At 60.5% G+C, this 57090-nt stretch carries 54 protein-coding genes and 1 pseudogene (1 of these 55 only partly in view); 32 read left to right on the plus strand and 23 right to left on the minus strand.

The features are described from left to right. From PMI01S_RS15235 to PMI01S_RS15245, 3 genes are all read right to left on the minus strand, one after another. A partial coding sequence (locus PMI01S_RS15235) for an arsenic transporter (RefSeq protein ID WP_084320812.1) occupies positions 1 to 1191 on the minus strand: 1191 nt, incomplete at its 3' end. Positions 1192 to 1220: 29 nt separating this feature from the next. Next, a complete protein-coding gene (locus tag PMI01S_RS15240; protein ID WP_084320813.1) occupies positions 1221 to 1568 on the minus strand; it encodes a metalloregulator ArsR/SmtB family transcription factor in 348 nt (115 codons plus the stop codon). A gap of 127 nt (positions 1569 to 1695) precedes the next feature. Continuing rightward, on the minus strand, positions 1696 to 2799 hold the full coding sequence (locus PMI01S_RS15245) for a DUF2855 family protein (RefSeq protein ID WP_084320814.1): 1104 nt from the start codon (positions 2797 to 2799) through the stop codon (positions 1696 to 1698). A 55-nt stretch (positions 2800 to 2854) separates the two neighbouring features. Between PMI01S_RS15245 and PMI01S_RS15250 the strand changes: the two genes are divergently transcribed. Continuing rightward, positions 2855 to 3502, plus strand: coding sequence for a TetR/AcrR family transcriptional regulator (locus PMI01S_RS15250; protein WP_084320815.1), 648 nt, complete (start codon positions 2855 to 2857; stop codon positions 3500 to 3502). A 94-nt stretch (positions 3503 to 3596) separates the two neighbouring features. Here PMI01S_RS15250 and PMI01S_RS15255 read toward each other — a convergent pair whose 3' ends face one another. Beyond that, a complete protein-coding gene (locus PMI01S_RS15255; protein WP_084320816.1) occupies positions 3597 to 4157 on the minus strand; it encodes an NADPH-dependent FMN reductase in 561 nt (186 codons plus the stop codon). A 176-nt stretch (positions 4158 to 4333) separates the two neighbouring features. Here PMI01S_RS15255 and PMI01S_RS15260 point away from each other — a divergent pair, with 176 nt between their 5' ends. Beyond that, positions 4334 to 4561 (plus strand): hypothetical protein, encoded by a 228-nt coding sequence (locus PMI01S_RS15260; protein ID WP_084320817.1) that lies wholly within the window; start codon positions 4334 to 4336, stop codon positions 4559 to 4561. An 88-nt stretch (positions 4562 to 4649) separates the two neighbouring features. After that, positions 4650 to 5543: a LysR family transcriptional regulator gene (locus PMI01S_RS15265; protein WP_084320818.1), complete on the plus strand. Its 894-nt coding sequence runs from the start codon at positions 4650 to 4652 to the stop codon at positions 5541 to 5543. Here PMI01S_RS15265 and PMI01S_RS15270 read toward each other — a convergent pair. The 3 genes from PMI01S_RS15270 to dnaQ form a co-directional block, all read right to left on the minus strand. Beyond that, positions 5509 to 6123: a GNAT family N-acetyltransferase gene (locus tag PMI01S_RS15270; protein WP_084320819.1), complete on the minus strand. Its 615-nt coding sequence runs from the start codon at positions 6121 to 6123 to the stop codon at positions 5509 to 5511. The genes PMI01S_RS15265 and PMI01S_RS15270 overlap by 35 nt on opposite strands. 14 nt (positions 6124 to 6137) lie before the next feature. After that, complete coding sequence (locus PMI01S_RS15275) at positions 6138 to 8393, minus strand: Orn/Lys/Arg family decarboxylase (RefSeq protein WP_084320820.1); 2256 nt, start codon at positions 8391 to 8393, stop codon at positions 6138 to 6140. 227 nt (positions 8394 to 8620) lie between these two features. After that, positions 8621 to 9379 (minus strand): DNA polymerase III subunit epsilon, encoded by a 759-nt coding sequence (gene dnaQ, locus PMI01S_RS15280; protein ID WP_084320821.1) that lies wholly within the window; start codon positions 9377 to 9379, stop codon positions 8621 to 8623. 189 nt (positions 9380 to 9568) lie between these two features. On the opposite strand from dnaQ, the gene PMI01S_RS15285 reads away from it, so the two are divergent. After that, positions 9569 to 9871, plus strand: a complete 303-nt coding sequence (locus PMI01S_RS15285) for a DUF2388 domain-containing protein (RefSeq protein ID WP_084320822.1) — start codon at positions 9569 to 9571, stop codon at positions 9869 to 9871. Between the two features lie 107 nt (positions 9872 to 9978). Here PMI01S_RS15285 and rnhA read toward each other — a convergent pair whose 3' ends face one another. Together rnhA and PMI01S_RS15295 are read right to left on the minus strand one after the other, a co-directional pair. Next, positions 9979 to 10431, minus strand: a complete 453-nt coding sequence (gene rnhA / locus PMI01S_RS15290) for a ribonuclease HI (RefSeq protein ID WP_008028618.1) — start codon at positions 10429 to 10431, stop codon at positions 9979 to 9981. A gap of 91 nt (positions 10432 to 10522) precedes the next feature. After that, on the minus strand, positions 10523 to 11281 hold the full coding sequence (locus PMI01S_RS15295) for a methyltransferase domain-containing protein (RefSeq protein ID WP_017338266.1): 759 nt from the start codon (positions 11279 to 11281) through the stop codon (positions 10523 to 10525). A 65-nt stretch (positions 11282 to 11346) separates the two neighbouring features. Here PMI01S_RS15295 and gloB point away from each other — a divergent pair, with 65 nt between their 5' ends. The 9 genes and pseudogenes from gloB to fabI (PMI01S_RS15340) all read left to right on the plus strand — a co-directional run. Continuing rightward, positions 11347 to 12114, plus strand: a complete 768-nt coding sequence (gene gloB / locus PMI01S_RS15300; protein ID WP_084320823.1) for a hydroxyacylglutathione hydrolase — start codon at positions 11347 to 11349, stop codon at positions 12112 to 12114. A 99-nt stretch (positions 12115 to 12213) separates the two neighbouring features. After that, the gene (locus tag PMI01S_RS15305) at positions 12214 to 13656 is read left to right on the plus strand and encodes a transglycosylase SLT domain-containing protein (RefSeq protein ID WP_084320824.1); all 1443 of its coding nucleotides are present in this window, start codon (positions 12214 to 12216) and stop codon (positions 13654 to 13656) included. Positions 13657 to 13986: 330 nt separating this feature from the next. Then, a complete protein-coding gene (locus PMI01S_RS15310) occupies positions 13987 to 15801 on the plus strand; it encodes an extracellular solute-binding protein (protein ID WP_371850923.1) in 1815 nt (604 codons plus the stop codon). Beyond that, positions 15798 to 17639, plus strand: coding sequence for an extracellular solute-binding protein (locus PMI01S_RS15315; protein WP_084320826.1), 1842 nt, complete (start codon positions 15798 to 15800; stop codon positions 17637 to 17639). The genes PMI01S_RS15310 and PMI01S_RS15315 overlap by 4 nt, the downstream gene beginning before the upstream one ends. 3 nt (positions 17640 to 17642) lie before the next feature. Continuing rightward, on the plus strand, positions 17643 to 18716 hold the full coding sequence (locus PMI01S_RS15320) for a microcin C ABC transporter permease YejB (RefSeq protein WP_084320827.1): 1074 nt from the start codon (positions 17643 to 17645) through the stop codon (positions 18714 to 18716). A gap of 1 nt (position 18717) precedes the next feature. After that, positions 18718 to 19737 carry an ABC transporter permease gene (locus PMI01S_RS15325; protein ID WP_084320828.1) on the plus strand — a complete coding sequence of 340 codons (1020 nt, stop codon included), beginning with the start codon at positions 18718 to 18720 and terminating at the stop codon, positions 19735 to 19737. A 1-nt stretch (position 19738) separates the two neighbouring features. Further along, on the plus strand, positions 19739 to 21349 hold the full coding sequence (locus PMI01S_RS15330; RefSeq protein ID WP_084320829.1) for an ABC transporter ATP-binding protein: 1611 nt from the start codon (positions 19739 to 19741) through the stop codon (positions 21347 to 21349). A 21-nt stretch (positions 21350 to 21370) separates the two neighbouring features. Then, a complete protein-coding gene (fabI, locus tag PMI01S_RS15335; protein WP_084320830.1) occupies positions 21371 to 22165 on the plus strand; it encodes an enoyl-ACP reductase FabI in 795 nt (264 codons plus the stop codon). A 229-nt stretch (positions 22166 to 22394) separates the two neighbouring features. Beyond that, positions 22395 to 22661, plus strand: a pseudogene (gene fabI, locus PMI01S_RS15340) (enoyl-ACP reductase FabI); the annotation flags it as partial. Between the two features lie 165 nt (positions 22662 to 22826). Here fabI (PMI01S_RS15340) and PMI01S_RS15345 read toward each other — a convergent pair. Beyond that, complete coding sequence (locus tag PMI01S_RS15345; RefSeq protein WP_084320831.1) at positions 22827 to 23708, minus strand: LysR family transcriptional regulator; 882 nt, start codon at positions 23706 to 23708, stop codon at positions 22827 to 22829. Positions 23709 to 23822: 114 nt separating this feature from the next. On the opposite strand from PMI01S_RS15345, the gene PMI01S_RS15350 reads away from it, so the two are divergent. Continuing rightward, a complete protein-coding gene (locus PMI01S_RS15350; protein WP_084320832.1) occupies positions 23823 to 24257 on the plus strand; it encodes a VOC family protein in 435 nt (144 codons plus the stop codon). A 138-nt stretch (positions 24258 to 24395) separates the two neighbouring features. On the opposite strand, the gene PMI01S_RS15355 is transcribed toward PMI01S_RS15350, so the two are convergent. The 5 genes from PMI01S_RS15355 to PMI01S_RS15375 form a co-directional block, all read right to left on the minus strand. After that, positions 24396 to 24974 (minus strand): GGDEF domain-containing protein, encoded by a 579-nt coding sequence (locus PMI01S_RS15355; protein WP_084320833.1) that lies wholly within the window; start codon positions 24972 to 24974, stop codon positions 24396 to 24398. A gap of 74 nt (positions 24975 to 25048) precedes the next feature. Then, positions 25049 to 25627 (minus strand): hypothetical protein, encoded by a 579-nt coding sequence (locus tag PMI01S_RS15360; protein WP_084320834.1) that lies wholly within the window; start codon positions 25625 to 25627, stop codon positions 25049 to 25051. 1 nt (position 25628) lies between these two features. Then, complete coding sequence (locus PMI01S_RS15365; protein ID WP_084320835.1) at positions 25629 to 27797, minus strand: xanthine dehydrogenase family protein molybdopterin-binding subunit; 2169 nt, start codon at positions 27795 to 27797, stop codon at positions 25629 to 25631. Positions 27798 to 27808: 11 nt separating this feature from the next. Then, on the minus strand, positions 27809 to 28264 hold the full coding sequence (locus tag PMI01S_RS15370; RefSeq protein WP_010459764.1) for a (2Fe-2S)-binding protein: 456 nt from the start codon (positions 28262 to 28264) through the stop codon (positions 27809 to 27811). A gap of 365 nt (positions 28265 to 28629) precedes the next feature. Next, positions 28630 to 29475, minus strand: a complete 846-nt coding sequence (locus PMI01S_RS15375; protein WP_084320836.1) for an oxidoreductase — start codon at positions 29473 to 29475, stop codon at positions 28630 to 28632. A 115-nt stretch (positions 29476 to 29590) separates the two neighbouring features. Between PMI01S_RS15375 and PMI01S_RS15380 the strand changes: the two genes are divergently transcribed. Continuing rightward, the gene (locus PMI01S_RS15380; protein WP_084320837.1) at positions 29591 to 30514 is read left to right on the plus strand and encodes a LysR family transcriptional regulator; all 924 of its coding nucleotides are present in this window, start codon (positions 29591 to 29593) and stop codon (positions 30512 to 30514) included. On the opposite strand, the gene PMI01S_RS15385 is transcribed toward PMI01S_RS15380, so the two are convergent. Both PMI01S_RS15385 and PMI01S_RS15390 read right to left on the minus strand, forming a co-directional pair. Further along, entirely contained in the window at positions 30498 to 31652 is a 1155-nt protein-coding gene (locus PMI01S_RS15385) for an NnrS family protein (RefSeq protein WP_084320838.1), read from the minus strand. The two genes, PMI01S_RS15380 and PMI01S_RS15385, sit on opposite strands and share 17 nt — an antisense overlap. Further along, positions 31652 to 31900, minus strand: coding sequence for a transmembrane sensor/regulator PpyR (locus PMI01S_RS15390; RefSeq protein WP_084320839.1), 249 nt, complete (start codon positions 31898 to 31900; stop codon positions 31652 to 31654). Before PMI01S_RS15390 ends, PMI01S_RS15385 begins: the two co-directional genes overlap by 1 nt. A gap of 282 nt (positions 31901 to 32182) precedes the next feature. On the opposite strand from PMI01S_RS15390, the gene PMI01S_RS15395 reads away from it, so the two are divergent. From PMI01S_RS15395 to PMI01S_RS15415, 5 genes are all read left to right on the plus strand, one after another. Further along, positions 32183 to 32707, plus strand: coding sequence for a sigma-70 family RNA polymerase sigma factor (locus PMI01S_RS15395; RefSeq protein WP_084320840.1), 525 nt, complete (start codon positions 32183 to 32185; stop codon positions 32705 to 32707). A gap of 4 nt (positions 32708 to 32711) precedes the next feature. Then, positions 32712 to 33695: a FecR domain-containing protein gene (locus PMI01S_RS15400; protein ID WP_084320841.1), complete on the plus strand. Its 984-nt coding sequence runs from the start codon at positions 32712 to 32714 to the stop codon at positions 33693 to 33695. 103 nt (positions 33696 to 33798) lie between these two features. Next, the gene (locus PMI01S_RS15405; RefSeq protein WP_084320842.1) at positions 33799 to 36279 is read left to right on the plus strand and encodes a TonB-dependent siderophore receptor; all 2481 of its coding nucleotides are present in this window, start codon (positions 33799 to 33801) and stop codon (positions 36277 to 36279) included. A 93-nt stretch (positions 36280 to 36372) separates the two neighbouring features. Continuing rightward, on the plus strand, positions 36373 to 36876 hold the full coding sequence (locus PMI01S_RS15410) for a VOC family protein (RefSeq protein WP_084320843.1): 504 nt from the start codon (positions 36373 to 36375) through the stop codon (positions 36874 to 36876). Between the two features lie 35 nt (positions 36877 to 36911). Next, the gene (locus PMI01S_RS15415; protein ID WP_084320844.1) at positions 36912 to 37745 is read left to right on the plus strand and encodes an AraC family transcriptional regulator; all 834 of its coding nucleotides are present in this window, start codon (positions 36912 to 36914) and stop codon (positions 37743 to 37745) included. Positions 37746 to 37811: 66 nt separating this feature from the next. Here PMI01S_RS15415 and PMI01S_RS15420 read toward each other — a convergent pair whose 3' ends face one another. Both PMI01S_RS15420 and PMI01S_RS15425 read right to left on the minus strand, forming a co-directional pair. Next, on the minus strand, positions 37812 to 38399 hold the full coding sequence (locus tag PMI01S_RS15420; RefSeq protein WP_084320845.1) for a LysE family translocator: 588 nt from the start codon (positions 38397 to 38399) through the stop codon (positions 37812 to 37814). Positions 38400 to 38620: 221 nt separating this feature from the next. After that, positions 38621 to 39952, minus strand: coding sequence for an aminotransferase-like domain-containing protein (locus PMI01S_RS15425; protein ID WP_084320846.1), 1332 nt, complete (start codon positions 39950 to 39952; stop codon positions 38621 to 38623). Positions 39953 to 40050: 98 nt separating this feature from the next. On the opposite strand from PMI01S_RS15425, the gene PMI01S_RS15430 reads away from it, so the two are divergent. The 9 genes from PMI01S_RS15430 (at position 40051) to PMI01S_RS15470 (ending at position 49152) form a co-directional block, all read left to right on the plus strand. Continuing rightward, positions 40051 to 40950, plus strand: coding sequence for a DMT family transporter (locus PMI01S_RS15430; protein ID WP_084320847.1), 900 nt, complete (start codon positions 40051 to 40053; stop codon positions 40948 to 40950). A gap of 832 nt (positions 40951 to 41782) precedes the next feature. Then, on the plus strand, positions 41783 to 42403 hold the full coding sequence (locus PMI01S_RS15435) for a LysE family translocator (protein WP_084320848.1): 621 nt from the start codon (positions 41783 to 41785) through the stop codon (positions 42401 to 42403). A gap of 72 nt (positions 42404 to 42475) precedes the next feature. Next, positions 42476 to 43516, plus strand: coding sequence for a DMT family transporter (locus PMI01S_RS15440; protein ID WP_084320849.1), 1041 nt, complete (start codon positions 42476 to 42478; stop codon positions 43514 to 43516). A gap of 104 nt (positions 43517 to 43620) precedes the next feature. Next, positions 43621 to 44703, plus strand: a complete 1083-nt coding sequence (locus PMI01S_RS15445; protein WP_084320850.1) for a bifunctional transcriptional activator/DNA repair enzyme AdaA — start codon at positions 43621 to 43623, stop codon at positions 44701 to 44703. 31 nt (positions 44704 to 44734) lie between these two features. Continuing rightward, entirely contained in the window at positions 44735 to 45547 is an 813-nt protein-coding gene (locus PMI01S_RS15450) for an isocitrate lyase/PEP mutase family protein (protein WP_084320851.1), read from the plus strand. Next, complete coding sequence (locus tag PMI01S_RS15455) at positions 45544 to 46158, plus strand: DNA-3-methyladenine glycosylase family protein (protein ID WP_084320852.1); 615 nt, start codon at positions 45544 to 45546, stop codon at positions 46156 to 46158. The genes PMI01S_RS15450 and PMI01S_RS15455 overlap by 4 nt, the downstream gene beginning before the upstream one ends. A 145-nt stretch (positions 46159 to 46303) precedes the next feature. After that, positions 46304 to 47893: a hypothetical protein gene (locus PMI01S_RS15460; protein WP_084320853.1), complete on the plus strand. Its 1590-nt coding sequence runs from the start codon at positions 46304 to 46306 to the stop codon at positions 47891 to 47893. 165 nt (positions 47894 to 48058) lie between these two features. Then, positions 48059 to 48664 carry an SCO family protein gene (locus tag PMI01S_RS15465; protein WP_084320854.1) on the plus strand — a complete coding sequence of 202 codons (606 nt, stop codon included), beginning with the start codon at positions 48059 to 48061 and terminating at the stop codon, positions 48662 to 48664. Next, complete coding sequence (locus PMI01S_RS15470; protein WP_084320855.1) at positions 48664 to 49152, plus strand: copper chaperone PCu(A)C; 489 nt, start codon at positions 48664 to 48666, stop codon at positions 49150 to 49152. The genes PMI01S_RS15465 and PMI01S_RS15470 overlap by 1 nt, the downstream gene beginning before the upstream one ends. A gap of 171 nt (positions 49153 to 49323) precedes the next feature. On the opposite strand, the gene PMI01S_RS15475 is transcribed toward PMI01S_RS15470, so the two are convergent. From PMI01S_RS15475 to PMI01S_RS15485, 3 genes are all read right to left on the minus strand, one after another. Further along, the gene (locus PMI01S_RS15475; RefSeq protein ID WP_084320856.1) at positions 49324 to 50421 is read right to left on the minus strand and encodes an extracellular solute-binding protein; all 1098 of its coding nucleotides are present in this window, start codon (positions 50419 to 50421) and stop codon (positions 49324 to 49326) included. Between the two features lie 2 nt (positions 50422 to 50423). Further along, positions 50424 to 51533 carry an agmatine deiminase gene (gene aguA / locus PMI01S_RS15480; RefSeq protein ID WP_084320857.1) on the minus strand — a complete coding sequence of 370 codons (1110 nt, stop codon included), beginning with the start codon at positions 51531 to 51533 and terminating at the stop codon, positions 50424 to 50426. A gap of 100 nt (positions 51534 to 51633) precedes the next feature. After that, positions 51634 to 52518: a LysR substrate-binding domain-containing protein gene (locus PMI01S_RS15485; RefSeq protein ID WP_084320858.1), complete on the minus strand. Its 885-nt coding sequence runs from the start codon at positions 52516 to 52518 to the stop codon at positions 51634 to 51636. A gap of 216 nt (positions 52519 to 52734) precedes the next feature. Here PMI01S_RS15485 and PMI01S_RS15490 point away from each other — a divergent pair, with 216 nt between their 5' ends. The 3 genes from PMI01S_RS15490 (at position 52735) to PMI01S_RS15500 (ending at position 56637) form a co-directional block, all read left to right on the plus strand. Next, entirely contained in the window at positions 52735 to 53223 is a 489-nt protein-coding gene (locus tag PMI01S_RS15490; RefSeq protein WP_084320859.1) for a GFA family protein, read from the plus strand. A 119-nt stretch (positions 53224 to 53342) separates the two neighbouring features. Next, the gene (locus tag PMI01S_RS15495; RefSeq protein WP_084320860.1) at positions 53343 to 55592 is read left to right on the plus strand and encodes a TonB-dependent siderophore receptor; all 2250 of its coding nucleotides are present in this window, start codon (positions 53343 to 53345) and stop codon (positions 55590 to 55592) included. Between the two features lie 256 nt (positions 55593 to 55848). After that, a complete protein-coding gene (locus PMI01S_RS15500; RefSeq protein ID WP_084320861.1) occupies positions 55849 to 56637 on the plus strand; it encodes a MipA/OmpV family protein in 789 nt (262 codons plus the stop codon). A 120-nt stretch (positions 56638 to 56757) separates the two neighbouring features. Here the strand turns inward: PMI01S_RS15500 and PMI01S_RS15505 are convergent, their stop codons facing one another. After that, on the minus strand, positions 56758 to 57090 hold the final stretch of the coding sequence (locus PMI01S_RS15505; RefSeq protein ID WP_084320862.1) for an ATP-binding protein. The gene runs 954 nt beyond the window's last position; only the last 333 of its 1287 coding nucleotides appear in the window; its start codon lies off the right edge, out of view; it ends in the stop codon at positions 56758 to 56760.

The following is a 57090-nucleotide window of genomic DNA, read 5'->3' on the forward strand; positions in this document are numbered from 1 at the left end:
GATCCGGATACTCTTGCGCTCCAGCACATGTAGCCACAACAACGTCGCCAGGCTGCCGATCGGTGTAATCTTCGGCCCCAGGTCACTGCCGATGACGTTGGCGTAGATCATCGCCTCCTTCACCACGCCTGTTGCCTGGCTGGCATCAATCGACAGCAAACCGATCAGCACCGTCGGCAGGTTGTTCATCATCGACGACAGCAGCGCAGTCAGCACACCGGTGCCCATCGCTGCGCCCCAGACGCCATAACCGGCAAAACCGTCCAGCCACCCCGCCAGATACCCGGTGAGCCCGGCGTTGCGCAGCCCGTAGACCACCAGATACATGCCCAGCGAGAAAATCACGATCTGCCACGGCGCTTCTTTCATCACTTTGCGCGTGGAAATCTTGTGCCCCCGGGCCGCAATGGCCAGCAGCAACGCCGCGCACACCGCGGAAATGGCACTGATGGGAATGCCTAGCGGTTCCAGGGCAAAACAGCCGAGCAACAGGATCACCAAGACCGCCCAACCCGCGAAAAATGTCGCCTTGTCGTGGATGGCGCTGGCCGGATGCGCCAGTTGCTCCGGATCGTAATCCTTGGGAATGTCGCGCCGAAAGAACCACATCAGCACCGCCAGCGTCGCCGCGACGCTCACCAGGTTGACCGGGATCATCACCGCCGCGTAGCGATTGAAGCTGATGTGGAAGAAGTCGGCGGAAACGATGTTCACCAGGTTCGACACCACCAGTGGCAGGCTTGCGGTGTCGGCGATAAACCCGGCGCCCATCACGAACGCCAGGGTCGCCGCCGGCGAAAACCGCAACGCCAGCAGCATGGAAATCACGATGGGCGTGAGGATCAGCGCCGCGCCGTCATTGGCGAACAACGCCGAAACCAGCGCGCCGAGCAGCACCATGTAGGCAAACAACCGGCGCCCGCTGCCACGCCCCCAACGCGCGACATGCAACGCCGCCCAGGCAAAGAAACCCGCCTCGTCCAGCAACAGGCTGATGATGATCAGCGCGACAAAGGTGCCGGTGGCGTTCCAGATGATCTGCCACACCAGCGGAATATCGCTCAGGTGCACCACCCCGAAAACCAGCGCCAGCACGGCACCGAGTACCGCACTCCAGCCGACACCGAGGCCTTTGGGTTGCCAGATCACCAGGGTAATTGTCAGGAGAAAAATCAGTGACGCAATCAGCATGCAAGGCAGCCTTCAATATGAATCAGGGGTTAACAGCAACGTACCGGGCGATCAGCCATGGCCTGCAAACGGGCGACGTCAGCAGCGAGCCATTCGCCATGATCTGCCAGCGCACCCTGCAACAGTGTGACGACCCAAGGTGCCAACTCCGGGTGCAGGCGATAAAACACCCACTGCCCCTGGCGCCGGTCCGCCAACAGGCCATTGCTGCGCAAGAGCGCCAGGTGACGAGAGATCTTGGGTTGGCTGAGGTCCAGCCCGGCAGTCAACTCACACACGCACAACTCGCCTTCGCGGGCGATCAGCATGGCGATACGACTTCGTGTGTCATCGGCAAGGGCCTTGAAAACATCGACGGGACCACGGGAATCGGACATCAGGGAACACGCCTCCAGACAAACGAGGCGTGAAATATATGGAATTACGAATATTCAGTAAAGTGAAGACTTGAACCGCCTGCCCTGTAGCAGCTGCCGAGCCGCCGCTACAAGGACGGCGCTGAACTTACAACCGGATCACATGCCCCTCCACCGGTGCGACCTGTCCATGAAACAACCGGGAAATGACATTTTGCGCCGCTTCATAACCCTCACTCTCAACCACTTCCAGCAACGGATTTTCCACTGCAGTCACTTGCCGATAAAAACGCTGCAAGCCCTCACCAATATGTCGACTGACGCCTTCCGGCCCCCACTCGGCATTGCGCTTGCGGATCTGGATCGGTGCAAAGAAGAACACTGGCTTCGGCCCCTCGATGGCCGTCAACCGTGCCTCTTCGGTGCTCTGTGCAGACCCGGCGAAACAGCTGTAAACCAACTGCCCGGCAAACTGCTGGTGCACCTGGTCACGTAAATCCAGGTCGCCGGAAAAATCCACATAGAGCGTTGGACGGTCATTGGCCAGGCTCGCCAGTTCTGCGTAGGACACCGTTCGCCCATAACAACCGAGCTTTTCGACAAACGCCTTGTTACCGGCAGACGTCAGCGCCACTCGTTCCAGACCGGGCTGATTGTCCAGGCACACCGCCGTTCCGTAGGCGGTTTTGCTCGAGGCACTGGAGAACACCAATCGGGTCGCACCGAACAGCTGATTGTCCTGCAGGAAATCTGCCAGCATCGATGAGGTCAGAAACAGCGGCTTGAGCAAAATCTGCAGGTTTTCCGTTTCGGGACTGTAGTACGAATCCCAGCTGCAACGGGTGTATTGGTTGTAGGCCGAAGTCAGCGCCTGCCGATGTTGCGCAGCATCATAGAAACCACGCTCGGTAACGCGCTCCGGGCGCATCCAGAGATGGCTGGCAATCGGAAAATAACCGTAGAAGCGCTCTCCTACCGTTACGCCCTCGACCGTCGAAGCAATCACATCGGCAAAACCCCAGGCCGGTATGTGGCCCCATTCAGCCAGCCCCGTAGGAAAGAACCCCCAGTAATTCATCGAATCGCCATACGCGGCGTAGGTAATGTTGTTGGTGGTCAGTGCACAGCGGTCGATCTTCAGGATCACCTCCCCGTCAGCCGGAATCAGACTACGTTGCTCCTGTTCGATTCGACTCTGGTCGAGGGCGTTTTTGCGGGTGATCAGCCGTGTTACCGTGCTCGGACTTTGCATCTTTCCAACTCCTGCTGCGAGTGAATGGCGGGTAGCACCAGAGTAGTGGCAGCCGATGAAGAACGGGTTCGGAAACTCCAGGGGCCGCACCCCCACCCTCAATCCCCGCGCCAAGCCGTTGAAACGGCCGAGTCAGGCTCGGGCGATTTTCACCGTCGAGGCGATTTACGAGGCGTTTGTTCGGATTTGGCTGCGGGACGGCTGGTCGCGGTTGACCACTCGCGAAGTGGCGCTGGAAGCCGGCGTTGCGATTGGCACGCTCTATGACTATTTCCCGAGCAAGGAAGCCTTGCTGTCGGGATACATCCGCCATTGTCTGGATACCGTGTTACAGCACCTGGATGAACACGTCATACGAGCGAATGACCTGGCCTGGCCAGCCCGGATCAAACGCCTCGTAAGCCTGACCTGCAATCCGAGCGAAGCCGGGCAGCCATTGTTTAGCCATGAAATGCTGGCTTTGGAACACCAGATCGCCGAATCGAAACATCATCGACGGGTATTCCAGGAGTTGTCGCAAAAATGGCGTGAGGCCTTTGCAGCCTGTAGCGACTTGCCCACACAACCGGCAGAAACAACCATCGACGCCTGGGTAATCATGGCCTGGGGCGGACGTCGTTATTGCATCACCGCGCAAGCGACGGCAGAGCAAACCGCCGCGTGGCTGTCGGAAATGGAAATGATGATCTGTAGCCGACTGTAGGAGCCGAGCTTGCTCGCGATGAGGCCATCCCCTTCAATATCGATGCTGGCTGTTACACCGCCATCGCAAGCAGGCTCGGCTCCTACAGGGCTGTTCACACTTTTTTGTACTGTTCGACCCACTGCCCATAAGCATCGATGAATTTTTGCAGGAACGGCTTGAGCGACTCGGACAACTTGCCCGCCTCGTCGAACGCTGTACCGGCGCCGCTGATGTACGCTTCCGGTTGCTGCATGCACGGCACATCGAGAAACACCATGGACTGGCGCAGGTGATGGTTGGCACCAAATCCGCCAACCGCCCCGGGTGAAACGCTGATCACCGCCCCAGGCTTGCCACCCCAAGCGCTCCTGCCATAGGGCCGCGAACCGACGTCAATCGCATTTTTCAGGGGCGCCGGTACCGAACGGTTGTATTCCGGGGTCACGAATAGCAACGCGTCGGATGAACTCACTTGTTGCCGGAAAGTGCTGTAGGCTGCCGGCGGTGATTCGCCATCGATGTCTTCGTTGTAGAGCGGCAAGTCGCCAATTTCGACGATATTGAGCTTGAGATTTGCAGGTGCCAGATCGGCCAGGGCCAACGCCACCTTGCGGTTGATCGATTCCTTTCTCAAGCTGCCGACCAGAACGGCGATCGTGTAGACATTGCTCATGGAAGATTCTCGACTGTCCGATGGAAAGAGCTTGTAGTTATAGATGACGATTCAAGCAGTGGGCGACCGAAAAATGCCGCCCCTGACTATTTTTTTCCTGTAGGAAAACTTACCTCGCCCAACCACGGTCTACAGAACCGCAAATTGAGTGATTTATCTCCAGAGGTTCTAAGCAGATGGCAGCAGTACTCGTCAGTCAGTTCCATGCAAGAGACGCGGAAGGCCGTGTCTATTCCGTGCATGAGTTCCAGGAATCCACCCCTTCGGCAGACGGCCTCACCGCTGTCACCACTTACAAGCTGGCCATTGGCGATCGCGTCAACAAGCTTGATGAGAACGAGTTCCTGCTGGTGCAATCGGGCGTCACCCTCACTCGTGAACCCGTAGCCAACGTCGCCTCATAACCTCGCGTTATGAGCAGAAGTCTTATGCGCGGACTTGGGTTAGGATTCAGCCACTGACTCCCTCACCTGCTGAACATGGACTTCACGCATGCGCTTACGTCATATCGAAGTGATACACGCGCTTCTGCAGACCGGTCACCTGGGCACCGCCGCCGAATGGTTGCAGCTGCCAGTGGCCGAGGTCGAAAGCATTCTGCGTGACGCCGAGAGTCAGTTGGGTTTCATGTTGTTTTCCAGCGTGCGTGGACGCTTGCAGGCCACGCGCGAGGCGCGGGAATTGCAGGTCGAAATCGCCCATGTCTACGAGGCGCTCGAACCGGTCCAGCGTCTGGCCAACAGCCTTAAGCAATATCAGGCGCCCCCCCTTCGCATCATTTGCACGCCGCCCCTGGCTCAACAGTTGTTGCCCCAGAGCATCGCCGCCCTGCGCCGGCGTCTCCCCGATGTGCCTTGCAGCCTTCTGAGCCAACCCACTCGCGACATCGTCCGCAGCCTGCTGCTGCGCGAAAGCGATCTGGGCCTGAGCCTGCACGACCCCGATCATGCGGATATTCATTGCCAGGTCATTGCCCAAGGCAAACTGCAACTGTTGGCACCCCACGGCTGGCTGCAACCAAAGCAGAAATACATTTCACTGCAAGACCTGGCGGGCCAGTCGATGGTCGGCCTGGAAGGTCATGATCCGCTGAGCCCGGCGCTCGACAACAAACTGCACGGGCTGCGCCCTGCCCCCGTCGTCCACACCCGGGTTCAAACGCACCAGATGATGCGCAGCATGGTCGAGGCCGGTGAAGGTCTGGCGATTGTCGACCCGTTCACCGCGCTCGGGGCGAAATCCGCCGGCCTGGACGCCTGCCCGTTGGCGCCTGCCGTGCCGATCAGCGTTTATGCCCTGACCTTGAAGAACGGCGAGCCTTCCCCGGCCGCCCAGGCATTGCTGGATATCGTCACGGAACAAGCCGTGGCGATGTTGGCGAACTGATCGGGTTTTCCAGCGGGTTACCGAACAATCGATACCAGAACAACGCAATCTCGGCGGTATTAGGGTCGATGCCGCGATAGCGCAGGTGATCGACACCGCCAATTACATACCCGCAGCGCTCATAGAGCCGGCAGGCACCCAGGTTGTTGTTCTGGGTTTCAAGCATGATGCCCGGCAGTTTCTTCTTGCGACTCCAGAACTGCGCCACATCCAGCAGCGCCTTGGCCACCCCATGCCGGCGTGCCGGCGCATGTACCGCCAACTCGTCGATGTGGGCAAAGCCGTTCCAGTTGGTGCTGATCACCAAATGCCCCACCGGCTCATCGTCGAGATAAGCCATGAAAATCGCACTGTCGGCGGCGTCGCGAAAACTGCTGAATTCCTCGGGATCAATACCGTAGCACTTGCGGTAAGGGGTGATCGGCGTCACAGGCCACTGCTCCACCGTTTTGCCGATTTCGGCTGCACCATAGGCCGCGACTTCAAAACTGAAATCACTGCCCCAGATATAAGCGGCGAAACCATCGTCGGCGACGCGCACCGACAGCCCTGGGTATTTCGGATTCATGACCGGTTGCATACTGGGAAAGGTCCTCACTCCTTGATGCAATCGACGGTGTAATGCCGCCCATTGCCCTCGTCTTCGTGTTGCAAGCCGTGCACATCGGCGACAAACCCCGGGAAACTACTGTCGAACGTGCGGGCAAACGCCAGGTAATCGATAATCGAACGGGTTGACTCGGTAAAGCGTTCGCCGGGCATGATCAACGGGATCCCCGGCGGGTACGGCACCAGCATGACGGCGGCGATGCGGCCGTCCAGCACATCGATCGACACCGCCTCCACCTCACCACGCACCAGTTGATCATAGGCGTCGGCCGGTTTCATGGCGATTTCGGGTAGCACCGTGTACATACGCTTGAGATGTTTGGCCGTGGCATTGCTGCGATAACAGGCATGCAGTTGATCGCAGAGATCGCGCAACCCCATGCCCTTGTAGCGCGCGCCGTCCTGCTGCGCCACGCACGGCAGGCAAGTCGCCAGGCTGACATTGCCATCATAGCTGCGCTTGAACTCCAGCAACTCGGTCAACAGCGTGCTCCACTTGCCCTTGGTGATGCCCATGGAGAACAGCACCAGGAACGAATACAAACCGGTCTTCTCGACGACCAGCCCGCGCTCCCAGAGGAACTTGCTGACCACCGCCGCCGGAATCCCGCGCTCACTCAAGGCGCCACCTGCGGTGAGACCCGGCATCACCAGCGTGACTTTGATCGGATCGAGCAACACATAGTCGTCAGTCACGCCGCCAAAGCCGTGCCAGTCGGCCTCCGGTTGCAGCAGCCAGTCTTCGGTGACCACGCGCTCGATGCCTTCCACCGACGGCGGCTGCCAGATCGAAAACCACCAATCATCGGCAGCAATGTGCTGTCGCAGGTTCGCCAGCGCCCGGCGAAAACTCAAGGCCTCGTCGAACATTTCCTGTAACAAGGAACGACCGGCCGGGCCTTCCATCATGGCCGATGCCACGTCCAGCGACGCAATGATGCTGTATTGCGGCGACGTGGAAATATGCATCATGAACGCTTCGTTGAAACGGTCGCGGTCCAGTTGCCGCGCGCCGCCATCCTGAACGTGAATCATCGAGGCCTGACTGAACGCCGCCAACAGCTTGTGCGTGGAATGGGTGGTGAACACCAGCGGGCTATCTTCGCTGCGGGAAGTGCCCATGCCGTAGCGCCCGGCGAAAAATTCGTGAAACGCCGCGTAGGCATACCAGGCCTCATCGAAATGCAGCACTTCGACGCTATTGCCCAGGCTTTGCTTGATCAGTTCGGCGTTGTAACAGAGGCCGTCGTAGGTGGAATTGGTCACCACCGCCAGTTTGACCTTGGGGGCGCGACCCTTGGTCAACGGGCTGGCGTCGATCTTGGCCTGGATCGACTCGCGACTGAATTCGCTCAGCGGAATCGGGCCGATGATCCCCAGTTCGTTACGTTCCGGGCACAGATACAGCGGAATCGCGCCCGTCATGATGATCGAGTGCAGCACCGACTTGTGGCAATTACGGTCCACCAGCACCAGGTCATCGCGGGCAACCATGGAATGCCAGACGATTTTGTTCGCAGTCGAGGTGCCGTTGATCACGAAAAAAGTGTGATCGGCGCCGAAGTTGCGCGCCGCTCGTGCTTCCGCCTCGGCCAACGGGCCGGTGTGATCGAGCAGTGACCCCAGTTCGGGCACCGACACCGACAAATCCGAACGCAGGGTGTTTTCCCCGAAAAACTGGTGGAACGCCTGTCCCACCGGGCTCTTGTGATACGCCACACCGCCGCCATGGCCGGGCGTGTGCCAGGAATAATTGGAGTCGGCGGTGTGTTGCACCAACGCCTTGAAGAACGGTGGCAGCAAGCCATCCAGGTATTTGCGCGCGGCTCGCGCGACCTGCCGCGCCAGAAACGGCACGGTGTCTTCGAACAAATAGAGAATGCCGCGTAGCTGATTGAGTTCGTCCATGGCATCGGCCGGGGCGTTTTCCAGCGTCACTTGCTCACCCAGGGCGAAGATCGGCAAGTCAGGCGCACGCACCCGCGCCAGGCCGATCAGTTCGGCCATGTTTTGCAGCAGATGGGAGTTGGCGCTGGGGTCTTCGGCCGCGATCAACATGCACGAGAGGCCATGATGGGTCGACGCGACCAGCCGCCCCTCGGTGTAATCCACTGCAGAGACAATGCTGAAGCCTTCCTGCTCCAGCTCCCGGGCGATGCCACGCACGCGATCACCGGCGACAGTGTCGGCCTTGATGTCGCGATGGACGATCAGGACCGGGAATTTCAAATCTTTGTACATGGGGCTCAGTGTCCTGAGGCGGCAGGCCTTGGCTTGCCAATAACCTCAGGTTAGAGGGTTGAGGCGCATGTGGCGAGTGCAATGCCCCGAAATGGGTCATTGGGGGGCGGTAGGCTTTATTGAGAGCAAAAGATCGCAGCCTCGTTTCGCTCGACAGCTCCTACGATGCAACGCGTGACCCTGTAGGAGCTGTCGAGTGAAACGAGGCTGCGATCTTTTTGAAGGACTTACGCCTGAGCTTCAGCCTCGGCGAGCTGCACCCACAGCGCCGGAGCGCCGGCAGATTTGGCGATGGCTTCCATCCGCGCCGCGTGACGGGCCAGATCGTCTTCGCTGGCGCGAATGATCCGCGTCGGCTGACGGTCGGCCGGCAAGCGACGGATTTCGGTGGCAGAGTTGTCTGCGCCTTCGCCGGAGCCATTGCCATCGGACGCGTTGCCGGCCAGCGACAGGCTGGTCTGGCCACCGGTCATGGTCAGGTAGACGTCGGCGAGGATCTCGGAGTCGAGCAAGGCGCCGTGAAGTTCACGGCCGGAGTTGTCGACGCCATAACGTTTGCACAAGGCGTCGAGGCTGTTGCGCTGCCCAGGGTGACGCTCCCGGGCCATCATCAGGGTGTCGAGAATCGAGCAGTGTTGCGTGATGTCGGCACGATCGTGCTGACCCATCAGGGCGAATTCGTTGTTGATGAACCCAACGTCGAACGCCGCGTTGTGGATGATCAGCTGCGCGCCCTTGATGAACTCGAAAAACTCATCGGCCACTTCAGTGAAGCGCGGCTTGCCCACCAGGAATTCGTTGGTAATGCCGTGGACGCCGATGGCGCCTTCGTCACTTTCGCGGTCCGGTTGCAGGTAAACGTGGAAATGCCGGCCCGTCAGGCGCCGACCAATCAACTCGACACAACCGATTTCGATAATCCGGTGGCCGTCGGTCACCGGCATGCCGGTGGTTTCGGTATCGAGTACAACGGATCTGGTGGCCATCAGTGCTCAGCTCTCAACGGGTCAATCGTGCAAAAACGGCGATGTTAACACGCTCACAGGATCCGCAGCGCACACAGACAAATGACTGATGCTCATGCAGTTTTTAACATTCATTAGCAATGATCATAAAGTTTGGCGCAGAACGGCTTGATAGCGTGTCCCCCTTGATTCCCAAGGGTTTGAATTGTCATGAAAAGTACACGGCTCATCGTGTTGATTACCGGCCTGTTGAGCTCGGGCGCTCAGGCCACCAGTTTTGTCATCAGCACAGATATCACGCTGAGCCTGACCTTGAGCTCAACCAAAGGCACCAGCGGATCGTTCAAGGACGACAAAATCGTGCTGGCAGCCAAGGATGACGCGGCAGCGTTTGTGGCGAGCGAAGGGGAAATCCGCGGAGCGCGGATTGAAGCGGCATTCGAGAGCATTCGTGGGGGACTGAGCGATCAATACTCGGACCAACAACTGGCCACCGCCATCTTGATGCTGTGAACCCCGATTTTGCAGGAGCCGGCTTGCTGGCGATACGGTCCTGAGCCCTGCATCGATCTCGGGAACGTTATCGCCAGCAAGCCGGCGCCCACAGGGTTCGGGATGGGTCAGGCCTGTTTGTAGCCCCGGACTTCGTCCACACCACGGTTAGCCAACTGGTCCGCCCGTTCGTTGCCGTGATGCCCGATGTGCCCGCGCACCCATTTCCAGGTGACGTTGTGACGGTTGACCTGCTCATCCAGCAGCTTCCACAGGTCAGCATTCTTCACCGGTTCTTTCGCCGCCGTTTTCCAGCCGCGTTTCTTCCAGTTGTCCATCCACTCGTTGATGCCTTTCATCACGTACTGGGAGTCGGTCACCAGCAGCACGTCGCAGGAACGCTTGAGTTCTTCCAGGCCGCGGATCGCGCCCATCAGTTCCATGCGGTTGTTGGTGGTGTTGGCTTCGCCACCCCAGAGTTCTTTTTCAACGCCTTTGCACACCAGCAATGCGCCCCAGCCGCCTGGGCCAGGGTTGCCTTTGCAGGCGCCATCGGTGAAGAGTTCTACGCTATCGCTCATGCCAATCTATCCAGAAAATGCGGTGGCTCGCCGATCTGCGATCGACGATGCCCGAGGCCGGGGCAAACCCGGCCGGGAATAAAAACAGGTATTACGGTTCGATATTACGTCGGTTGACCTTGGCCATGGGCAGGGGAATCAGCTTGCCCATCGGTTCGCGACGTTCCTGACGAAGCGGACGCAGGCCCACCACAATCTTGCGCGCCACCAATAAATAGAAGCCGCCGCCAGACAATTGCCAATCACCGGCCTTGCGCTCCCAGCCGGCCAGGCGGGCTTGCCAGGCGGGGGACGCAAGCGGCGGACGATAGCACCCGAAGCGGCGTTTCTCCAGCGCGAAGCCCAGCAGATTCAGCCAGTCGCCGACCCGTGAAGGTGAAATGCACCGGGCCTTGCGCAAGGCGTCATGGGCGAACACATGACGCAAACCCCAGGTGCTCCAGGGGTTGATCCCGACAATCAGCAAGTGCCCGCCGGGGCGAACGCTGCTCGCCGCTTCACGCAGCAAACCGTGAGGCGAGAGGCAGAAATCCAGACCATGCTGCAGCACCACCACATCGGCGGCATGCTCGCTCAACGGCCAGGCTTGTTCTTCACAGACGATTTCGACACCCGGCAACGGCGCGCCGAGACGCACATTGCGCTGGACCTGCGGTGCCGACGGCGGAGTCTCGGCCGAAGGGCCGTAATGCACCAGATAGCCGCCGAAGAAGCGCCCCAACTCGTCTTCGAGCATGCGGCGCTCTTCGTCCAGCAGAAATTGCCCGAGGGGGCCGGACAGCCATTCACGGGCCGCGCTGATCAAGGCCAGCCAGTCAGGATCAGCCTGAGCGAACGCTTTATCGGTCATTGCATTCTCCAACGCGCCAGGAAGTTCTAAGATGCGCCATTGTTTTCCGCTTGGCGAATCCGACGATGATACAGATCACAGCCCTGCCCGCCTTCACCGACAACTACATCTGGTTGTTACAAGACCCTGACTCTCGGCGCTGCGCCGTAGTCGATCCGGGCGATGCCGCGCCGGTACAGGCCTGGCTTGCGGCCCATCCGGGTTGGGTGCTGAGTGATATTCTGATCACTCACCATCATCACGACCATGTCGGCGGTGTCGAACAGCTGAAAAAAGCGACAGACGCGAGGGTCTACGGCCCGGCCAGCGAAACCATCCCGGCGCGGGACGTCGCGCTCAAGGACAACGATCGCATCAACGTACTGGGTTGGGACTTCGATGTGATCGCCGTTCCCGGTCATACCCTGGGGCACATCGCCTTCTACCATGAGGGAGCGCTGTTTTGCGGTGACACCCTGTTCGCCGCTGGTTGCGGGCGCCTGTTCGAAGGCACGCCCGAGCAAATGCATACTTCGCTGACGCGTCTGGCTTCGTATCCAGAGGATACGCGGGTCTATTGCACCCATGAATACACCTTGAGCAACCTGCGCTTCGCCGTAGCAGTCGAGCCAGGCAACCTGCATACCGCCGATCGCCTGGCCAAAGTCACCGAACAACGGGAAGCCGGAATCATCACGCTGCCCTCTACGCTAGGCCTCGAAAAGCTGACAAACCCGTTTTTGCGTACCGGCGAAACATCCGTTAAAGAAAAAGTGGACGAACGGAATGGACCCGATAACCGGGCTCCGAGTGCGGTTTTTGCTGCCTTGCGTGCCTGGAAAGATAAGTTCTGACAGGGCTTGTCGAGGGCGCGAAAAATCTGAATGGTTGACCGCAGGGGGTGCGCTTTCTAGAATCGCCCGACATTTTTGCCCGGAACTTACTTCCAGCCAATGTCGTCATCTATTCGTAAAGCCATCAATTCAGACGCATTGACCCGCCTGGCTCAAGCCATAGCGGTGGCTGTGTCCGCCACATTGGCGGGCTGTTCCAGCCATGTGCCGCAGACCGAAGCGGCCCACACTCCCAATATCGCCGCTCGAGCCAAACAGAAGCCTATCTGGCTCAGCGAAAAGCCGACCCCGCAAATTCCACAGGACGTCTGGGAGCGCATGCGCCAGGGCTTCCAGTTGCAGGAAGGCCTGGGCGTCAACCCGCGCATCGAGCAACAGCGCCTGTGGTTCGCCAGTAATCCTTCTTTCCTCGAAAACGCCGGCGAACGCGGCAGCCTCTACATTCACTACATCGTCGAACGCCTGGAAGAACGCAACATGCCGCTGGAACTGGCGTTGCTGCCAGTGATTGAAAGCGCCTACAACCCGATGGCCTATTCCCGGGCCGATGCGGTTGGCTTGTGGCAATTCATTCCCTCCACCGGGCGTTATTTCAACCTGCGTCAGACCCGTTTCTATGATGGCCGTCGCGACATCACCGCTTCGACCACCGCCGCAATGGATTACCTGACCCGCCTGCACGACATGTTCAACGGCGACTGGCTGCTGGCCCTGGCGGCCTACAACGCCGGTGAAGGCACGGTCAGCCGGGCTATCGAGCGCAACGAAAGGCTCGGCCTGCCAACCGATTACTGGAACCTTCCGCTGCCGTCCGAAACCCAGGCCTATGTGCCGAAGTTGCTGGCCCTGTCGCAAGTGGTGCTGGCGCCGGAAGCCTACGGCGTGAACCTGAACCCGATCGCCAACGAGCCGTATTTCCAGGTCGTCGAAATCAACCAGCGCATGGACCTGTCCAAGGTAGCCGCGGTGGCCAATATCGACGAAGACGAACTGTTCCAGCTCAACCCTGCCTTCAAGCAGCGCACCACTATCGACGGCCCTCAGCATTTGCTGGTGCCGACGTCCAAGGCGCAGTTGCTGACCGCCAGCCTGTCGACCATGCGTCCCGAAGAGTTGATCAGCAAGAAGCCGCTCAAGCCGGTTTTCGAAGGCGCCGATGAATCCGAAATTGCCAGCCTGAAACGCGCCTACCGTGTAAAACGCGGCGATAACCTGGCCGCCATCGCCAAGGCCAACAAGGTCGACGTCAAGGACCTGCAGCGCTGGAACAAAATGACCGGCAAGAACCTCAAGGTCGGCCAGACGCTGGTGATGCAGGACAAGTCCAAAGGCAACACCGGACGCGTCAACACCGTCGTGGCGGCCAATACCAAGACGAAGACCAAGACGCCGCAGACCCAATACAAGGTCCAGCAAGGTGATTCACTGTACATCGTGGCCAAGCGTTTCAACGTTGAAATGCAGCACCTCAAGCGCTGGAATCCGCGTGTCGGCCAAGCGTTGAAGCCGGGGCAGATGCTGACGGTTGCTTCGCCACACTAAAAAAAGAGCCCCTGACTTCAGGGGCTTTTTTTTGTCGAAACACCGTTAAACAGGTTCACGCTAACCCTGTAGGAGCCGGCTTGCTGCCGATGAGGTGAAGTGCGCCGCATTTAACCCGATTTCACGCGTTATCGTTAACGGCCATCGCCAGCAAGCCGGCTCCTAAAGGGTTTGGATCAAATCGGCCTCCAAGGCGCCACAGGTATCAACATAGACAATTAAGGGGTCGTTAAATCCCCGTCTTTTTCCTGTCCATACAAGCTGTTACTGTACGGCCCACAAAGCCCAAGCCGCCTGGATCGGATCTCTGACTTGAAGCGTCCCCTCCTCCTGCTCCTGATCAGCCTGGCCTTGAGCTCCTCCGCAAGTGCGACGATCAGCGAAAGCCATGGTTATGCGCAGTTCGGTACGCTCAAGTACCCGGCCAGATTTACCCACTTCGATTGGGTCAACCCGCAAGCGCCCAAGGGCGGTACGTTGCGGGTGATGGCGTTTGGCACCTTCGATACGCTCAATCCCTACACATTCAAGGGCTCGAGCCCGGTCTCCACCGCGAATTTCCTGCAATACGGCATCAACGAACTGAACGAACCGCTGATGGTCGGCACTGGCCAGTACGCACCGTCCGGCGACGAGCCGACGTCCAGTTATGGCTTGATCGCCCAATCGGTGGAATACAGCGAAGACCGCAGTTGGGTAGTGTTCAACCTGCGCCCCGAAGCACGATTTCACGATGGCACGCCGATCACCGCGTACGACGTCGCGTTCTCTTACCGGTTGCTGCTCAAGGAAGGCCATCCGCAATACCGCACCAATCTTCAGGAAGTGTTGCGGGTGGATGTACTCAACCCGCAGCGCATTCGTTTTGTTTTCAAGCGTGCCGGTAATCCGCTGCTGATCCTGCGCCTGGGCGAGTTGCCGGTGTTGCCGCAACATTACTGGAAAGGTCGCGACTTCAAGGCCACCACCTTCGAGCCGCCGCTGGGCAGCGGGCCGTACCGCATCACCTCGGTCACGCCCGGACGCCAGATCGTGTTCGAACGGGTCAAGGATTACTGGGGCAAAGACCTGCCGGTCAATCGCGGCAAGTACAACGTCGACCGCATGGAAGTCGAGTTCTACCGCGACAGCGACGTCGCGTTCGAAGCCTTCAAGGCCGGCGAGTTCGATATCTACATCGAGCATCAGGCGAAGAACTGGGAAAACGGTTACAACTTCCCGGCCGTGCGACGTGGCGATGTCATCAAGGCGCAGATCCCGCATCAGATCCCGACCCAGAGCCAGGGCCTGTTCATGAACACCCGGCGAGCGGCGTTTTCCGACGCCAGGGTCCGTGAAGCGCTGGGGCTGATGTTCGACTTCGAGTGGACCAATCGCACGCTGTTCAGCGGCGCCTACAAACGCGCCATGAGTTATTACCCCAACAGCGAGTTCTCGGCCACCGGTCTTCCGGTCGGTCATGAATGGTTGATGCTCAAGCCGTACCGCGAACAGTTGCCCGCCAAGCTGCTCACCGAGCCGTTCAGCCTGCCGCAGACCCAAGGGCGCGGCATTCCAAGGGAAAACATGCGCAAGGCCCTGAGCCTGCTCGCGGAAGCTGGCTGGAGGCTTGACGGCCAACGCGTACAGAACGCTGCCAAACAGCCGCTGCGCCTGGAAATCCTGCTGGTCAACCCGAACCTGGAACGCATCCTCCAGCCTTATGTCGAGAACCTCGCCAGCATCGGCATCGACGCCCGGCTGCGCACGGTGGACCGCGCCCAGTACAAACAGCGCCTCGACCAGTTCGATTTCGACATGATCCTGATGACCCTCAACCAGACCCTCAGCCCCGGCCTGGAGCAATGGCAGTATTTCCATTCCAGCCAGGTCGGGGTCAAGGGCAGCAAAAACTACGCGGGCATCGCCAATCCGGTGGTCGATCATCTACTTGAACAATTGCTCGCCGCCCAGACACGCGATGAACAGGTTGCCGCCGGCAAAGCCCTGGACCGCGTGCTGTTGTGGCAGCACTACATCATTCCCAACTGGTACCTCAATTATCACCGCCTGGCCTACCGCAACCGGTTCGCCTTTGTCACCACGCCGCCCTATACCCTGGGCCTGAGTGCGTGGTGGCTGAAGTCTTCGGAGAAAGATCGATGAAACCCGTACGCGCCCTGCTCTTGCAGGCCAGCGGCCTGTTGTTCGCCGGGCTGGCCTGTGCCGCCCCGCAACACGCCCTGACCTTGTACAACGAGCCGCCGAAATACCCTGCCGATTTCAAGCATTTCGACTATGTGAACCCGGATGCGCCCAAGGGCGGAATCTTTCGCCAGGCCGGGTTCGGTGGCTTCGACAGCCTCAATCCATTCATCAGCAAAGGCGTACCGGCCGACGATATCAGCCTCATCTACGACACCTTGGCCAAACAGGGCCTCGATGAGCCGTTCACCGAATACGGACTGGTCGCCGGCAAGATCGAAAAGGCCCCGGACAACAGCTGGGTGCGGTTCTACCTGCGCCCTGAGGCGCGCTTCCACGATGGTCATCCGATCCGTGCCGAAGACGTGGTGTTCAGCTTCCAGACCCTGATCAAGGACGGCGCCCCGCTGTACCGCGGTTACTACAGCGATGTCGAAGAAGCCGTCGCCGAAGACCCGCTCACCGTCCTGTTCAAGTTCAAACACAACAACAACCGCGAACTGCCGCTGATCCTCGGCCAGTTGCCGGTACTGCCCAAACACTGGTGGGCGACCCGGGATTTCAACAAGGGCAACCTGGAAATGCCATTGGGCAGCGGTCCGTACAAGGTCAGCGAAGTGAAGGCCGGACGCTCGATTCGCTACGAGCGGGTCAAGGATTACTGGGGCAAGGACCTGCCGGCCAACCGTGGTTTCTACAACTTCGACGTGATGACCACCGATTACTACCGCGACAACACCGTGGCCCTGGAAGCACTCAAGGCCGGTCAGTTCGATTTCTGGCTGGAAATGAGCGCGAAGAACTGGGCCAACGCCTACAACATCCCGGCGGTCACCGAAGGTCGGCTGAACAAGGAACAGATCCCCAACGGCAACCCCACCGGCATGCAGGGCTTTGTGTTCAACCTGCGCCGCCCGGTGTTCCAGGACGTGCGCGTGCGTCAGGCCCTGACGCTGTTGCTGGACTTCGAATGGACCAACAAGCAACTGTTCAACGGTGCCTATGTGCGCACCCGCAGTTACTTCGAAAACTCGGAAATGGCCGCCACCGGTTTGCCGGATGCCGACCAACTGGCCATTCTCGACCCGTTCCGCGGCAAGATCCCCGAGCAAGTGTTCACCGAGGCGTTCCAGAACCCGGTGACCGATGCCAGCGGCATGATCCGCACGCAGCAGCGCAAGGCTTACCAATTGCTACAAGAAGCAGGCTGGCGGATCGTCGACGACAAAATGGTCGACGCCAACGGCAAACCGGTGACCATCGAATTCCTGCTCGCGCAGACCGAATTCGAGCGGGTGCTGCTGCCGTTCAAGCGCAACCTCAGCGATCTGGGCATCGACCTGGTGATCCGCCGGGTCGACGTTTCGCAGTACATCAACCGCGTGCGTTCACGGGACTTCGACATGATCGTCGGCAGCTTCCCGCAGTCCAACTCGCCGGGTAACGAACAGCGTGAATTCTGGATGTCTGCCGCCGCCGATAAACCCGGCAGCCGCAACTCCATGGGTTTGAAAGACCCGGTGGTGGACCAACTGGTCGAGCAACTGATCAACGCCGACTCGCGCAACAGCCTGGTGGCCCACGCCCGCGCGCTGGACCGCGTGCTGCAATGGGGCTATTACGTGATCCCCAACTGGCACATCAAGACCTGGCGCGTGGCTTACTGGAACCACATCGGCCATCCGAAAATCTCGCCCCGGTACGACATCGGCACGGCCACCTGGTGGATCAAGCCCAACGTGACACCGGCGATAGAAGTCGAAACCAAACTGCAAGCCGACCCTGCGGGCACGGAGTAATAAATGCTGGCGTATATTTTTCGGCGACTGCTGCTGATCATCCCGACCTTGTTCGGCATCCTGCTGATCAACTTCGTGATCATCCAGGCCGCCCCCGGCGGGCCGGTGGAACAGATGATCGCCAAGCTCGAAGGCTTCGAAGGCGCCACCAGCCGCATTGCCGGCGGCGGTGCCGAAGTGTCGGTGGCCGGTTCCGCCTATCGCGGTGCGCAGGGCCTGGACCCGATGCTGGTCAAGGAAATCGAGCACATGTACGGCTTCGACAAATCGGCGCCGGAGCGTTTGTGGATCATGGTCAAGAACTACGCCACCCTGGACTTCGGCGACAGCTTCTTCCGCGACGCCAAGGTCATCGACCTGATCAAGGAAAAGATGCCCGTATCGATTTCCCTGGGGCTGTGGAGCACGCTGATCATGTACCTGGTGTCGATCCCGCTGGGGATCGCCAAGGCTACGCGGCACGGCAGCCACTTCGATGTCTGGACCAGTTCGGCGATCATCGTCGGCTACGCGATCCCGGCGTTCCTGTTCGCCATCCTGCTGATCGTGGTGTTTGCCGGCGGCAGCTACTTCGACTGGTTCCCGCTAAGGGGCCTGACTTCGAACAACTTCGATGAGTTGAGCATGGGCGGCAAGGTGCTCGATTACTTCTGGCACCTGGCGTTGCCGGTGACCGCACTGGTGATCGGCAACTTCGCGACCATGACCCTGCTCACCAAAAACAGCTTCCTCGATGAAATCAACAAGCAGTACGTGGTGACCGCAAAAGCCAAAGGCCTGACCAATCACCGCGTGCTTTACGGCCATGTTTTCCGTAACGCCATGCTGCTGGTGATCGCCGGTTTCCCGTCGGCCTTCATCGGGATTTTCTTCACCGGCTCGTTGTTGGTCGAGGTGATTTTCTCCCTCGACGGACTGGGGCTGATGAGTTTCGAAGCCGCGATCAACCGTGATTACCCGGTGGTCTTCGGCACCCTGTTCATCTTCACGCTGCTGGGGCTGGTAGTGAAACTGATCGGCGATCTCACCTACACCTTTGTCGATCCGCGCATCGATTTCGAAAGCCGGGAGCATTGAGATGAACCTGTCCCCTCTCAATCGTCGGCGTTTCGAACTGTTCAAGGCCAACAAGCGTGGCTGGTGGTCACTGTGGCTGTTTCTCGTGCTGTTCGGCCTGAGCCTCGGCGCCGAGCTGATCGCCAACGACAAACCGCTGGTGGTGCATTACGACAACAGCTGGTATTTCCCGGCACTCAAGCGTTACCCGGAAACCGCGTTCGGCGGCGAGTTCCCACTGGAAGCCAACTACAAGAGCCCGTACATCCGCGAACTGCTCAAGGCCAAGGACGCCTGGGTGCTGTGGGCGCCGATCCCCTACAGTTACCAAAGCATCAACTACGACCTGAAAGTGCCGGCCCCGGCGCCACCGTCGACCGACAACCTGCTGGGCACGGACGATCAGGGGCGCGACGTGTTGGCGCGGGTTATTTACGGCTTCCGGATTTCGGTGCTGTTCGCGCTGACCCTGACCATTCTCAGCTCGATCATCGGCGTGATTGCCGGTGCCTTGCAGGGGTTCTATGGCGGCTGGGTCGATCTGGCCGGGCAGCGTTTCCTGGAGATCTGGTCCGGGTTGCCGGTGCTGTATCTGCTGATCATTCTGGCCAGCTTCGTCCAGCCGAATTTCTGGTGGCTGCTGGGGATCATGTTGCTGTTTTCGTGGATGAGCCTGGTGGACGTAGTCCGCGCCGAATTCCTGCGCGGACGCAACCTCGAATATGTGCGCGCGGCCCGGGCGCTGGGGATGCAGAATGGTGCGATCATGTTCCGCCATATCCTGCCCAACGCCATGGTCTCGACCATGACCTTCATGCCGTTCATCCTGACCGGCGCCATCGGCACGCTGACCGCGCTGGACTTCCTGGGTTTCGGGCTGCCGCCCGGCGCGCCGTCGCTGGGTGAGCTGGTGGCCCAGGGCAAATCCAACCTGCAAGCGCCATGGCTCGGCATGAGCGCGTTTGCGGTGCTGGCGTTGATGTTGAGTCTGCTGGTGTTCATCGGCGAGTCCGCTCGCGATGCCTTCGACCCGAGGAAGTGAAATGAATCAGGACAATCTGATCGAAGTGCGCGACCTGTCCGTCGAGTTCGTCGTCGGCGATCGCTGTCAGCGTGTGGTCGAAGGCGTCAGTTTCGACATCAAGCGCGGCGAAACCCTGGCGCTGGTCGGCGAAAGCGGTTCCGGCAAATCGGTGACCGCGCACTCGATCCTGCGCTTGCTGCCCTACCCGCTCGCCCGGCATCCGTCCGGCACCATCGAGTATTCCGGGCAAAACCTGCTGAGCCTGAAAGAGAAAACCATCCGCCACATCCGCGGCAACCGGATCGCGATGATCTTTCAGGAGCCAATGACTTCGCTCAATCCGCTGCACTCGATCGAGAAGCAGATCAACGAAGTCCTCGGCATTCACAAAGGCTTGATCGGCAAAGTCGCGACCAAACGCACGCTGGAACTGCTGGAGATGGTCGGCATTCCGGAACCCGAGAAGCGCCTGAAAGCACTGCCCCACGAATTGTCCGGTGGCCAGCGTCAGCGGGTGATGATCGCCATGGCCCTGGCCAACGAGCCGGAACTGCTGATCGCCGATGAACCGACCACCGCGCTGGACGTGACCGTTCAGCTGAAAATCCTCGAATTGCTCAAGGAATTGCAGGCCCGCCTGGGCATGGCGTTGCTACTGATCAGTCACGATTTGAACCTTGTGCGAAGAATTGCGCATCGCGTATGTGTCATGCAGCGCGGTTGCATCGTCGAACAGGCATCGTGCGAAGAGTTGTTCCGCGCGCCGCAGCATCCGTACACTCGGGAACTGCTGGCAGCGGAGCCCAGCGGCAAGCCGGCGACCAACGTAATTGGCCCGCCATTGCTGCAGGTCGAGGACCTGAAAGTCTGGTTCCCGATCAAGAAAGGCTTGCTGAAAAAGACCGTCGACCACGTCAAAGCGGTGGACGGGATAAACTTCAGCCTCCCTCAGGGCCAGACGCTGGGGATTGTGGGGGAAAGCGGTTCGGGCAAGTCGACACTCGGTCTGGCGATCTTGCGACTGATTGGCAGCAAAGGCGCAATCCGTTTTGAAGGCAAACAGCTAGACTGCCTGACGCAACAACAGGTTCGGCCTCTGCGTCGGGAGATGCAGGTGGTGTTTCAGGACCCGTTCGGCAGCCTGAGCCCGCGGATGTGCGTGAGCCAGATCGTCGGCGAAGGCCTGCGGATCCACAAGATGGGCACCGAGGCGGAACAGGAACAAGCGATTATTGCGGCACTCAAGGAGGTAGGTCTGGATCCGGAAACCCGGCACCGCTACCCCCACGAATTTTCCGGCGGGCAGCGGCAGAGAATCGCCATTGCCCGGGCATTAGTGCTAAAACCGGCGCTGATTCTGCTGGACGAGCCGACATCGGCCCTCGACCGGACAGTGCAGCGCCAAGTGGTGGAGCTGCTGCGTTCACTGCAAACCAAGTACAACCTGACGTATCTGTTTATCAGCCATGACCTGGCTGTCGTCAAAGCGCTGAGCCACCAGCTGATGGTGGTCAAGCATGGCCAAGTGGTCGAACAGGGAGACGCGCAAAGTATCTTTGCCGCTCCCCAACATCCGTATACACAGCAGTTGCTGGAAGCCGCTTTTCTGGCACCAGCCACTGCGCAATAACCTGAAAGAGAGGAGCAACACATGGGTTTTCTCGCCGGTAAGCGCGTACTGATCGTCGGTGTCGCCAGCAAGCTGTCCATCGCATCCGGCATCGCTGCCGCCATGCATCGCGAGGGCGCTGAGCTTGCCTTCACTTATCAGAACGACAAACTCAAGGGTCGTGTCGAAGAGTTCGCACAAAGCTGGGGTTCCAACCCTGACCTGTGCTTCCCGTGCGACGTGGCCAGCGATGAAGAAATCGCCAAGGTCTTCGAAGCGCTGAGCAAGAAGTGGGACGGCCTGGATTGCATCGTGCACTCCGTTGGCTTCGCCCCGGGCGACCAACTGGACGGCGACTTCACCGAAGCCACCACCCGTGAAGGTTTCCGCATCGCTCACGACATCAGCGCCTACAGCTTCGTGGCCCTGGCCAAGGCTGGCCGCGAAATGATGAAAGGCCGCAACGGCAGCCTGCTGACCCTGTCGTACCTGGGCGCCGAGCGCACCATGCCGAACTACAACGTAATGGGCATGGCCAAGGCTTCGCTGGAAGCTGGCGTGCGTTACCTGGCCGGCTCCCTGGGCCCGGATGGCACCCGCGTCAACTGTGTATCGGCCGGTCCGATCCGCACCCTCGCCGCTTCCGGCATCAAGAACTTCCGCAAGATGCTGGCCGCCAACGAAGCGCAAACGCCGCTGCGTCGCAACGTCACCATCGAAGAAGTCGGCAACGCCGGCGCCTTCCTGTGCTCGGACCTGGCGTCCGGTATCAGCGGTGAAATCATGTACGTGGACGGGGGTTTCAACACCACGGCCATGGGCAGCCTCGAAGAGTAATCTTCGGCTCGGCAACTAAAAAACCCGCCTCGATAGGCGGGTTTTTTTGTGCCTGCAATTTCAGCCTTGACGCAATCCCCTGTAGGAGCCGGCTTGCTGGCGATGTCAATTTCACGGCCGACATTTGCTGTGAGTCGAACATCGCTATCGCCAGCAAGCCGGCTCCTACAGGGGTTGAGTGTTCAGGTCTATCAGGGTCAGGCACTTGGCAAACAGTTGCTGGATCGGCGCCGGCTCCCTGGGCCCGGATGGCACCCGCGTCAACTGTGTATCGGCCGGTCCGATCCGCACCCTCGCCGCTTCCGGCATCAAGAACTTCCGCAAGATGCTGGCCGCCAACGAAGCGCAAACGCCGCTGCGTCGCAACGTCACCATCGAAGAAGTCGGCAACGCCGGCGCCTTCCTGTGCTCGGACCTGGCGTCCGGCATCAGCGGTGAAATCATGTACGTGGACGGGGGTTTCAACACCACGGCCATGGGCAGCCTCGAAGAGTAATCTTCGGCTCGGCAACTAAAAAACCCGCCTCGATAGGCGGGTTTTTTTGTGCCTGCAATTTCAGCCTTGACGCAATCCCCTGTAGGAGCCGGCTTGCTGGCGATGTCAATTTCACGGCCGACATTTGCTGTGAGTCGAACATCGCTATCGCCAGCAAGCCGGCTCCTACAGGGGTTGTGTGTTCAGGTCTATCAGGGTCAGGCACTTGGCAAACAGTTGCTGGATCGGCCGCATACGCTGGCTGTACCGCTGCAACAACACAATCTCGCGGTAAAAGGTCAATTCGCCCAACCGGATGATCCTGACCTTCGCGCCATACTCAAGCCACAACCCGGCTTCGGGAAGCAGCGAAACACCCAATCCGCATTCAACCATTTTGACGATGGCCTCCAGCTCATCCAGCTCCAAAGCCACTTGCACATCAATCTGCTGCTCACGCAGAAACCGCGTCACCAGGCGACCACCGAATGAATTGCGGTCGTAGCGCACATGGGGATGGCTCGCGAGGATCTGCAACGGATCATCACCCTCAAGCTCCGGCGGCACGATCAGCACAAACGGTTCCCGGCGGATGACCTGCGCCGACAGCTCCTTGGGTAAGTCAAACGGCGGTCTGATCAGGATCGCCAGATCCACTTCGCCGGTGTCCACCTGGCTCAACAGGTTCAGCGACACGCCGGGCACCAGTTTCGGTTCAAGCAGCGGTGCTTGCTGGCGCAGACGCAACAACGCCTGGGGCAGCAACCCGGTCTGGGCCGTGGCCACGGCGCCAATCTTCAATTCGCCGCGGTACTCGCTGACATCGTCGCTGACCGCCATGCGGCTGAAGGTTTCCAGCATTTCCCTGGCCATCGGCAATGCCCGTTGCCCCGCCGCATTGAGAATCGCCTGACGCCCGGTGCGGTCGAACAGCCGAATGCCCAGCGCCTGCTCCAGGTTACGCATCTGTGCGCTGACTGCCGACTGCGTCAAACCGATGTGCATGCCGGCCGCAGCAAACGTTCCATAGCGCGTCACGGCGATAAAGGTCTTCAGTTCACGCAGCATGACTGCCTCGATTGATCAAAATAATTTGAGCTCGATGCAAAAACTATCGTCTTTCAATCAAAAAGCACAGCGCTAAACTCCACTTCAACCACCGTCAATCTGCGAGGCACAGCGATGCAACTCTCTCCTTTTCACCTGGCCATCCCGGTATACGACCTTGCTGCCGCCCGGAATTTTTACCGTGACGTGTTTGGCCTTGAGGAAGGTCGCTCCAGCGACCATTGGGTTGACTTCAATTTTTTCGGTCATCAACTGGTGATTCACCTGGCGCCGAAAAACGCCTCCCAAGAAGCGGCGCACACCAACGCCGTGGACGGGCACGACGTACCAGTGCCGCATTTTGGCGTGGTGTTGGGGATGAGCGAATGGGAAGGCCTGGCTGAACGGCTGAAGGCGCGCGATACCCGATTCGTGATTGAACCGGGCATTCGGTTTCAGGGGTTGGTGGGTGAGCAGGCGACGATGTTTCTGTTTGATCCCTGTGGTAATGCGCTGGAGTTCAAGGCGTTCAAGGACATCAGTCAGTTGTTTGCCAAAAGGATTGGGTGAATGTAAGGACGCCTTCGCGAGCAAGCCCGCTCCCACATTGGATTGGCGGTGTGCCAAAGATTTATGACACACAGAAGAACGAATGTGGGAGCGGGCTTGCTCGCGAAGAGGCCGGCTCATCCACCGCAAAACTTCAGGCTACGGATGCAACGCCCTCTCAGCCTCAATCAGCAATTCATCGATCGAGTGGTGAAGAGGGTCGAACTCAACCTGCCCAATGCAGAACCGAATGTCATAACCGCGACGCATCGTGGCATTGCGTTCGTCGAGGATTTCTTCGAGCCGCGCCTTGATCGCGCTCAGCTCTACAGCGCTTGAACCCGTCAACAAAGCGACAAATTCGTCATCGCCCAGCCGACCGATCACATCGCTTTCGCGAAAGGCGATGCGCAGCACGTCGGCGAAGGTTTTCAGCGCATCGTCACCCTCGGCACGACCGTACAGATAGTTGATGTGCTTGAAGTTATCGAGGTCGAAAAACAGCAATGTGGCCGGTATTTCCAGGCGCTGACAGGTTTCCAGCCCCAATTGGGCCAGTGATGTGAAGCCGTGGCGATTGGAGAGCAGCGTCAGCTCATCCATGCTCGCCATGGTCACGCCGATCACTTCCTGCTCGGCCTGGCGCGCCCTGTCACGCAGTACTTCACGTGCCTGTTGCGGCGAAAGCGAAGGGTCTGCGCCAGCGCCATGTTTAACCGGTTTGCCTGGGATCAGCATCACTTACTCCAGTGGCGGATATGTACTTTAGAGTCGTCCCGACCCGCTTTGACTCCCTGCTAACAGACCGCCGGTCAACTACCGGCTACCGGACAAGGCCCGCCTGCCTCTGCCCAGTGCTTGAATTGAGCCACGAAAATGTCGTGCGGCACCGGCACTGGCGCCCTTCCCTCACCCGGATTCCAGCCCCACAGCACCAGTTTGTCGTCGCTGACATGTTTGATCAGCGCCGCGAAATCCCGGTCACCGTTGCTGCTGCGATCCTTGATCATCGCGCACAGTTTGTCGGCCGGCAGCCCGATCCAGGCCATTTTGTGCGCCGCGGGCGGCAGGCTCCAGTGCGGAGCACCCGGCGGCGCATGCGGGCCGTAACTGGCCGGCGGGTTTCTTTCGGCGTGGCACGTGGCGCAGGGCAAACCCGCCGCGCCCTTGCCGTCCATGCCCCGAACCACGTTCATCGCATGGGGTAGCCCGGCGTCAAACTGCAACGGCGAATCACCGGGGATGTGGCAGTTCTGGCAACGCGGGCTCTGGAAGACTTTTTGCACGGTATCGAAAGCCTTCAATGCTTCCTTGTCTTCAGCGAACAGGTCCGAGGCGTAGGCCGTCAGGCCGATCAGCACCACCGCACCCAGCACAAGATGTCGTTTCATCTCACACCCCCGACAGTTGCAAGGGTAATTCGCGCAACCGTTGCCCGGTCAGGGCGAACACGGCGTTGGCCACGGCCGGTGCCGTCGGCGGTACGCCAGCCTCGCCGATGCCACCGGGTTTATCGGTGCTGGGCACAATGTGCACTTCGACCACCGGCATCTCATTGAGCCGCAACACTTGATAGTCGTGGTAATTGGACTGTTGCACCTCGCCGTTCTTGAAGGTCAGCTTGCTGTGCAAGGTAAACCCGAGGCCAAAGGTGATGGCCGATTCCATTTGCGCCGCGATGCTCATCGGGTTGACCGCAATCCCGCAGTCCACCGCGCAGACCACCCGGTGCACGCGGATCGACAGGTTGTCCTGGGACACCTCGGCGACCTGCGCGACGTAGCTGCCGAAAGACTCATGCACCGCAACACCCAGCGCATGGCCGTCCGGCAAAGGCGCTGTCCAGTTGGCTTTTTCGACGGCCAGGTTCAACACCCCCAGATGCCGCGGATGCGCCTTGAGCAGGGTTCGTCGGTACTCCACCGGATCCTTGCCAGCCGCCTCGGCCAGCTCGTCGATCAGCGACTCCATCACGAACGCAGTGTGGGTATGCCCGACCGAACGCAGCCACAGCACGGTGATGCCGGTTTTCGGCGAATGCAGTTCCACCTGATGGTTGATCATCCCCGCCAGATAAGGACTGTCGGCAACGCCTTCGACCGACGTTTTGTCGATGCCGTCCTTGACCATGGTCGCCTCCAGCATGGTGCCGGCCATGATCGACTGCCCGACCATCATGTGCTTCCACGCCATCGGCATCCCGTCAGCATCCAGCCCGACGCGCGCCTGGTGCAGGAACGCCGAGCGGTAGTAGCCGCCGCGAATGTCATCTTCCCGCGACCACACGGTTTTCACCGGCCCGCCCGCCGCTTTTGCAACCTCCACGGCCTCAGCGACAAAGTCCGAAGTCGGATTGGCCCGACGGCCGAAACCGCCGCCCAGGAACTCGGTATGAATCTCGACCTGTTCGGGTTTGAGCCCGGTGATTTTGCCCGCGATCATTTGATCGAGGGTTTGAAACTGCGTGCCGGTCCAGATCTCGCATTTGTCCTGGGTGATCTTGACCGTGCAATTGAGCGGTTCCATCGGTGCATGAGCCAGGTACGGCACGCTGTACTCGACGTCGATGGATTTTGCCGCTTTGGATAATGCCGCCTCGGCATCGCCCGCCTTGCTCGCCGGGGCGCCAGGGGTGGCCGCGAGTTTGCGGAAGCTCTCCAGCAGGTTCTGACTATCGAGAGCGGCGTTCGGCCCCAGATCCCAATCGACCTTGAGCGCATCGCGCCCCAGCTTCGCCGCCCAATAATGATCGGCAATCACTGCAACGCCGGTCGGCACTTGCACCACTTTGTGCACGCCCGGTATCTCCAGCGCTTCGGCACCCTCAAAGGATTTGACGTGACCACCCAATACCGGCGAACGCGCGACCATAGCGGTCATCAGGCCGTCGAACTGCACGTCCATGCCGAACTTGGCGCGGCCGGTGATTTTCTCGGGTGTGTCCAGGCGCTTGGTGGGTTTGCCGATGACCTTCCAGTCCTTGGCCTCCTTGAATTTTATCGACGCTGGGTCCGGCACCGGCAATTTGCCGGCGTCATCGGCCAGTTCGCCGTACGTGACGCGGTTGTCGCCAGCAATGACCACGCCCGATTCGGTACGAATGCTCGACGGCGCGACGTTGAAGCGCTTGGCCGCGGCATCGACCAGCATCAAACGCGCCGCTGCGCCGGCCTGGCGATAGCGGTCGAACTCCATCCAGGTCGAGGTTGAACCGCCGGTGATCTGCATCCCGCCAAACCCGGCCAACCCGTAATCGGCGGCCGATGCGGGTGAGTGCTCGACACGGATTTTCGACCAGTCGGCGTCGAGTTCTTCGGCGATCAGCATGGTCAGGCCGGTCCAGATACCCTGGCCCATTTCGGAATGGCCGAGCAGCACGGTGACGCTGTTGTCGTTACCGATGCGTAAAAATGCATTGGGCGCGAAGACGTTGCCCTGATTCTCCGCCCCCATGGCAAAACGATGGGCGCCGGGGATGGCAAACGCGACCACCAGCCCACCGCCCAGTAATGCGCTGCCCTTGAGGAAACCCCGGCGCGATAACGGATTGATGCTGTTCATGGCGAGCTACCTCAACCGATCTCGGCGGCGCGTTTGACCGCGGCACGAATCCTTGGGTAAGTGCCGCAACGGCAGATGTTGCCGGAGAGCGCCTGGTCGATGTCGCTGTCGGTGGGCTTGGGAATCTTCGCCAGTAATGCCGCCGCCGACATGATCTGCCCGGACTGGCAATAGCCGCACTGGACCACATCGAGTTCGGCCCAGGCCTGTTGCACCGGGTGCGAACCATCGGTGGAAAGGCCTTCGATGGTAAGGATTTTTTGCCCATGGGCCACGGCCGTGGCCGGTGTGATGCAGGAGCGTAATGGCGCGCCGTCGACGTGCACGGTGCAGGCGCCGCACTGGGCCATGCCGCAACCGAATTTGGTGCCGGTCAGGTGCGCGACGTCACGCAGGACCCAGAGCAACGGCATGTCCGCGGGGACGTCCAGCTCCTGATCCTTGCCATTGATGTTCAAGGTCAGCATGGCGAATTTCCTCAGACTCACGGTGTTCTGAAGAGGCGTTACGCTGTAGACGACGTTGTTTTCCTGTAGGAGCGAAGCTTGCTCGTGAAGAACGATGACGCGGTATGCCTGAAATGACGCTTTCACGAGCAAGCTTCGCTCCTGCAAAGGCTCGACGGTCTAAGCGCGCCTCGGGTTATCCCTACAGCTAAGCGCAAAATACCGGGCGAGACCGGTTCATCGACCACCGGTCGCACAGACTGCCAAGAAACGGTAGGAGCGAGCTTGCTCGCAATGGTCTGAAGGACGCCGCATTTATCCAGACAACACGCGTTATCGTTAGCGACCGTTGCGAGCAAGCTCGCGCCTACAGTGGCATCAGCCTGTTAGAAGTCAGTGGACACCGACACCTCACGCCAAACCTTCAACTCATCAGCGACAAAGCTGTTTTTCGCTTCAATCGCTGCAACGCAATCACTGCCCAGCGGTAAGCGCAGTGGCGCATTTGCCGCTTCCACCAGGGTGATCATGACCTCGGCGAGTTTGTCCGGATCACCCGGCTGGTTGAGGGTCACGGCCTTGGCGATCTTGCGCACTTCGCCTGCAGTGCTGTCGTAGTCGGCAATCGAAGACGGCGACTCGACCAGCGAATTGCCTTCGAGGAATTCGGTGCGAAAGTAACCCGGCTCGACAATCGTCACCTTGATGCCCAGCGGCGCCAGCTCGGCGTGCAAGGCCTCGCTCAAGCCTTCAACGGCAAATTTGGTCGAGCAGTAGACGCCGAAACCCGGCCCCGACCGATAACCGCCCACCGACGACAGGTTGATCACATGCCCGCTGCGAGCGGCGCGCATGTGTGGCAGGACGGCGCGGGTTACGTTCAGCAGACCGAAGACGTTGGTTTCGTACACGCGTCGCACTTCATCGGCGCTGGCTTCTTCCACCGCGCCCAGCAAGCCGAAACCGGCGTTGTTGACCAGCACGTCGATGCGTCCGAAGTGCTCAATGGCTGCCTGGGCGACCGCAATGCCTTGTGCTTCGTCGGTCACGTCCAGGCTGGTAGCCAGTAAACCGGGTTGCTCGCCAAATCGCTGAACAATGCTGCGGGCGTCACGTGCGGTGGCAACCACGGCGTCACCATTGGCCAGCGCGGCGGCAGCGATTTTTGCGCCGATGCCACGGGAAGCGCCCGTGATCAGCCAGATACGTTTGAAGGCGTTGGAAGTGGTCATGAGCGTGTTTCCTTGTGTGCAGTGGGGGTAGGCACAAGGTACGCAGGAGGATTGCCCGGAAAAATACCCTCGTGGTACAAGCACTATGAAACGCTCTTTCATAATGGCGCCCGCAATGAACCACGATCCATTCGACGGCTTGACCGAGTTTCTGGCGGTGGCCGAGCACAAAAGTTTCACCCTCGCCGCCACCCGCCTGGCGGTGACCCCCACCGCCGTCAGCCATGCGATCAAATTGCTTGAGCGCCGCACCGGCGTGTTGCTGTTCCAACGCACCACACGCCGGGTGGCGTTGACCGAGGCCGGCGCCAGTCTGTTTGCCCGCTTGCGTCCTGCGGCCAGCGAGATCGATGAAGCGCTGATGGGGCTCAGCGGCTTTCGCGATCAGCCGATGGGCACGTTGCGTCTCACCGCGCCGCGGTTGTCCGGGGCTTTGTTGATGGAGCCGTTGATCCCGCTGTTTCGCGAGGCGTACCCGCAAGTCACCCTCGACATTTCCCTCGACGATGCCACGGTGGACCTGATGGCCGGCGGCTTCGATGCCGGGATTCGACTGGGCGAGTCCATCGAAAAAGACATGGTCGCGGTGCGTCTCACCCCCGACCTGCAATGGTCGGTGGTCGGCGCTCCGGGCTATTTCGCCAAGGCGGGTAAACCGGCGACCCCTGAAGACCTGACCCGCCATCAATGCATCGGCTTTCGCTTCTCGACCTCGGGCAGCGCGCACCGCTGGGAGTTTCGCCGCGAGGGGCGCGACTTTACCGTGGGCGTCGAGGGCGGCGTGATCGTCAACGACCGGCGCCTGCTGGTGGCGGTGGCTCGCAGCGGTTCGGGGCTGGCGTATGCGTGTGATCTGGAGATTGCCGACGAGTTGGCGGACGGCCGGTTGGAACGGGTGCTGGAGCCGTTTGTGCCGCTCAGTTCGGCCCTGTACCTGTACTTTCCCAGCCGCACCCAGACTCAGCCGAAGCTGCGCGCCTTTATCGACCTGGCAACGCGCTGGATCGCCGAACAGGGAGGCCTTAAACCCTCGGCTTGAGCAAAATGTCGGTGTAGCGCACCAGGAACAGCCCGAACGCGGCACACCAGAACAGCGCGGACAGCGCCAGTCCGGCCCCGGAAAACGGCACCAGAAACACCCGGCACAGGCCGGCGATCAACAGCAGGAAAAACCCGGCCACAATCGTTTTCGACGGCTGCAACAACCGCCCGGTGTGACCGAGGCTGACCCGGGCAATCATCGCCAGGATCAAACCGCCGATCCCGCCGACGGCCAACGAATGCGTGGCCAGGCTCTGTTGCGGCATTGCCCCCGCGTGCCATAGCGCCATCGCCAATGTAGCAATCGCCAGCCACGCATACGCCAGATACAACGACCACAGCAGCGGCACCCGCCAGATCCCCCGGTCATGCCAGCGCCACAGGCGCAGCAGGTGCAAGCCGCCGATCACTAGAAACAGCGCCGCGAGCCACCCTCGGGGAATGTCGTTCAAACCGCCGGCAAACGAAACGGCGGCCAGCAAACTGCCTGCCAGCAGCAACCTGAATGGCAGCGGATGGACCGGGTTGGGCGCAGGACGATTCAAACCGCGCTGAATAAAAAACGGAATGACGCGCCCGCCAATCACACTCATCAACGCGCCGATCAGCCACACGGCCGCGAGCACACCGTGCCGTTGCAGGCCGATGTCATCAGTGGAAATCCCCCATAGAGTCAGGGCCTGGGTCGCAGCCAGCAGCGCGACGACCAGCAGAATCGGATAATTGTCGCGTTTGCCGGCGGCCACCAGGTCTCGGCCCAGCACCCATGCCAGCAACGGCAGAAAAGGTATTTGCAGCGCAATCAAGGCAACTGCGGGGATTGGCATCAGCCATGCCAGGCGCGCCAGCAGCCATACCAGCAGCAGACCGATCAAAGGCCAACCGTTGAGCCCCGTGCGCCCGGTCCAGTTCGGCACCGCCGTCAGCAGGAATCCGGCGATGATCGCCGCTGCGAACCCGAACGGCATCTCATGCCGATGCCAGCTCAGCATGCCGCCAACCGGTTGCGCACCGGGCAAGCGCCCGTACAACCAAACGGCCCAGACCGCCACAGCGATGGCCGCGAAACCAGCGCCGACCAGGAAGAACGGACGGAATCCGAGACTGAAAACCGGTGCTCCAGCGAGCTGGCGCATCAAACCACCACCTTGACAGAGTGGGTACCCAACCAATGCTGGGCCAGCAGCCGCATGACGTAGCCGATCTTGATCAGGGTCGGGCCGATGATGGTCATGGCATGCATCGAAACCAGCGCCACGATCGGCAAATGTCCGGCGTAAAGATAAGCGCCGTAGATCCCTGCCAGCAGCAGCGCGAGGCCGGCGCCCAGGACGTTGCTCGACAGGTGCAGGACGTTCTGAGGATTGCTGAAGTATGCGAACATTTTTTCGTACTCCTGAATCAGACCAGTTGTACGTTTTCTGTTTCAGGTTTCGTGCCAGGTTTGTCATACCTGTAAATCAATGGGTTAGAGCGTTAGCAGTCAATTTGACCCACCCCGAAAATAGTCACTATGACATCAAAAGGAGTCATATTGACTTCACGCATATTTATGGCGCCTAAAAGCAAACCAATATCATTTGCACACATCCAATCCTTTTGTTTTAATCGCGACCAATTCTTATTCGCACCGCAGGCGCTCGTCGCCCAGGGACACGTGCTCACGATGATGGTCGTCGATTCTTCCAGCGTTCAGAACCTCTACGTCACTCATCACCGTTGGTTGCATGAGCTTCTGCGCCGTCGGCTGAGCAACGCGTTCGATGCCGCCGACCTTGCCCATGACACCTTCATCCGGGTGCTCAAGCGCCCGCAAGTGTTCGACTGCGAAACTCGCGAACGCTCCTACCTGGCCACCATCGCCCGGGGCTTGTGCATCGATCACTGGCGCCGTCGGCAACTCGAACTGGCATGGCTGGAGACGCTGGCCTCGCGCCCGCAAGCCGTTCAACCGTCGCCGGAGCAACGGGCGATCATCGTCGAAACCCTGTACGAAGTGGACGCCATGCTGCTGCGCCTGCCCAAGAAGGTGCGCGACGCGTTCATTCTCGCCCAGTTGCACGGCCTGCCCTACCGCGCCATCGCCGAAGAAATCGGCGTGTGCGAGCGCATGGTGAAAAAGTACCTGGCGCAAGCGCTGATGCACTGCGCGATGCTCGAAGCCGAGCTTGACGGCCTGTTGATCGAGTAAGCGCATGCCATCTGTCGCCTCCAATTCCATCAGCCATGCCAGCCTCGAACAGGCAGCGCAATGGTATGTGCAGCTCAACGATCAGCAGGTCGGCGAACACGAGCGTCAGCGCTGGCAAGCCTGGCTGGCGCAAAGTGGCGACCATCAGGCGGCCTGGCGTTATGTCGAGCGCGTCGGCCAGCGTTTCGCCGCGTTGCAGGATGATCAGCCGCAGGCTGCCGGCCTGGTGCTGCGCAACACCGCGCGCTCGCCGATCACCCGCCGGCAGACGATAAAGAGCTTGCTCATCCTGGCCTCGGGCGGGCTGCTGGGCTGGAATGCCTGGCGCGAAACGTCGCTGCCGGACGCCTTGGGCCGCTGGACTGCCGACCTTTCTACCGGCACCGGCGAAACCCGCGAAAGCCTGCTCAGCGACGGCAGCCGGATCTGGCTCAATGCCCTGAGCGCATTGAATGTGCGTTTCGACACCACGCAACGCCTGCTGCTGTTGAGTACCGGGGAAGTGTTGATCGACACCGCCAAGGACAGCAGCCGACCGTTTCTGGTGCAAACCGCCCAGGGCCGGATGCGCGCGCTCGGCACGCGCTTCAGTGTGCGCCAGGAAGAACAACAGACGTTGCTCAACGTCTACGAAGGCGCGGTCGAAGTCCGAACCACTCAGGGCCAGGTGCAAGTGGTCGAGGCCGGACGCCAATTGGCGTTCACGCAAAGCCACATCCCGCCCTCCTCGGAGGCGACGGCTGGCCGCGAAGCCTGGCGCCGCGGTCTATTGCTGGCGGATAACCTGCCGCTGGGCCAGTTGATCGAAGAGTTGAGCCGCTACCGTCACGGGCATCTGGCCTGCGACCCTGCCATCGCCGGGTTGCCGGTCATGGGTTCGTTCCCGCTCAAGAACACCGATCAGGCCTTGCGCCTGCTGGAAGCGGCGCTACCGATACGCGTGGAGAAAACCCTGGCGTGGTGGGTCAGTGTCGGTCCGAAAGCGTGAGCCAAAAACTTTTTGGCGCCGCAGTTCCCTTTTGCGTTTCTCGTTCGGTTAACCCTGTGAAGCCTTTCAATTGCCGTTCGATTTGATTCCAGGGAACACCCCTTTGCGCAACGCCATCTTTCGCACTCGCTCTGCCTTGCGACCGCTGGCCCTGGCCCTTCCGGTCGCATTGCTCAGCCTTGCTTCGACGCAGGCCCACGCCGAAACATCCGCCGCCAGTGAACAGTCAGGCAGCCACACGCGTTATTACGCAATCGCTGCCGGTTCGCTGGTGAGCGTACTGAACAGCTTCGCCGAACAGGCGGGGATTTTCCTCGCCGGGCATAACGATCTGGCCAGTGATAAACGCAGCCCCGGCCTTGATGGCGAGTTCACCGAGCTGCAGGGGTTGCAGCAACTGCTACAGGGCAGCGGCTTGCAGGCCCAGCCTCAGGGCGATCGTGGTTACGTGCTCAAAGCTGTCCCGGAGGGTCCTCTGGAACTGGGCGCCACCAACATTTCCGGTCAGGCGCTGGGCGCTATCACCGAAGACACCCACGCCTACACCACCGGGTCGACCGCTTCAGCCACCGGCCTGCCACTGTCCCTGCGGGAAACGCCACAGTCGGTGACGGTCATCACCCGCCAGCAACTGGACGATCAGGGCTCCACCAGCATCGCCGATGCCCTGCGTCGCGTGCCCGGTATCAGCGTGCAGAACTACGACAGCGAACGCTGGGAGTTTTCCAGTCGTGGCCTGCCGATCACCAACTTCCAGTACGACGGCGTCAACACCGACTACGACGGCGTCTACGATTACGGCACCACCAGCACCGACATGGTGACCTTCGACCGCGTCGAAATCATCAAGGGCGCGACCGGCCTGATGACCGGCTCGGGCGATCCATCGGCCACCGTCAACCTGATCCGCAAACGTCCCACCAAAGCGTTCAAGGCCTCGATCACCGGCGCCGTCGGTTCCTGGGACAACTATCGCAGCACCGCCGATGTTGCCGGCCCGCTGACCGAGAGCGGCAACCTGCGCGGACGTTTCGTCGGGGCGTATCAGGACCGCAGCGCCTACATGGACAACTACCGCAACACCCGGGACATTGCCTACGGCATCCTCGAAGCCGACCTGACGCCGGAGACCCTGCTGACCGTCGGTATCGACCAGCAGAACACCCGCTCCCGCGGCGCCAGCTGGACCGGCTTCCCGATGTACAACAGCGACGGCTCGCGCACGCGTTTTTCCCGTTCGTTCAACCCGGCCACCGACTGGAGTCGTCGCGACTTCACCAACCAGACGCTCTTCGCCTCGGTGGAGCAGCAACTGGCCAACGACTGGAAACTCAAGGTCAGCTACGATCGCAGACACCGCCAGCACGACACCTTCCTCGCCTCGGCCAGCGGCGGTAACCCGGACCCGGTCAGCGGCAACGGCATGTTCATGTACATGGGCCAGTTCAAGGGCGATCAGGTGCAGGACAACCTCGACGTCAACTTCACCGGCCCGTTCCGCCTGCTCGGTCGCGAGCACGAGTTGATCGCCGGTTTCATGTCGATGAACACCCGTCAGGACATCCCGGTGCAGGGGTCTGTCTACCCGCCCGTCGACGGCAGCATCTACGACTGGCGCGGCGAGTTCCCGAAACCGGACATCGCCAAGGTGGGCGACAACGACATCGTCCAGCGCCAGACCGGTGCCTACCTCGCCACGCGACTCAAACCCACCGACAACCTGGCGGTCATCCTCGGCACCCGCGTGAGTCAGTTCAAGGCCAACGATGACCTGGCCTACAGCGACCCGAACACCCCGGACCTGCACGACAGCTACCACCAGACCGGCGTGGCCACACCGTACGCCGGACTGGTTTATGACCTCGATGACACGTACTCGGTGTACACCAGCTACACCAGCATTTATCAGCCGCAGATGAGCAAGGATGCCCAGCGCAAGTTGCTCGACCCGGTAGAAGGCGACAGCTACGAAGCGGGGATCAAGGCCGAATACTTTGGCGGCCGTCTGAACGCCAGTTTCGCCGTGTTCCGTATCGAGCAGGACAACCTGGCCGAGTACGTCAGCGGCGTCGATAGCGAGTCGGTGTACCGTGCGGTGCAAGGCGCGACCACCCAAGGCTTTGAGCTCGAACTGGCCGGCGAAGTGATGGACGGCTGGAACCTGTCGGCCGGCTACAGCTACAACCACACCCGCGATGCCAAGGGCGATCACGTCTACGGTTCGATCCTGCAAACCACCGCACCGGAACAAGTGGTTCGGGTGTTCAGCACTTATCGCCTGTCGGGCGCGCTGGAAAAACTTACTGTCGGTGGCGGCGTGAACTGGCAGAGCGAATTCTTCGGCAACGTGTTCCAGCCCAACCCCAATGACACGGTCAACTTCGGCCAGTCCTCGACGATCACCCAGCAAAGCTACGCCCTGGTGGACGTCATGGCGCGCTACCGCTTCAACGATCACTTGAGCACGACGCTGAACGTGAAGAACCTCTTCGACAAGACCTATTACACCGGGCTCGGCAACTTCGGCACTGGGTTCTATGGCGAACCGCGCAGCCTGCAACTGACGACCCGCTGGGATTTCTGACCGACGATTTGGCGATCTACGGTACTCCCGCGAGCCCCTGGGCTGGCTACGCTGAAAGTTCAGCATCGGCCACCCGCCTACAGGAGCACCGTCATGCAACGCGTTCAAAAACTCACACCCTGCCTGTGGTTCGACCATCAGGCCGAAGAGGCCGCGAAGTATTACTGCGCGATCTTCGATCATTCAAAAATCACCGCCATCACCCACTACGGCAAGGCCGGCCAGGAAGTCCACGGTCAACCTGAAGGCTCGGTCCTGACGGTCAGTTTCGAACTCGACGGGCAAAGCTTCACGGGCCTCAACGGTGGCCCGACCTTCACGTTCAACGAAGCGATTTCGTTTCAGGTCAATTGCCAGACCCAGGAAGAAGTCGACCATTTCTGGGGGCGCCTGTCGGCGGGCGGCCCTGTCGAGGCCCAGCAATGTGGCTGGGTCAAGGACAAGTTCGGCGTGTCGTGGCAGATCGTGCCCATCGCGCTGATGGACATGCTGAAAAGCCCCGACACGGTGAAATCCCAGCGCGCCATGGCCGCGATGATGCAGATGAAAAAACTCGACATCGCGGCGCTGCAACGAGCCTTTGACGGCGAGAGCTAATACACTCTGACGCTGACCTGCCGAGGACACCGACGATGAAGCCCACCGCTGCCAAAGACGCTGACAAGGCCCCGCGCTTCTGGCGCGATGACGCCCTGCCCTTCATCGAAGCCCGCTCCATCGCCGACGGCCGTGAGGTCTGTTACACCCGGCATGCTCACGAGCATTTTTCCATCGGTGCGATTACCGCCGGGCGCAGTACCTATATCCACGAACAATCGGCGTTTGAGGTCAGCGCCGGCACGGTGGTGCTGATGAATCCCGGCGATGTCCACGCCTGCAACCCGATCGACGACCAACCGTGGTCGTATTTGATGTTGTATGTCGATACGCCGTGGCTCACCGATTTGCAGCATCAGCTCGGTTTCAGCAGCGACCTGGCGTTTCGGCGGTTTTCCACCACCCACACGGATGACGCCAGCCTGTTTGCCGGCCTGAAGGGGCTGTATGAGGTGTTGGTCGACACTGAGCAAGATGTGCTGGGCAAACACAGCGCCGCGGTCGAGTTTTTCACCGAGGTGCAGCAACGGCTCAACCCCGGCGATCAACCGCTGCGCGAGCCCAATTTCAAACTGGAACGCGCGGCGGATTACATCCGCGACCACTGCACGCAACTGCTCAAGCTCGAAGACATTTGCGAAGCCGCGCAACTGTCGCCGTCGTACCTGATCCGCGCCTTCAAACAGCATTACGGCATGACGCCCCACGCCTTTCTGGTCAATCGGCGCATCCAGTTCGCCCAGGATCGACTGCGCAGCGGCCAGCTGATCGCCGACGTGGCACTGGAAGCGGGGTTTGCCGATCAGGCGCATTTTCAGCGGGTGTTCAAACAGCATTTGGCGGCTACGCCGGGGCAGTATCGTGGTTGAGGCGAGCACATATTTCCTGCGGCTAACAAGCCACTGTGGCCAGCACAAAACCCTGTCAGCATCCCGCTAAGGCAGTAGCAGATAAACCGCACTCACCGCCAGCAACGCCGCCATGATCCGGTTGAACAATCGCATCCCCGCCGGGTTGTTCAGGTAACCGCGCAAAAAGGTCCCGGCGTACGCCCAGCAGCCGACGGACAGGTAGCAGATCACCAGATACACCGCAGCGAACTCCCAGACCAGCCGCGCCTCGCCATCCGCGACAAACGCTCCCATGCCCGCCACGCAGGCCAGCCAGGCTTTCGGGTTGAGCCATTGCATCACCGCGCCGTACAACATCGACGGTGCCCGTGCCGAATCCTTGGCATCGAGCTGACCGTTATCCGCCGCCAGTTTCCACGCCATGAACAACAGAAACGCCACGCCGGCCAGTTGCACCACCCGCGTCAGCGCTGGCCATAGCTGCAACACCTCGTGCAGTCCCAGCCCCATCAGCACCAGCAACAACACAAAACCCAGCGTCGCCCCGGCCACGTGGCGTTGACTGGCGCGAAAACCGAACTGCGCGCCGGAACTCAACGCCACAATGTTTACCGGCCCCGGCGTGATCGATGCCACCAGCGCAAACGCTGCCATCGAAATAATCAGACTCATTGCGTACCTTCTTCAATTCAGTTGAACCAGCGCTCAAGGTAAAGAGCGCTCTGGCCCGCGTATTGAAGAAAACTACCCACTGACGGGGATGGTTAAACACTGCCCCTTGTGGGACCGGGCCTGCCCGCCATGAGCCTGAGGGCGACGCGATTAATCAGGAAGTTCGCGTTATCGTTAACGTTTATCGCAAGCAAGCTCGCTCCTACAGGAGGTTGTGGTTCTCAGGAGTACGCGCCGACCACCCGCTTCACTTTGATCAAGGCTTGTCGAAGCGAATCCATGTCCACCGACCCCAACGCCAACCGGATCGCATGCGGTACGTGGACAGAGGTCGCAAAAGGTTCGGCGGTGGAGACGGCGACTTGCTCGTGCATCAACTCGACCGCAATCTGGTCCGCTCTGGCATCTTCCGCCAGCGGTAACCAGAGAAAGTACGAAGAGGGATGTGTCATGCAGCGCAGCCCTTTGAGCAGCTCGGCGGCCATGGCTTGGCGGGCCTGCGCGTCCGCGCGCTTTTGCGCTTCCAGTTGGCTGACGGTTCCATCGTCGAGCCATGCGCAGGCAATCGCCGTCATCACGCCGGGGGTATTCCAGGTGGTTGCCCTGATTGCACGCTCCAGCGCCGGCATTTTCTCGACTGGGGCGGCAACGAAACCGACGCGCAGTCCCGTGGCGACATTCTTGGAGAATCCGGACACGTAGACGGTCCGTTCCGGCGCCAATTCAGCTAGCGGTGCCGGAGCGTCTTCGACCAGGAAGGCGTAGGCGGCGTCTTCAATGATCAACAGATCATGCTGGCGCGCAATCGACACGAACTGGTTGCGCCATTGCGCATCCATCACCCAGCCCAGAGGATTGTGCAGCGTCGGCATGGTGTAGACAGCCCGCACCGACCGGCGCCGGCAAAGCGCTTGCAACGCTTCGAGATCAGGCCCGGTCTCCGTGGCGGGAATGGGCACGATTTCCAGGTGCAGCGATTCAGCCAGCACCTTGAAACCGGTGTAGGTCAACGCATCCGCCGCGATCACATCACCCGGTTTGAGCAGCGCCATCATCGTCACCGCCAATCCGTGCTGGGCACCACTGACGATCAACACCTGTTCGGCCTGCACGCTCAACCCGCGTGAAGCCAGATGATTGGCGATCGACGCCCGTTCATGCAGGCGCCCGGCATGGGGCTGATAGCGCAGATGGGATTCGAGGTCGCCGGATAACGCGAGCTGACGCAGGGCCGTGCGCAACAGGTCGGCCTGACCGGGTAATGACGGGTAGTTGAAGTTGAGATCGGCCATGCCCACGGCAACCACGTGCTGGCTGACGCCCTGACCGGGCGGGAGCGATGTCTCCCTGACGAACGTGCCCCGCCCCGTTTCACCACTGACCAGCCCCATCGCCTCAAGCTCTGCGTAAACACGGCTGGCGGTGACCAGCGCCAACCCGTGCTCAGCGGCGAGCTGCCGATGGGTGGGCAGGCGCGTACCGGGCGGCAACTGTCCTGAACGGATGTCTGCGGCAAAAGTGTCGACCAGCGACTTGTAGCGCAAGCGAGGCATAGAGGATGTATCCATGACAATTTTTTGATTGTCTTAATACTCGGCCATACGATGCGTTCAAGGCAACCCGCCGCATCAACCTCTGTCGAGTGACCTCAATGGAACGCGTATCGAATCTGAACACCCAGCCTCGGGAAAACACCACCAGCGGCTGGCTTAACGGGCTGATCGGCGTGGTGATCTTCAGCGGCTCGCTGCCCGCCACGCGGGTCGCGGTGCTGGAGTTCGATCCGGTTTTCCTGACGGTTGCCCGAGCCACCATCGCCGGCGTGCTGGCGCTGTGCATGCTCTGGCTGTTCAAGGAAAAACGCCCGGTGCGAAGCCAGTTGCTACCGCTGATCATTGTGGCGATGGGCGTTGTGGTCGGGTTTCCGCTGTTGACGGCGCTGGCGCTGCAATACGTGACGTCGGCGCATTCGATTGTCTTCGTGGGTCTGTTGCCGCTGGCGACGGCCGTGTTTGGTGTGGTGCGCGGTGGCGAGCGGCCCCGGCCGGTGTTCTGGTTTTTCTCGATATTGGGCAGTTTGCTGGTGGTGGGATTTGCCGCGTCCCAAGGACTGACCGCCTCGCCTGAGGGCGACCTGCTGATGCTGGCGGCGATCCTGGCCTGCGGCCTCGGTTATGCCGAAGGGGCGAAGCTGTCCCGGACACTCGGTGGCTGGCAGGTGATTTGCTGGGCGCTGGTGTTGTCACTGCCGGTGATGGCGTTGTTGAGCTTTTGGCTCACGCCCGTTTCGTTTTCGGGGATCAGCATGCCTGCGTGGTTTAGCCTGGGTTATGTGTCGCTGTTCAGCATGTTGATCGGGTTTGTGTTCTGGTATCGCGGGCTGGCGCAGGGCGGGATTGCGGCGGTGGGGCAGTTGCAACTGTTGCAGCCTTTTTTTGGCTTGGCGCTGGCAGCGACGCTGCTGCACGAGCAGGTCAGCATTGGGATGCTGGCGGTGACTGTGGCGGTGATTCTGTGCGTGGCTGGCGCGAAGAGGTTCGCGAAGAAGTAGTCAATACGAGTAGAAGGCTTACTGCCGAAGACGTCATTACGGCTACTACCGCTTCGCCAGCAAGCCGGCTCCTACAGATCCTCGGCGTCCACAAACCATCGGCACAATCCAATCCCGTAGGAGCCGGCTTGCTGGCGATAACGGTGGGTCAGTCGACAGATTTATCGCCTGAATGGACGCCATCGCCAGCCAGCCGGCTCCTACAGATCCTCGGCGTCCACGAACCATCGGCACAATCCAATCCCGTAGGAGCCGGCTTGCTGGCGATAGCGATGGGTCAGCCGACAGATTTATCGCCTGAATGGACGCCATCGCCAGCCAGCCGGCGCCTACAGGTCCTCGGCGTCCACGAACCATCGGCACAATCCAATCCCGTAGGAGCCGGCTTGCTGGCGATAGCGGTGGGTCAGTCGACAGATTTATCGCCTGAATGGACGCCATCGCCAGCCAGCCGGCGCCTACAGGTCCGCGGCGCCCACAAACCATCGGCACAATCCAATCCCGTAGGAGCCGGCTTGCTGGCGATAGCGGTGGGTCAGTCGACAGATTTATCGCCTGAATGGACGCCATCGCCAGCCAGCCGGCGCCTACAGATCCTCGGCGTCCACGAACCGTCGGCATAATCCAATCCCGTAGGAGCCGGCTTGCTGGCGATAGCGGTGGGTCAGTCGACAGATTTATCGCCTGAATGGACGCCATCGCCAGCAAGCCGGCGCCTACAGTATTGTGGGTGTCCTTGCTAATTGCCGGAGCAGTATTAGCTGCCGACTGTACGGGTCAAGCCCCACGGCACCTGTGGTAAAAACATCGCTCTCGTTACCGGAGCCGAATCATGGACCTCGCCACCCTCTCCCTCTTTCTCCCGGCCTGCTTCGCCCTGAACATGGCCCCCGGCCCGAACAACCTGCTGTCGGTCAGCAACTCGACGCGTTACGGCTATCGCACGGCGTGTGTGGCAGGGATTGGTCGGCTGCTGGCGTTCGCCGGGATGATCGCCCTCGCCTCCGCGGGGCTGGCAGTGGTGCTGCAAACCTCGGAGCTGTTGTTCTACGGGATCAAGATTGTCGGCGCGGCTTACCTGTTCTACCTCGCGTGGCAATTGTGGCGCGCCGATCCGGGGACGGAGAACGTTGAGACCGGCGCGCCAGCGGGGATGCTGCCCCTGGCGCGACAGGAGTTTCTGGTGGCCGCCGGCAACCCGAAAGCGATTCTGATCTTCACCGCGTTCCTGCCCCAGTTCGTTGATCCGGGCGAGGCCGTGACGCCGCAATTCGCGGTGCTGGGCGCACTGTTCCTGATGCTGGAATGGATCGCCATCGGCGCCTACGCCTACATGGGCCTGCACATGCGCCGCTGGTTCGCCAAGCCGCGGGGCAAGCGGATTTTCAACCGGTGCTGCGCGGGGTTGTTGTCGGCGGCAGCTTCGGTGCTGCTGATGGCGCGTCGCGCCTGATACAGGGTTTGACTGACTACCGGAGAAGTGCAGACTGGCGGGCATCCCGTCACCATGACTCGAGCCCTTCGAATGAACCGTAACGTGATCTACGCCCTCGGCGCTGCGGCGCTGTTTGGGGCAAGTACGCCACTGGCCAAGGCGTTGGGCCTGAACCTTTCGCCGATCCTGCTGGCAGGGTTGCTGTACCTGGGCAGCGGTCTTGGCCTGGCGCTCGCCAGATTGATCCGGGACCGCCGCTGGCAGCCCAGCGGCCTTGAATGGTCAGAGTGGCCATGGCTGATCGGCGCCATTACGTTCGGTGGCATCATCGGCCCCGTAGCACTGATGTTCGGCCTGACCCTGACCTCCGGCGCCACGGCCTCGCTGTTGCTCAACCTTGAATCGGTACTGACCGCCGTATTGGCCTGGGTAGTGTTCAAGGAGAACGCCGACCGCCGCATTGTCGCCGGCATGCTCGCCATCGTGCTCGGTGGTTTGCTGCTGGCCTGGCCGCAGAGTTCGGCACACTCACAGGGCTGGGTCGGCCCCTTGCTGGTCGCTCTGGCCTGTGCCTGCTGGGCGATCGATAACAATCTGACGCGTAAAGTCTCCGCGTCGGACGCCCTGTTCATCGCAGGCATCAAGGGTTTGGTCGCCGGTGTGGTGAACTGTTTTCTGGCGCTAGTGCTGGGCGCAAAGCTGGCGCAAGCGACGGTGCTGGTTCCTGTGTTGCTCGTAGGTTTCCTCGGGTATGGCGTCAGTCTGGTGCTGTTTGTTCTAGCGTTGCGCGGATTGGGCACTGCGCGCACCGGTGCCTATTTTGCCACTGCGCCTTTCCTTGGCGCAGCGATTGCAATCCTGCTGCTGGGCGAACCCGTGACGGTTACTTTCTGGGCCGCTTCGCTGCTGATGGGCTTGGGAGTCTGGATTCATCTCACTGAACACCACGCCCACGAGCATCAACATGTGGCACTTGCGCATCGTCATCGGCACGTTCACGACGAGCATCATCAGCATGAGCATTCGTTCCAGTGGGACGGCACCGAGCCTCACAGTCATGAGCACGAGCACACGCCAATGCGCCACGCACACCCACACTTTCCGGACATTCATCACCGGCATAAGCATTAGCGCCGCGTAACGTGCATTGGCACATTGAAACTGATGACGAATGCCTGGAATTCTCTGTCGATTTTCCGGTGGAGGCCTGAGGCGGCGCGCCCTATGCTCAACCCATGAACCTACAAAACGCGATGCTTCCGCCCCACGCCGAGATGGTCCGCGCCATGCTCGAACGAGACACCACCTACGAGGGGGTGTTTTTTACGGCGGTCAAAACCACCGGCATCTTTTGCCGCCCCAGTTGCACAGCGCGCAAACCAAAACCGGAGAACGTCGAGTTCTTCGCCCATGCCGATGACTGCCTGTCCGCCGGCTACCGCGCCTGCTTGCGGTGTAAACCGCTGGACGCGGCCGCCATCGCACCGGACTGGGTGCAGAAACTGCTCCAGTCGGTGGACGCCGATCCCGACTTGCGCTGGACCGACGCCCAGTTGCTGGCCGAGGGTATCGAGCCGCTGAAACTGCGGCGCTGGTTCAAGCAGCATTTCGGCATGACCTTCCACGCGTGGCTGCGCACCCGACGCCTGGGCATGGCACTGGGCGGGATCAGACAGGGCGATTCCATCGACAGCGTGGCGTTCGATTCCGGTTACGAATCCCTCAGCGGGTTTCGCGATGCCTTTCAAAAATCCTTTCACATCACCCCCGGCCGTGCGGCCAACAGCGAGCCCTTGCTGTTCACGCGCCTGACCACGCCGCTGGGACCGATGATTGCCATGGCCGAACGGCGCGGGCTGGTGCTGCTGGAGTTTCTTGACCGGCCGGCGCTGACCCGGGAAGTCGAAGCCCTGCAGAACCGTCATGGCTATGCCGTGGCACCCGGGCACAACGCGCACCTTCAGCAAATCGAAACAGAGTTGGCCCAGTATTTCGCCGGCAAACTGACCGAGTTCAAGGTGCCGCTGCACTTGCCCGGCACCGAGTTCTCCCGGCAGGTCTGGGCCGAGCTGGCGAAAATCCCCTACGGCCAGACCAGTACCTACGGCACCATCGCCGCGCGGCTGGGCAAACCGGGTGCCAGCCGCGCCGTGGGCCTGGCGAACGGGCACAACCGGATTTCGATTGTCCTGCCCTGCCACCGGGTGATCGGTGCGGACGGCTCCTTGACGGGCTATGGTGGAGGACAACCACGCAAGGCGTTTCTGCTCAGGCTGGAAAACGCGGCGGTGCAGGTCACACGACAACTCGCGTTCTGACTCTCGGTGTTTTCATAAGGAAGGAAATTCGATGGACACGCTCGACCAGCAATTCCACAGACTGCATCAGGACGGCCTGCTGATTCTCACCAACGTCGCCGACGCCGCCGGAGCGCGCATCGTCGAGCAACTGGGCTGCAAAGCCATTGCCACCAGCAGTGCGGCAGTCGCCTGGGCTCACGGTTACGCGGACGGCAATGCCCTGCCCCTCGAACGCCTGGTCTCGACCGTCGAGTCCATCGCTCGCGTGATTTCGCTGCCGCTGAGCGTGGACATCGAGGCCGGCTATTCCGATGACCTGGCTCGGGTTGCCGAAGTGATCGATGCGGTGATCGCTGCCGGTGCCGTCGGGATCAATATCGAAGACGGTGCGTCTCCGCCGGAACTGCTGGCCCGCAAGATCGAAGTCGCCCGCCAGGTCGCCGAGCGCCGCGAGGTGAAGTTGTTCATCAACGCCCGTACCGATGTGTACCTCAAGGGGCTGGTGCCGGCCGAAGACCGCGTTGCGGAAACGCTCAAACGTGCGGCGCTGTATCACGCGGCCGGTGCTGACGGGCTGTTCGCGGCCGGCGCATCGGCCGAGTACGAAATTGCGGCGCTGTGCCATGGCACCCCACTGCCGGTGAACGTACTGGGGCTGCCGGGGTTGCCGTCGCCTGAAGCGTTGAAAGCGCTGGGCGTTCGCCGTCTGAGCGCCGGTTCCGGTATCGCCGAGTTTCTTTATGGCGCGATGGCTGGCCTGGCGAAAAGTTTTCTGGAAACCGGCAAACTCGATAGCAGCCACCTCAAGGCGTTCACCTATGGGGAAGTGAACGCACTGCTCAAACCTGCGGTGAACGCTTGACCGACCCTTACTTGCCGGCGACGGCGTTTCTCGCGGCCATGGATGACGACTGGGCGCGCCACATCGCCGCCATAGGCCCCTGCCTGCACCAGCCGCATGCCGCTCGAGATCCGTATGAATCGCTGGTGCGGGCGATTGCCTACCAGCAACTGCACGCCAAAGCCGGGGATGCGATTGTCGGGCGGCTTCTGGCGTTGTTTCCTTCGACGGCGTTTCCACGTCCTGAGCAGATTCTGGCGAGCGGGTTTGATCAACTGCGCGGGTGCGGTTTTTCCGCGAGCAAGATTGCGACCATTCAGGGCATCGCTCAGGCGGCGCTGGACGGTGTGGTGCCGGATTATGCGACGGCATTGGCGATGGACGATGAGGCGTTGATCGAGCGGTTGATCACGTTGCGCGGGGTTGGGCGCTGGACGGTTGAGATGCTGTTGATCTACAGCCTGGAGCGGCCGGATATTTTACCGGCCGATGACTTCGGGGTGCGCGAGGGGTATCGGCGGTTGAAGGGGTTGGAGGTGCAGCCGACGCGCAAGCAGATGGTGGAGATCGGGTTGGGGTGGAGCCCTTATCGGACGGTGGCTTCCTGGTATTTGTGGCGGATGACCAAGTAGACCGAGTCATCGTTCATCGCGGGCAAGTCGAAGGGGCCAGCCCATTCACCACACATCCAGAGCCACCGGCACACGCACCTCAAGTTATGAAGCCCTATGCCGATAAACCCTGTAGGAAACTATTGGTACTCAGCATGGAGCCGCTATGACCGTCATCTCTTCAATCTCTTCCTTGCCGCCACTGGCGGTCGCCAGGATGGCTGCCATCCAGCCCGCCGTGGGTACTACCACCGACTCGACAGCCGCCCTGTCCTCCCCCGCATCGATTGTCAACTTGCATCAAGATAACAAGATCATCGATGCGCAGACTTACACCTCCCGGGGTGTCATTGCCGAGCCTGATGCTCCGCTTGCCTGGGAATACACGCAGCCTGACAAAGTGTCGTTTCGCATGGGGGGCAACTTCGCAAGTGCTTCAGCCAGCAGCCGGTTCCGGGGACTGGGTGAGACACTGCTCCTGCAACTGGCGCAATCCAACCAGAACATCTCCCAATCGGTCATTCGCTCATCGACCGGGCAGACGCTCGAGCCTGCAGAGTTGGCGGCAGCCCAAGCCAGGATTCACAGTGGCGTTGCAGACAACAGCATCAACCTGACCCTGAAAACAGCCAGCGGAAAAACCGTCGAGATAACCCTGTCCAGTCAGGATAACGCGCTGGCGGTGCAGGCTCAGGTCCAGGGTGGCGACCTCAGTAAAGAAGAACTTGCCGCACTTGGCGCCATGGCCGAAGGGTTTGAATCGGCCATCCAGGGCCTCAGCGCCGTTCCACCGCAACTCAAGCTGGATGCGCTGGCTCAGTTCGACACTGACGTGTTTTCCTCGGTCGACCTGATCACACGGTTCAAGCTCGACGATGACAGTACGCAGCGCCTTGAGCTGCATGCCGACGCAAGCCAGCGCCAGGTGCGCATGAGCGGTGCGGCAGGCGATTTCGACCTGTCCGTGGACCTGAAAAACGCCGCCATCCTCGGCGACAGCAATCAGAAAGCCAAGGCGCTCGCCAGCTACCTGCGTCAAATAGAAGCGGCGCGCGATCGAGGCGACGGCGACCGGAATCTGCTGTCGATGTTCGAGAGTGCATTCAAGACCGTGCACCGCAGCTACCCGCAAAACCGCGCGGCAAGTGGGCCGCAGGCCTCCACCGCCATCAAGCTGACAGACACCGACCGCAGCGTTCTCAGCGGCCTCGCCGATTTCAGCGCGACGGTCACCGAGAAGACCGTAAACGGCAATCCCGCGCGGCCTGGCGAACTCGACTCGTTCAACTATCGCTTATCGCAGGCCACGCAATCCAAAGGTCAGGATCAGCTCAATCGCAAGATCGTCCAGAATCAGCAATCGCATCTGACCGCCCACTACCATAAGCCACTGTATGCCGGACAAAAGCTGGAATTGACGACTGACCCACAATCCCAGAACTATCAGTACTACCAGATCGACGATCAGGCCAGCAGCACAAGCAGCATCGGCTATGTCAAAGGTAAGTTGGTCGAAGCGTCCGTCAGCCATTCGGCTAGCCAGTCCACGCGCATATCCAAGTATGTGATGGGGCATCTGGAGGAAGATAACGTGACACCGGTCTCGTCCTCGAAGACGCAAAATCTCCTCGGTCTTCTGCAACAGGCCCTGCAAGAAGACAGACTGGCGAAACAGGAGCTGGGTACGTCAAACGCCTTTGCCGCTATCCAGGACACGGTGATGTTGGTTGGCAGCCCGATGGAGATTAAAGGCTGACCCGAAAACCGATACCGGCCCGGAAAGTCGTTGCGTCAGTTTGTCGCAAGTTATGAGTAATCCTTTGACGCGTATAATCGCTCCCCTTCGCTAAACCGGCATGCATCAAAGACGCCCTGTTCGAGGTTGATTATCCGTTCGGGCTCATCAAAAGGTCTGTAGAACATGAGTGTTTCGTTGACCCGCCGCCAGGTGGTTACAGGTATCGGCTTGTTCAGCCTTGGCCTCCTCGCCGGCTGTGACAATAGCGTCAGCCTGTCGTACAAATACGGCAAGGACCTGAGCGACAAGATCCTCGGACGGACATTCAAGCTGAAGGACTCTGAAGGCAACCTCACAACGCTCTCGAGCTTTCGTGGTTTGATGCCGATGATTTTCTTCGGCTTCACCCAGTGCCCGGCGGTATGTCCCACCGCCCTGGCTCGCGCAGTACAAATCAAGAAGCTGATGGGAAAAGACGGGGATACTCTCCAGGTCGTCTTCATCACGCTGGACCCGGAACGGGATACGCCCGCGGTGCTGGATGCCTACGTCAAAACGTTTGATCCCTCATTTGTCGCGCTCCACGGGACACTCGAGGAAACGGCGGAAACGGCCAAGGAGTTCGGGGTGTTCTATGAGAAAATCCCGAGCGGCTCCACCTACACACTCTCCCATACAGCGACCAGCTTTGTGTATGACACAAGGGGCAGGTTGCGCGTCGGACTTTCCCCCTCCCTTTCTGCACAAGAGTGTACGGAAGACTTGAAAACCGTTATGGAAGTCTGCTGATGAATTCGAATGCCATTAAAACCGCCATCAATGTGCGCGTCCAAACAGCTGTCCTGGGCCTTTTTCTGCTGGGAACGGCGCTTCAGGTTTCAGCCCAGACTCAAGTGGATGACGCCTGGGTACGCGCCACCGTTGCCGGGCAACAAGCAACCGGAGCGTTCATGACGGTCACCGCGAGCAGCGACAGCAAACTGCTAAGCGTGCAAACACCGATCGCTAAAATTGTGCAGATTCACGAGTCGACGATGAAAAACGACGTGATGAGCATGCACCCCGTGGAGTTCGTTGCCTTGCCCGCAGGGACAGCGGTCACTCTGGATCCTCATAGCTATCACGTGATGCTGATCGACCTGGCCGGTCAGGTCAAAGAAGGCGACAAAGTACCGCTGACCTTGACCGTCGAAAACGCCAGTGGTGAAAAAGAGTCCATCACGGTTGAGGCTCAAGCGCGCGCACTGAATATGCCGGATCACAGCAAAATGCATTGATGGCTGGGAGTCATCCGGACATCGGTGGCAGTCAGTGGGACTGCGTTATCGTTCTTCGCGAGCAAGCCCGCTCCCACATTTAACCGAGCGCACCCATGAGAATACGGCCGAATGTGGGAGCGGGCTTGCTCGCGAAGACGGTGTCACATTCAACACATCACCCAGAGCCTGTCACAACCCCGACTTCAACCGACTGAACGCCCGAATCAACGCCCGGTTGAATGCCTTGCCATTGTCATTCTTGCTATACAACGAAGCCCGAACGGCCGCCGACGGATACGTCCCCGGATCATTACGAATCGCCGGGTCGATCAAATCATCCGCCGCCGTGATCGCGTTGGCGTAATGGATCGTGTCGGTAATCGGCGCAATCACTTCCGGCGTCATCAGGTAATCCATCAATGCCAGCCCGGCTTCGGGATGCGGCGCATCCTTGGGAATGACCATGGCATCGAACCAGATCAACGTGCCTTCCTTCGGTATCCGGTAAGTCAACGTGAACGGTTTTTTCGCGGCCTCTGCCTGGCCCGCCGCGATGGCCACGTTGCCGTTCCAGGACATCGCCACACAGGTATTGCCGTTCGCCAGGTCGCTGATGTTCAGGTCATTGTCGAAGTAACGGATGTAAGGCCGGATCTTCGCCAATTGCTGCTCGGCCAGCTTCAGGTCATCGAGGTTCTGCCGGTTGATGTCCAGCCCCATGTACTTCATCACCGCAGCGAACACCTCGTTAGGGTCGTTGAGCAAACTCACCCCACAATCGGCGAATTCAGAGACCACTGCCGGATCGAACAACATCGCCCAGCTGTCGGCTGGCGCCTCTGGCAGGCGCTTTTTGACGGCCTCTTGCTGATAGCCCACACCGGTCGTACCCCAGGCGTAGATCCCGGCGTAACGATTGCCCGGATCGAACACCGCCATGTGCTGGCGGAATTCATCACCGACGCCGGTGAAGTGCGGCAACTGTTGCGGGTTCAACGCTTGAATGGCCCCGCTCTGGATCGCCCGGGACAAATGCTGCCCCGCCGTCAGCACCAGATCGTAGCCACTGCGGCCGGTGAGCAGTTTGGTCTCAACGGTTTCCAGAGAGTCGAAGTGGTCGGCGACCACGTGAATGCCGGTTTTCTTCTCGAAATTGGTCAAGGTATCCGGGGCCAGGTACTCGCCCCAGATGTACAGGTTCACCACCGGTCTGGCGCTGTCGGCGGCCTGCACACACAAGGGTGCAAGCACCAGCAATAACGCTTGAGTCAGTTTGTGCAGGCCCATGATCACACTCCTTTGCCTGCGTATTGCGGCATGGTGATGCACGCGACGTTACCGCCGCCGAGCAGGATTTCCCGGGAATTTTCGATGCCGACGATCTTGTGCTGCGGGAACAGTTCGGCCAGCGTCGCCAGCGCCACCTGATCATTGCGATCGCCAAACAGCGGCACCACGATCGAGGTGTTGCCGGCGTAGTAGTTGATGTACGACGCGCAGATTCTGGTCCCGGCCTGCCGAGTGTGGGTGCTGTCTTGCTGATCCAGGCCTTCGGCTTCTTCCGCGGTCCATTCCAGCACGTCCGGTTGCGGCAGTTTGTGCACGATCAACTCGCGGCCGCGGCTGTCGCGGGTGCTGCGCAGAACGTCGTAGGCTTCCTGATAGATTTCCCATTGCGGGTCATCGCGATTGTCGGTCCATTGCAGCACCACTTCACCGGGACGCACGAAGCACGCGAGGTCGTCGACATGGCCGTCGGTTTCGTCGAACTTGCAACCTCGCGGCAGCCAGATGACTTGCTCGGCGCCGAGGTAGTCCGTCAGCCGACGGGTGACTTCTTCCTTGCCCAGGTGCTGGTTGCGATTGCGGTTGAGCAGGCATTGTTCGGTGGTGAGAATGCTGCCCTGGCCATCGCTCTGGATGCCACCGAGTTCGGCAATCAGCGGTGCGCGGTAGCGGTCGAAGCGTTCGATTTCGAGGATTTTGCCGGCGATCTGGTCGTCCTTGTCCCACGGGTAGTACAAGCCACCGTCAAGGCCGCCGTAGGCGTTGAATTCGAAGTCGACGCCCCGCACTTCGCCGCTGGCATCATTCACCACAAAGCACGGGCCGCTGTCGCGGAACCAGGTGTCGTTGCAGGTCATTTCCACCACGCGCACTTGCGGCGGAAGCTGACGGCGTGCCGTGGCGAATTGGGAGGCTGAGGCACACACGGTGACCGGTTCGCTGTGGGAAATAGCCGTGACGATCTGCACCCAGACTTTCTGCGCAGGCTTGGCGCCGTTACGCCAGACATCGGTGCGCTCCGGCCAGCCGAGCCAGCAACCGGCCTTGGTTTCGAATTCGCCGGGCAAGTGGAAGCCGTCTTGTTTTGGGGTGGAGTCGAGCAAACGTGCCATGGTCAAACCTCATCAGCGGGGATTGGAATGACCACAGGCTAAGGTCGCCGACGCCCTCCTCGCCAACGATGATTATTTCGGAATACTTGAATTCAACTCATCAATCGATCAGCTGATCGTTGAACCATTCGAGCATCTGCGCCACGGCCGGACGCTCCAGGCGTACCCGTTCGCACACGAGCGCGTATTGGCCCAATGCGGTCATGCTTGAGGTAAACGGGCGGACCAGGCGACCGCTGAGCAGATCTTCCTGCGCCGTCAGGTTATCGCCCATCGCTACGCCCTGCCCCTGGGCCGCAGCCTCCAGCGCCAGCCCGGCATGGGCGAAATACAACTGTCGCTCGGGACGTTGATCGCCGGCATGGCTGGTGAGCCACGCCGTCCAGGTCTTGCCGTCCTGATCGTCATGCAGCAGGCAGTGGCGCGCCAGGTCCTTCGGGGTTTTCAAAGTGCCCTGGTTGAACAGGCCGGGGCTGCACACCGGGAAGAATTGCAACGCCGGCAACGGCTTGACGAAGTACGCGCTGCTGTCCACCGGGCCGGTGCCGTAAGTGATCGCCAGGTCGATGTCTTCGCCCGGCGCGGTGGCGTCGATCGGCTGTTCGTAGAGGTGCAAGGTGATGTGCGGGTAGCGCGCATAGAAATCCGTGAGGCGACGCATCAACCACTTTTGCGCCAGCTCGGCCGTCACCGCCAGGCGCAACACCGCCAGCGATGACGGATCGCGCAGTTCATCGCAGGCCTCGCCGATCAGTTCGAAGGCTTGCTGCAGGCTTTGCATCAGGCGCCCGGCGGCCATGGTCGGACGAATTTGCCGGCCTTCGCGGATGAACAGCGACACGCCCAGTTGCTCTTCGAGTTGACGGATCTGATGACTGACGGCGCTGTCGGTGACGCACAACTCGGCGGCGGCCCGGCCGAAATGGGCATGGCGTGCAGCGCATTCGAAGGTCTTGAGGGCGGCCAGTGATGGTAATCGGCGCATGAGTCGGTTCCCGGTTTGAGGTGCTAATGCTGACTGGATGGACGGTGGGCGTCCAGTCAGACCGCTTATCGTTCATCGCGAGCAAGCCCGCTCCCACATTGGATCTGTGTCGTTCACAAATCCAATGTGGGAGCGGGCTTGCTCGCGATGGCGTCGGCACTTACACCGCAAATCTTCTAGGCTGAAACCAACCACTTGACCCCACCGGAGGCCCCCATGCAACTCGAAGGCTCCTGCCATTGCGGCGCCGTGTCGTTCAGTCTGACCAGCGCCCACCCCTATCCTTATCAACGTTGCTACTGCTCGATCTGCCGCAAGACCCAGGGCGGTGGCGGTTACTCGGTCAACATCGCCGGCGATGCCGCCAGCCTCAAGGTACGCGGTCGCAAATCCATCGCGATCTACCACGCGCGGCTCAAGGATGACGGCGACAAACGCGCCCACCGCAGCACGGCAGAGCGGCATTTCTGCTCGGTGTGTGGCTCGGGGTTGTGGCTGTTCAGCCCGGAATGGCCGGAGCTTGTTCACCCGTTCGCCTCAGCCATCGACACGGCGCTACCCGTGCCGCCCGAGTACACGCACGTGATGCTCGGATCGAAAGCGCCGTGGGTGGAGGTTCCCGCGCATCACGGTGATCGGCATTGCGAGATCTGGCCCGAAGAATCCATCGCGCAGTGGCATGAGCGTCTGCGTCTGGTGCGCTGAATCAAGAAAAAACACGGACCTCGAATTTTTTACACACGGCAGTTCCCTTTTGCGTTTTTCGTTCGGTTAACCCTCAGAAGCCTTTCACTTACCGAACGATTCGATACAAAGGGATCTCCATGTCGCACCCACTTGCCGCACGTTTTCGTTTCGCCCTGTGCCCCTTGGCACTGGCCCTGCCAGCCGCGCTGCTGAGCCTTTCCTACACGGCCCACGCCGCCGAAACGGTTGAAAGCAAACCGGCTTCCAAAGACGACGGCGCGCTGCAACTGGGTACGACGAGTATTTCTGCCGTAGGCTTGGGCGAGACCACCGAGGACACTCATTCCTACACCACGGGCTCGACGTCCTCGGCCACCGGCCTGGCGTTGTCGCCACGTGAAACGCCGCAATCGGTCACCGTGGTCACCCGTCAGCAAATGGACGATCGCGGTGTGCAGAGCGTCAGCGACGCGTTGCGCAATGCCCCCGGCGTCTCGACGCAAAAGTACGACAGTGACCGTACCGAGTTTTCCGCCCGTGGTTTTGCCATCACCAACTTCCAGTACGACGGGGTCAACCAGCCGTATGACGGCGTCTACGGTGAGAACCCGAACAACAGCGATGACGCGGCGAGCCTCGACCGCATCGAAATCGTCAAGGGTTCGACCGGCCTGATGACGGGTTCGGGTGATCCGTCCGCCACCGTCAACCTGATTCGCAAGAAGCCGACCAAGGAATTCAAGGCCTCGCTCAGCGGCACGGTCGGTTCGTGGGACAGCTACCGCACCACCGGCGATGTTTCCGGGCCGTTGAACGATACCGGCAGCGTACGCGGCCGCTTCGTCGGTTCGTACCAGGACAAGAATTCCTACATCGATCACTACAGCCAGAAGAAAGACCTGTTTTACGGCATCCTCGAAGCCGACCTGACGGACGACACCTTACTGACCTTCGGCATCGACAAATCCAGCGCCACCCCGCGCGGCACCTCCTGGACCGGCAACACGGTGTACTTCGCCGACGGCGGCCGCACCGATTTCTCGCGCAGCTTCAACCCGGGCGCCGACTGGAGCCGTCGCGATTTCGACACGGTCACCTACTTCACCTCGCTGGAACAGACGCTGGCCAATGACTGGAAACTCAAGGTCAATCTCAACCAGAAAACCACCGATCACGATACGCGCCTGGCCTCGGCCAGCGGCGGCGCACCGGACCGCGCCACCGGTGAAGGCATGTTCCTTTACTGGGGTCGCTGGGAAGGTCATCGCGTGCAGAACACGGCGGACGTGAACGTCTCCGGGCCGTTCACCCTGGGCGGTCGCGAGCACGAACTGGTGGCCGGCTTCATGACCTCCCATGCCCGCCAGACCGGCGCGACGTTCGACAGCGTTATCCCCGGCGCCGGAGGTGTGCCGGGCAGCATCTATGACTGGAAAGGCGATCTGCCGGAGCAGGATTTCCCGAAAAACGGCAAGTACGAGCGCACTACCAGCCAGAACGGCGCTTACCTGGCCACGCGCCTGCGCCCGACCGATGACCTGTCGATCATCCTCGGCAGCCGCGTGAGCACCTTCAAGTACAACGAGGATTACAGCTACTACCCGGGCGCCGGCCAGACCGACACCCAAACCAGCTACAAGGAACACGGCGTCGTCACCCCTTACGCCGGTGTGATCTATGACCTGGATGACACGTATTCGGTCTACGCCAGCTACACCAACATTTACCAGCCGCAGACCTACAAGGACGCCGCCGGTTCGACCCTGAAGCCGGTTGAAGGCAACAGCTACGAGACCGGGCTGAAAGCGGCGTACCTCGAAGGCAAACTGAACGCCAGCCTGGCCTTCTTCCGTATCGAGCAGGAAAACATCGCCCAATACGTCACCACCGACAGCACTGGGCAGGACGTGTACGAAGCCATCCCCGGGGCCATCACCAGAGGCGTAGAGCTGGAACTGGCGGGCGAACTGTCCGATGGCTGGAACCTGTCGGCCGGCTACACCTATGCTCGTACCCGCGACAAGGATGAGCAACGGATCTACGGCTTCCCGCTGGCCACCACCAAACCTGAACACGTCGTGCGCACGTTCACCACCTACCGTTTGCCTGGCGCACTGGACAAGGTCACCGTCGGTGGCGGCGTGAGCTGGCAGAGCGCTTTCTACGGTCAGAGCTTCAGCCCTACCGAGGGCAGCACTTCGCTCAAACAGGGCGGCTACACCCTCGTGGACCTGATGACCCGTTATCAGTACAACGAGCACCTGAGCTTCACCGCCAACGCCAACAACGTTTTCGACAAGAAGTACCTGACGGGCCTGGGCAACTTCGGTACCACGTTCTACGGCGAGCCACGCAACCTGATGCTGACCACCCGTTGGGATTTCTAAGCTGAACAGCATCGGCTGAATCAGCTGGCGAAACTTGACCCTGTAGGAGCCGAGCTTGCTCGCGATAGCGGTCTGTCAGCTACATGCATGTCGAACGTAGCGCCGTCATCGCGAACAAGCTCGACTCCTGCAGGGCACTGGGGATTAGGGGCTCAGCTCTATTCACAGTCTTTGACAGTTTCCCGACAAAGCTGTCAAAGATTGCCGGCCGGCACCCGCCTAGCATGGGCGCATCCAATCTCCCTCGGGTGCTTCCATGTATCGTTCGCTGTGTCTGTCGCTGACTTCATTCTGCCTGCTCCTCCCCTCCACCTCCTTGCATGCCGAAGACTGGCGCTACAGCCTGCGGGCCGGAGCCGCCAGTGCGCCGCGTTACAGCGGCAGCGATGAACGCGTGGTGGCGCCGCTGCTGGGCGGGGAAATCGTCAGCCCTTATGGCTTCTTTCTGGACACTGGAAAGGGTCTGGGCTGGGCGTTTGACGAGGATGACTTCGGCCTCAGCGTGTACGTCGGCGCCAGTGATGTGCGCAAGGATCGCAAGACCGGATTCAAAGGTTCCGATGAGCTGGACGGCATGGGCTCGATCAAGTCACGCCCGGTACTGGGGCTCGACGGCACGTATCGCATGGGCCCGATCATTTTCGGCGCGAGTTTTGAACATGCGCTGGAAAAAGACGATGACGACCACGACACGGGCTCCGCCTGGAATCGCTTGAAACTGAGCATCAGCGCACCGTTTTACGAGGGTGACCATGGCAAGGTCGTGGGCAGCCTCAACAGTCAGTTTGGCGACGGCGATTACATGCGCACCTGGTATGGCGTCAGCACGGCTCAGGCGTCGCGCAGTCAGTTCCGGGCGTATGACGCTCATGGCGGGCTGGTGAGTCGTGGAGCGGATCTGACCTGGTCGTTGCCGATCAATGATCAATGGAGCGTGTCGACGGTGTTGGCCGTGCAGTATCTGGCCAAGGAGGCGGCGGACAGCCCGATTGTCGAGCGGCGGATGCAGAGTTCGTTGGCTGGGCAGGTGATTTACAGCTTTTGAGTTGAGGTGATGCGGACGGCCTCTTCGCGGGCAAGCCCGCTCCCACATTGGATCTATGCCGTTCACCAATCCAATGTGGGAGCGGGCTTGCTCGCGATGGGGCCCGCAAGAGCAACACCATTAATCCAGATGCGCCCACGTCATACGAAACGACGCCCCACCCCACGGCGAATCCGCCACTTCCACTTGCCCGCCATGGGACTGCGACACCCGCCTGACCAGCGCCAACCCCAAACCAAACCCACCCGTGCGGCGATCACGGCTGGCGTCCAGACGCGAAAACGGCTCAAAAATCATCTCCCGACCGGCCACCGGCACACCCGGCCCATCGTCATTGACCTGCACTTCGTAATGATCGCCGGTGCGCACCAGCGACACTTCCACCCGCGCCTCGGCATAGCGAATGGCATTGCGCAGCAGGTTGATCACCGCCCGCGCCATGAAGCGCGGTTC

It is taken from the genome of Pseudomonas migulae NBRC 103157 (genome assembly GCF_002091715.1).
Lineage (GTDB): Bacteria > Pseudomonadota > Gammaproteobacteria > Pseudomonadales > Pseudomonadaceae > Aquipseudomonas > Aquipseudomonas migulae_A.

Coding starts and splice junctions, on each gene's coding strand:
- PMI01S_RS15265 (WP_084320818.1), top strand. CDS start 4,650: ATGCGCTTACGTCATATCGAAGTGATACACGCGCTTCTGCAGACCGGT.
- gloB (WP_084320823.1), top strand. CDS start 11,347: ATGATACAGATCACAGCCCTGCCCGCCTTCACCGACAACTACATCTGG.
- PMI01S_RS15460 (WP_084320853.1), top strand. CDS start 46,304: ATGACCGTCATCTCTTCAATCTCTTCCTTGCCGCCACTGGCGGTCGCC.
- PMI01S_RS15425 (WP_084320846.1), bottom strand. CDS start 39,952: ATGCCTCGCTTGCGCTACAAGTCGCTGGTCGACACTTTTGCCGCAGAC.
- PMI01S_RS15315 (WP_084320826.1), top strand. CDS start 15,798: ATGAAACCCGTACGCGCCCTGCTCTTGCAGGCCAGCGGCCTGTTGTTC.
- PMI01S_RS15435 (WP_084320848.1), top strand. CDS start 41,783: ATGGACCTCGCCACCCTCTCCCTCTTTCTCCCGGCCTGCTTCGCCCTG.
- PMI01S_RS15440 (WP_084320849.1), top strand. CDS start 42,476: ATGAACCGTAACGTGATCTACGCCCTCGGCGCTGCGGCGCTGTTTGGG.
- PMI01S_RS15260 (WP_084320817.1), top strand. CDS start 4,334: ATGGCAGCAGTACTCGTCAGTCAGTTCCATGCAAGAGACGCGGAAGGC.
- PMI01S_RS15375 (WP_084320836.1), bottom strand. CDS start 29,475: ATGACCACTTCCAACGCCTTCAAACGTATCTGGCTGATCACGGGCGCT.
- PMI01S_RS15470 (WP_084320855.1), top strand. CDS start 48,664: ATGAATTCGAATGCCATTAAAACCGCCATCAATGTGCGCGTCCAAACA.
- PMI01S_RS15245 (WP_084320814.1), bottom strand. CDS start 2,799: ATGCAAAGTCCGAGCACGGTAACACGGCTGATCACCCGCAAAAACGCC.
- PMI01S_RS15420 (WP_084320845.1), bottom strand. CDS start 38,399: ATGAGTCTGATTATTTCGATGGCAGCGTTTGCGCTGGTGGCATCGATC.
- PMI01S_RS15295 (WP_017338266.1), bottom strand. CDS start 11,281: ATGACCGATAAAGCGTTCGCTCAGGCTGATCCTGACTGGCTGGCCTTG.
- PMI01S_RS15250 (WP_084320815.1), top strand. CDS start 2,855: ATGAAGAACGGGTTCGGAAACTCCAGGGGCCGCACCCCCACCCTCAAT.
- PMI01S_RS15395 (WP_084320840.1), top strand. CDS start 32,183: ATGATGGTCGTCGATTCTTCCAGCGTTCAGAACCTCTACGTCACTCAT.
- PMI01S_RS15285 (WP_084320822.1), top strand. CDS start 9,569: ATGAAAAGTACACGGCTCATCGTGTTGATTACCGGCCTGTTGAGCTCG.
- PMI01S_RS15465 (WP_084320854.1), top strand. CDS start 48,059: ATGAGTGTTTCGTTGACCCGCCGCCAGGTGGTTACAGGTATCGGCTTG.
- PMI01S_RS15325 (WP_084320828.1), top strand. CDS start 18,718: ATGAACCTGTCCCCTCTCAATCGTCGGCGTTTCGAACTGTTCAAGGCC.
- fabI (WP_084320830.1), top strand. CDS start 21,371: ATGGGTTTTCTCGCCGGTAAGCGCGTACTGATCGTCGGTGTCGCCAGC.
- PMI01S_RS15500 (WP_084320861.1), top strand. CDS start 55,849: ATGTATCGTTCGCTGTGTCTGTCGCTGACTTCATTCTGCCTGCTCCTC.
- PMI01S_RS15380 (WP_084320837.1), top strand. CDS start 29,591: ATGAACCACGATCCATTCGACGGCTTGACCGAGTTTCTGGCGGTGGCC.
- PMI01S_RS15390 (WP_084320839.1), bottom strand. CDS start 31,900: ATGTTCGCATACTTCAGCAATCCTCAGAACGTCCTGCACCTGTCGAGC.
- PMI01S_RS15345 (WP_084320831.1), bottom strand. CDS start 23,708: ATGCTGCGTGAACTGAAGACCTTTATCGCCGTGACGCGCTATGGAACG.
- PMI01S_RS15255 (WP_084320816.1), bottom strand. CDS start 4,157: ATGAGCAATGTCTACACGATCGCCGTTCTGGTCGGCAGCTTGAGAAAG.
- PMI01S_RS15355 (WP_084320833.1), bottom strand. CDS start 24,974: ATGCTGATCCCAGGCAAACCGGTTAAACATGGCGCTGGCGCAGACCCT.
- PMI01S_RS15305 (WP_084320824.1), top strand. CDS start 12,214: ATGTCGTCATCTATTCGTAAAGCCATCAATTCAGACGCATTGACCCGC.
- PMI01S_RS15410 (WP_084320843.1), top strand. CDS start 36,373: ATGCAACGCGTTCAAAAACTCACACCCTGCCTGTGGTTCGACCATCAG.
- PMI01S_RS15330 (WP_084320829.1), top strand. CDS start 19,739: ATGAATCAGGACAATCTGATCGAAGTGCGCGACCTGTCCGTCGAGTTC.
- PMI01S_RS15430 (WP_084320847.1), top strand. CDS start 40,051: ATGGAACGCGTATCGAATCTGAACACCCAGCCTCGGGAAAACACCACC.
- aguA (WP_084320857.1), bottom strand. CDS start 51,533: ATGGCACGTTTGCTCGACTCCACCCCAAAACAAGACGGCTTCCACTTG.
- PMI01S_RS15350 (WP_084320832.1), top strand. CDS start 23,823: ATGCAACTCTCTCCTTTTCACCTGGCCATCCCGGTATACGACCTTGCT.
- PMI01S_RS15450 (WP_084320851.1), top strand. CDS start 44,735: ATGGACACGCTCGACCAGCAATTCCACAGACTGCATCAGGACGGCCTG.
- PMI01S_RS15275 (WP_084320820.1), bottom strand. CDS start 8,393: ATGTACAAAGATTTGAAATTCCCGGTCCTGATCGTCCATCGCGACATC.
- PMI01S_RS15400 (WP_084320841.1), top strand. CDS start 32,712: ATGCCATCTGTCGCCTCCAATTCCATCAGCCATGCCAGCCTCGAACAG.
- PMI01S_RS15475 (WP_084320856.1), bottom strand. CDS start 50,421: ATGGGCCTGCACAAACTGACTCAAGCGTTATTGCTGGTGCTTGCACCC.
- PMI01S_RS15365 (WP_084320835.1), bottom strand. CDS start 27,797: ATGAACAGCATCAATCCGTTATCGCGCCGGGGTTTCCTCAAGGGCAGC.
- PMI01S_RS15415 (WP_084320844.1), top strand. CDS start 36,912: ATGAAGCCCACCGCTGCCAAAGACGCTGACAAGGCCCCGCGCTTCTGG.
- PMI01S_RS15490 (WP_084320859.1), top strand. CDS start 52,735: ATGCAACTCGAAGGCTCCTGCCATTGCGGCGCCGTGTCGTTCAGTCTG.
- PMI01S_RS15495 (WP_084320860.1), top strand. CDS start 53,343: ATGTCGCACCCACTTGCCGCACGTTTTCGTTTCGCCCTGTGCCCCTTG.
- PMI01S_RS15360 (WP_084320834.1), bottom strand. CDS start 25,627: ATGAAACGACATCTTGTGCTGGGTGCGGTGGTGCTGATCGGCCTGACG.
- PMI01S_RS15270 (WP_084320819.1), bottom strand. CDS start 6,123: ATGCAACCGGTCATGAATCCGAAATACCCAGGGCTGTCGGTGCGCGTC.
- PMI01S_RS15445 (WP_084320850.1), top strand. CDS start 43,621: ATGAACCTACAAAACGCGATGCTTCCGCCCCACGCCGAGATGGTCCGC.
- PMI01S_RS15240 (WP_084320813.1), bottom strand. CDS start 1,568: ATGTCCGATTCCCGTGGTCCCGTCGATGTTTTCAAGGCCCTTGCCGAT.
- rnhA (WP_008028618.1), bottom strand. CDS start 10,431: ATGAGCGATAGCGTAGAACTCTTCACCGATGGCGCCTGCAAAGGCAAC.
- PMI01S_RS15320 (WP_084320827.1), top strand. CDS start 17,643: ATGCTGGCGTATATTTTTCGGCGACTGCTGCTGATCATCCCGACCTTG.
- dnaQ (WP_084320821.1), bottom strand. CDS start 9,379: ATGGCCACCAGATCCGTTGTACTCGATACCGAAACCACCGGCATGCCG.
- PMI01S_RS15370 (WP_010459764.1), bottom strand. CDS start 28,264: ATGCTGACCTTGAACATCAATGGCAAGGATCAGGAGCTGGACGTCCCC.
- PMI01S_RS15485 (WP_084320858.1), bottom strand. CDS start 52,518: ATGCGCCGATTACCATCACTGGCCGCCCTCAAGACCTTCGAATGCGCT.
- PMI01S_RS15385 (WP_084320838.1), bottom strand. CDS start 31,652: ATGCGCCAGCTCGCTGGAGCACCGGTTTTCAGTCTCGGATTCCGTCCG.